Raw genomic sequence first — 57,671 nt, 5'->3', positions numbered from 1 at the left:
AAGTGCAAGATCGCCAGGGGGGCGGGGCGGGGGCGGGGGGCGGGGGCGGGGCGGGGCGGGGGGGCGGGGTCAGCGGGTGGGGCCGGGGGTTGACCAGGCGTCGTTGCGTAGGCGTAGGAGTAGGCCGGCTAGGCGTACCAGTAGGAATAGGGCCAGTCCGGCCCAGATTCCGCCTAGCCCGAGGTCCAGGGCGTATGCGGCCCAGATCGCGGGTAGGAAGGCGCCGACCGCCGCGACGATGGTGAGGTCCCGCATGTAACGCAGGTCACCCGCGCCGATCAGCACCCCGTCCAGGGCGAACACGACGCCGGCCACCGGCTGCATGCCGACGAACCACGGCCACGCGACCAGCGCCTGTTCGCGTACCTGCGGGTCGGTGCTGAACCAGGACGGAACCACCGGAGCCCCGGCGGCGACCAGCAGCGCGAAGGCGATCCCACAGCCGCCGCCGACCAGGGCGAGCCGACTGGCCAGGGCCCGCGCGCCGGCCACGTCACCGGCGCCGAGTGCGGCACCGACCAGCGCCTGCGCGGCGATGGCCAACGCGTCCAGGACCAGCGCGGTGAAGAACCACAGTTGCAGGACGATCTGGTGGGCGGCGACGGAGGCGGCCCCGAACCGGGCGGCGACGGCGGTGGCGGACAGGAAGCTGGCCTGGAAGGCCGCTCCGCGTACCAGCAGGTCCCGGCTGAGGACGAGCTGTCCGAGGATCATCGACGGCCGGGGACGCAGCGTCACCCGCTCGGCGACCAGCGCGCCGACGAAGAGGAGCCCGCCGAGGGTCTGTGCGGTCACGTTGGCGACCGCGCTGCCGACCAGCCCGAGCCCGGCCGGGTAGACCAGCAGCGGGCAGAGGGCCGCGGAGAGCAGGTTGGGGCCGAGCACGAAGTACAGCGGGCGCCGGGTGTCCTGCACGCCGCGCAGCCAGCCGTTGCCGGCCGCCGCGAGCAGCAGGCCGGGCGCGCCGAGCACGGCGATCCGCAGCCAGTCGGCGGCGGCATCGGCGACCGCCGGGTCGTTCCCGGCCAGCGTCCGCGCCAGGGGGCCGGCCGCGACCTGGGCCACAACCACTATCAGTACGCCGCTCGCCAGCGCCAGCCACGATGCCTGTACGCCCTCGGCCACCGCAGCGGCGCGGTCACCGGCACCGAACCGGCGGGCCGATCGGCCGGTGGTGCCGTACGCGGCGACCGTGCCGAGCCAGACGACCAGGGTCATCACCGTGCCGGCGACCGCCAGTGCGGCCAACGGCACCCGGCCCAGGTGGCCCACCACGGCGGTGTCCACCAGCACGTAGAGCGGTTCGGCGGCGAGCACCACCAGGGCGGGCAGGGCCAGCCGGGCGATCCGGCGCGAGCTGACCGGTGACGGGTGCGGACCGGCGACGGTGGCTTTGCTCATCGCGCCCGATCCTGACACGGCTCCCGTAAGGAGTGCAATGCGCCGCCGTGACTTACCTATGCTCGCCGGGTCCGGCCGGGGAGCGGGACTCACCCGAAAACGAGGGACCCACCCGAGGTAGCGGCGAGGGTGGAACGGGTGGGCGACCGACGGCCGAGCGGATGCTGCCCGGTCGTCAGCCGCACAACGGGTTGGTCACTGACGGGTGTCCATCGACGTCTGCAACGCGCGACGAGCCTGCTCACGGGCTTCGTCAGTGGTTTCCGTCTTCTTGGTCTTGGTCGCCATGGGGAAGGCTCCTATCCAGGGTGCGTCGGCACGCCGAAAGGGCGCGGCCGGTCGCGTACGGGTTCTGCTGATCGCCGCGGACCCGCCCTCCGGGATCGCCGGACGGGTCGGTAAGGGCAGCGTGAGCCCGGGTCGGTTGACCCTGGTGGCGCGCGGTGCCTGGTTCGGGCACCGTCGTACGCCCACAAACCAAGCTATCGTTCAGGTCCACATTCTGTGCCGGATTCCCGCGATACGGAACGGTACGATTCTGTGACCTGCGGTGTCAGCGGGCGAACAGGCGGAATCAGCGGGCAAAGAAGTGCCAGCCCAGCCACCACCAGAACCCGAACAGGCCGATCCGGCCCACCGGCACCGGGCCCACCTCGTACCGCATCACCAGGGCACAGACGTCACCGAGAGTAGGGATCCGCGAGCCCTCCCGCCGGGCCGCCCACTCGATCACCGCGAGCAGGACGAAGGCCAGCAGGAACCCGCCGATCGCCAGCAGCCGGGTCGCGTTCATCGGCGTACCAGCGCCCAGAACGCGGCCAGCCAGCCAAAGTACGCGGCCGACCGGGTCAGCTCGTCGGTCAGCAGCGGATCGGCCAGGCGGGAGAGGGTCGGAAAGTCGTCACCGGAACCGAGCACGAAGGTGGCCCCCTCGAACACGCCGAAGACGGCGACCGGCAGCACCCACCAGACAGTGCCCGGCCCCGAGCGGGTGGGCGGTGGCCGCCGGGGCACCCGGTTGGCGAGTCCGAGCCAGATCAGCGTTCCCCCGGTGCCCAGGGTGTAGAGGTTCGCCGACAGGGAGAAGGAGGGAAGCTGGCCGCCCACCAGCGACAGAAAGGCGAGTACGGGGACCGAAACAATTGGTTTGTCCCAGGGACGCGGCACATCGACGGCTATTTCCGAGGGCTGCTCCATCTTCCGATTGTGCCCGCGGTGCCGGAGTGCCGAAAGTGCATATTCCCCCGGACTATCCCCGATCTTCCGACCCGGTCAGGGCCCGCTCCAACTCGGCCCGGATCGCCCCGATCACCTCGGCCGGGCCGCCGCGACCGGTGAAGCCGGCCGCCAGCCGGTGCCCGCCGCCGCCGAGCGCCACCGCGACCCGGCTGACGTCCAGCGCGCCCTTGCTCCGCATCGAGACCGCCCACTCGGCCGCCGCCACCTGCTTCAGCACGCAGCTCACGTCCGCCTCCGCGGTGCAGCGCACCGAGTCGATCAGGGCCTCCAGCACGTACGCCGGCTGCTGGTGCCGGGCCAGGTCGTCCAGGGTGGCATAGGTCCAGACCAGCCCGTGGCCGGCGGCGGCGGCCGGTTCGAGCACGGCCCGACCGAGCACGTCGCCGTAGAGCCGGACGGCCCCGAACGGCCGGGTGTCGAAGACCCGGCGGGAGATCTCCTCCGGCCGGATCCCGGTGGCCAGCATCCGGGCGGCCATCTCGTGCACCGCCGGAGTGGTCATCGCGAAGCGGAACGAACCGGTGTCCGTGGTCAGCGCCACGTAGAGGCACTCGGCGATCTCGCGGTCCAGCGGTACGTCCAACCGGTCGAGCAGACCCTCCACCACCACCGAGGTGGCCGCGGCGAGCGGGTCGACCAGGTGGATCCGGCCGAACCGGGTGTTCGAGGCGTGGTGGTCCAGCACCACCACCTCGCCGGCCCGATCCAGCCGGTCGGCCAGGTCGCCGATCCGGGAGACGCTGGCGGCGTCGAAACAGAGCACCAGGTCCGGGTCGGTCCAGGCGTCGGCGGCCGGCACGAGCAGGTCGAGACCGGGCAGCGCAGCGAACGGCTCGGCCACCCCGGGCGGGCCGGGGAAGGTCGCCTGGAGCTGGCGGAAGCCCAGCGTACGCAGGCCGAGGGCGCAGCCGAGCATGCTGCCGAGCGCGTCCCCGTCCGGGTTCACGTGGCAGATCAGCAGCACCCGCGCGTCCGGCGACAGGGCTCGTACCGCGGCGACCGCCGCCGCCCAGTCAGCCGCGTCGGGGCCGGCGTCGGCCGGTGACTGGGCGAGTGCCGAGCCGGAGCCGGTCACCGCCGGTCACCGGGGTCGACCGCCGGGACGTCGGAGTCGGACTCGTCGTCGTCGGAGTCCTCGTCCTCGTCCTCGTCCAGCTTGTACGGCTGGGCGTCACCGGCGTACGCCGCATTGGCCGCCCGCCGCTGCACCTCCTCGTCCGCGCTGCGGGCCACGGCGATCAGGTCGTCGATGTGCTTGACCTGGTCCTGCACGTTGTCCAGGACGAAGGCCAGGGACGGTGAGTGGCGCAGCCCGAGGGCCTTGCCGACGGTGCTGCGCAGCAGTCCCTTGGCACTTTCCAACGCGGCGGCGGTGGATGCCTGTTCGGTGGCGTCACCGAGCACGGTGTAGAAGACCGTGGCTTCCCGCAGATCGGCGGTGATCCGGGCATCGGTGATCGTGATCATGCCGAGCCGGGGATCCTTGATCTGCGTACGCACCACGGAAGCCACCAGCTCCCGGACACGCTCGGCGTGCCGGCGTACCTTGGCCGGGTCCGTCATCTCCGCACCTCCACGGCATCCCTACTTCCGGCGCGCGCCGACGGTACGGTGCACCGCCGACGGCCACCGGCCGACTTTTGAACACTACCTGCGAGCCTCTGCGGGGCGACCGGGGGCGCCGGCCCGGCAGCACCCTCCGGGTGGTGCCCTCGGGTACGGCCCGACCGGCCCCCTCAGTCGTCCTCGCCGTACAGCCTCCGCCGGACCGACAGCAGTTCGAGCTCGGGCCGACCGGCGACCAGGCGCTCGCAGTTGTCGAGCACCTCACCGACATGACCGGCCTCCGCGGCCACCACGGCGACCGCGATCTGGGCCCGCCCGTGCAGGTCCAGACCGCCCACCTCGGCGACCGAGACCTCGAACCGGCGCAGTGCCGCCACGACCGGGCGGACATAGGAGCGCTTTTCTTTCAGCGACCGGGAATCCCCCGGCAGCAATACGTCGAAAACCGCGGTTCCAGTAAACATCGAGTGGACAATACCGCCCGGAGCCGCCGCATGATCAAGGGGTTTACGCCACGACGGGCGTAAACCCCTTGATCAGTTGCAGCTATCCGTCAGGCGCGGGTCTTCTCCCGCATCTCGAAGGTCTCGATGATGTCGCCAACCTGGACGTTGTTGTAGTTACCCAGGGTGAGACCGCATTCGAAGCCTTCGCGCACCTCGGTCGCGTCGTCCTTGAACCGCTTGAGCGAGCTGATCGTGAGGTTGTCCGCCACGACCGCCCCGTCGCGCAGCAGGCGCGCCTTGGCGTTACGCCGGATGATGCCCGAGCGGACGATACAACCGGAGATGTTACCGATCTTGGAGGACCGGAACACGTCGCGGATCTCCGCGCTGCCGAGCTCGACTTCCTCGTACTCCGGCTTGAGCAGGCCCTTGAGCGCCGCGTCGATCTCCTCGATGGCCTGGTAGATCACGGTGTAGTACCGGATCTCCACACCCTCGCGGTCGGCGATCTCGCGAACCTTGTTCGAGGCCCGCACGTTGAAGCCGATGATCGTCGCCGCCTCGGCCGACGCGCTCGCCAGCATCACGTTGCTTTCCGTGATGGCACCGACGCCACGGTCGAGGATCTTGAGCTGAACCTCCTCGGGGATGTCCAGCTTGAACAGCGCGTCCTCCAGGGCCTCCACCGAACCGGAGACATCGCCCTTGAGGATGAGGTTGAGCGAGGTCTTCTCGCCCTCCTTGATCTGCTCCATGAGCGTCTCAAGGGTCGCCCGGCCACGGGAGTTGGCGAAGCTCGCCGCCCGCCGCCGCGCCTGCCGCTGCTCGGCGATCTGCCGCACCGTACGGTCGTCCGCGGCGGCCAGGAACGTGTCCCCGGCGCTGGGCACCGCGGTCAGACCGAGCACCATGACCGGACGTGCCGGTCCGGCCTCGGCGACCTGGTTGCCGTTCTCGTCGAGCATCGCCCGGACACGTCCGTGCGCCCCACCGGCGACGATCGAGTCGCCGGCCCGCAGGGTGCCCTTCTGCACCAGCACCGTTGCCACCGCACCACGACCCTTGTCGAGGTGCGCCTCGACCGCGACACCCTGCGCCGGCCCGTCGATCGGAGCGGTCAGCTCCAGCGACGCGTCGGCGGTCAGCAGGATCGCCTCAAGCAGCTCGTCGATGCCGATGCCGGGCTTGGCCGCCACGTTGACGAACATGGTCTCGCCGCCGTACTCCTCGGCGACCAGGCCGTATTCGGTCAGCTGCTGGCGGACCTTGTCCGGGTTGGCCTCCGGCTTGTCGACCTTGTTCACCGCGACCACGATCGGCACGTCGGCCGCCTTGGCGTGGTTGAGCGCCTCGATCGTCTGCGGCATGACGCCGTCGTCGGCCGCGACCACCAGCACCACGATGTCGGTGACCTGGGCACCACGGGCACGCATGGCGGTGAACGCCTCGTGGCCCGGGGTGTCGATGAAGGTCAGCGCGCGCTCGTCGCCGTTGTGCGGAACCCACACCTGGTAGGCACCGATGTGCTGGGTGATGCCACCGGCCTCGCCCGCGACCATGTTGGTCTTGCGGATCGCGTCCAGCAGCTTGGTCTTACCGTGGTCGACGTGACCCATGACGGTCACCACCGGCGGACGGGTGACCAGCCGGGCCACGTCAACCTCGGCGTCGAGGTCGATGTTGAACTGCGCCAGCAGGGCACGGTCCTCGTCCTCCGGGCTGACGATCTGCACGTCGAAGCCGAGGTGCTCACCGAGGAGCAGCAGGGTCTCGTCCGAGCAGGACTGGGTCGCCGTGACCATCTCGCCCAGGTTGAACATCTCCTGGACCAGCGAACCGGGGTTGGCGTTGATCCGGTCGGCGAAGTCCGACAGCGAGGCACCGCGCGACAGCCGTACGACCTGGCCCTGACCTCGGGGGGCACCCGAGCTCATGGTCGGCGCGGACAGGTTGTCGAACTCTTGTCTGCGCTGCTTCTTGGACTTCCGACCACGGGTCGGCTTGCCACCCGGACGCCCGAAGGCACCCGCGGCACCGCCACCACGGCCACGACCGCCACCACCCGGACGGCCGCCACCGGCGCCCGCACCGGCCGGAGCCCCGCCACCGGGACCACCGCGGTAACCGCCGCCACCACCGGGGGCGCCACCGCCGCCACCCGGACGGAAGCCACCACCGGCACCGCCGCCACCACCCGGACGGAAGCCACCACCGGCGCCACCGCCACCACCGGGGCCGCCGCGGAAGCCGCCACCGGCACCGCCGCCGCCACCGGGACGACCCGCGCCGCCGCCGGGACCGCCCGGACGGCCGGGGCCGCCACCGGCGGGACGACCGGGACGCTGGGTCGGCATGGAGGCCGGGCTGGGCCGAGGCGGCATGGACGCCGGGCTCGGCCGGGGCGGCATCGACGCCGGGTTGGGCCGGGGTCCGCCGGAAGCGGCCGGACGCTGGCCACCCGGGGTGATGCCGAACGGATTGTTGCCACCGCTACGCGCCGGCGGACGACCACCGGGACCGGGCCGACCCGGGGCGGGAGCACCCGGAGTCGCCGGCCGGGCGGCCGGGGAACCCGGACGCGGCGGAACGGCGTTCGGACCCGGACGCGGCCGGGTCTGCGCGCCACCGTCGGCCGGCGGTTCCCGGCGTACGGTGTCGCGTTGCTGCTGACGGGCGGCCTGGGCGGCCTTGACCGCCGCCTCCTGCTCCGCCTTGAGAGCCGAGGCGCGCGCCTCGGCGGCCGCCACCTCGATGTCGTGCGCACTCGCCGGCTTGGCGGTCGGCGCGGCTGCGGCCGGCTGAGGGGGACCCGGAACCGGGCCCTTCGGCCGGGCCGGCGGCGCCGTGGGCCGGCGGGGCGGCATGGGCTTGGCGGAGATCCGCGGCTCACCCGGGTTTGCCCCGGGGGCCGCCGACGGGGCTGCCTGAGGGGTTGGGGTCGCCGGCGCGGCGGGGGCCGCCGCGGGGTTCGACGACGCGACGAACGCGCCGCGCAGCCGACGGGCGACAGGCGCCTCGACGGTGCTCGACGCGGACTTCACGAACTCGCCCATTTCCTTCAGCTTGGCGAGAACGGTCTTACTTTCGACCCCGAGCTCTTTTGCCAGCTCGTGTACGCGGGCCTTGCCTGCCACTGCACTCCTCACTCCGAGGTCGTGCGGGCAAGTACCCGCAACAACCTCACTCGTGCACTTGAAGCCTGGTCATTTCTGGGACTTCATCGTGTGCTCATGTCGGTCGTCCTACCTTGCTTGCGACCCTCGCCCGGCCGGATGGCCGGACGTAGTGGTTGACGCATCAATGTGCTCGGCCAGCGCCCCGGTGTCAGGAACACCGGGAACACGCAGCGCCCGCCCGAAGGCGCGGCGCCGCTGTGCCAGCGCGAAGCAAGCCGAGTCAAAGTGCAGATGCGCCCCCCGACCCGGCAACGTGCGGGCCGGATCAGGTCGGAGATTGTAGCCAACCCCGTCGCCGACCGCGACAATCCGCAGCAGATCGACAGCCGAAGCGCGTTTCCGACAGCCCACACAGGTGCGCTCCGGCCACACGCGTCGTACCACTGGCAAAGTCTACCCCTACCCGGCCGAGATCGCTCCGCCCGGCTCCGTCACGTGATCAGCACCGGCCCGCGCGCCGGTCGGCGCCGCGCTCGTCGCCTGCTCGTTGTCCGGCCGGATGTCGATCCGCCAACCGGTCAATCGGGCCGCCAACCGGGCGTTCTGGCCTTCCCGGCCGATCGCCAGCGAAAGCTGGAAGTCCGGCACCGTCACCCTGGCGGCACGGGCGGCCAGGTCGACCACCTCGACCCGCAACGCCTTGGCCGGCGACAACGCGTTGCCGACGAAGTTCGCCGGGTCGTCCGACCAGTCGATGATGTCGATCTTCTCGCCGTGCAGCTCGCTCATGACCGCGCGGACCCGCTGACCCATCGGGCCGATGCAGGCGCCCTTGGCGTTCACGCCCGGTACGGCAGACCGCACCGCGATCTTCGTACGGTGACCTGCCTCACGTGCGATCGCCGCGATCTCCACCGTGCCGTCCGCGATCTCCGGCACCTCCAGCGCGAAGAGCTTCTTCACCAGGTTCGGGTGGGAGCGGGACAGGGTGATCTGCGGACCCCGGAAGCCCTTGGCCACGTGCACCACCACGCACCGGATCCGCTGGCCGTGCCCGTAGATCTCGCCCGGCACCTGCTCGGGCGAAGGCAGCACCGCCTCCAACTTGCCCAGGTCGACGCTGACGATGCCCTTCTCGGCCCGCCCCTCGTGCGCCTGCACCACGCCGGTGACCAGGTCACCCTCGCGGCCGACGTACTCGCCGAAGTGCACCTCGTCGGTGGCCTCCCGCAGCCGCTGGAGGATCACCTGCTTGGCGGTCATCGCCGCGATCCGGCCGAAGTCGTGCGGGGTGTCGTCCCACTCCCGGCTGACCACGCCCGCGTCGTCGACCTCCTGGGCGTAGACCAGGGCGGCCCCGGTCTTACGGTCGATCTCCACCCGGGAGTGCGACTCCGAGCCCTCGGTGTGCCGGTAGGCGGTCAGCAACGCGGTCTCGATCGCCGCGAGGATCGTGTCGAACGGAATCTCCCGCTCGCGCTCCAGGGCGCGCAGCGCCGCGAGGTCGATGTTCACCTCTTCTCGCCCTCCACATCTTCGTCGTCGGTGTCGTCGATATCGAGCAGGTCGTCGTCGTGCATGTCAGGCTGGCCGTCATCGTGCGGCTCGGACTCGTCGTCGTCGGAGTCGTCATCCGGGTCGGAGTCGTCGTCCCCGTCGGAGTCGTCGTCGAACTCCACCAGATCGGAGTCCGCCACCTCGTCGAGCCGGTTGAATTCCACCTGCACCCGACCGGGACCGAGATCCGCGTAGGCCCACTCCCCGGACGTACCGTCCAGGTCGAACCGCACCCGCTCGTCGTCGGCGGCGACCACCCGTCCGGTGATCTGCCGCTCGCCGGTCGGCCGGTCGCCGGGGGCCGGTTCCGCCGCCCGCTGCTCCGGCGCGGGCTGGCCACCGCCCCTCGTGGTGACCTTGACCAGTCGGCCGACGTTACGCCGCCAGTGCCGGGGCAGGGTCAGCGGCCGGTCCACGCCGGGCGAGCTGACCTCAAGCTGGTATTCCCCGGCGACCAGGTCGCCGCCGGATTCCTCGGCCAGGTCCAGGGCGGCCGAGACGGCCCGGGACACGTCGGCCACCGCGTCGAGGTTGATCCCGCTGTCGCCGTCCACGATGATCCGCACCACGTGCCGGCGGCCGGCTCGGGCGACCGAGACGTCCTCCAGGTCGTAGCCCGCGGCGACCACCACCGGCTCGATCACGGCCCGTAGTCGGGCCCGACGAGCCGTAAGATCACCGCGAGGGCGCTCCACCGGGCGCCGCTCACCAGCCCGCGGCCCAGCCGTCGACCGGCTGGTAGCGCGGCCACGCTGCGTCATATCCGCACTCCTTTCCGAATCGTCGGCGGCCCCTTGCGGGCAGCCATGCCAGTTCGCCACCGGGCCCAGATGCGCCCGGCGGCTGCGCAGAGCGTAACGCGCGGGCCGACCGGCGAGCCGGGCGGCGCACCGGGGCGAACGGTACGCCCGGTGCGAGCCTTGCGCCCGGTGTCCGCGTCGCATGGTGTTGACTTGCCCGGTGCGGACCGCGGAGACCAACCAGAACCATCGCGTACGGGGGCGGTCCCGACGCGACCTGATCCGGGCGGCCGGCCTGGTGGCGCTGGCCACCGGGGCGGGCTCACTGAGCGGCTGCGGGCTGTTCGGGGACGAACCGCCACCGCCACCGCCCGATCCGCTCGCTCCCCTGGTCACCGAAGCGTTCGACCTGGCCGACCGGTACGACGTCGCCGTGGCGGGTTTTCCCGAGCTCGCCGACCGGCTCGGTCCGGTGGCGCAGGCGCACCGGGCACACGCCGCCGAACTCGCCCGGGTGACCGGCACCGCGCTGCCGAGCGGCAGCCCGACGGTCGGCGCGTCGGCGGGCACGTCGACGCCGGCCGGGGACGCGAAGAGTGCCCTGGCGGCTTTGCGGGCGGCCGAGGTCGAGGGCCGGGAGACCATGGCCAGGGCCTGCGCCGAGGCACCGGCGAGCCGGGCGGTCCTGCTCGGCACCATCGCCGCGGCCCGAGCCACCCATCTGGAGGTGCTGCGGTGAACCCGAGCGGGGACGGACGGACGAACGGACTGGGCACGGCGCTCGCCGCGGAACACGCGGCGATCTTCGCGTACGGGCCGATCGGGGTGCGGCTCACCGGCCCCCAGGCCGCCGACGCGCGGGCCGCCGAGGCCGCCCACCGAACCCGGCGGGATGCGCTCGTGCTGCTGCTGACCGCCGGCGGTGGCACCGCGCCCCCGGCGTCGGCCAGTTACGAGCTGCCGTTCCCGGTCACCGATCCGGCGGCGGCGCTGCGGTTGGCGGTGGAGATCGAGGAACGTACCGGCGCGGTGTGGCGGGCGGCGTTGGCCACCACCACCGGGGCGGAACGCGGCCGGGCGCTGGACGCGCTGACCGACTGCGCCGTACGGGCCACCCGGTGGCGGCGCAGCGCCGGGGTCACCCCCGCCACGGTGGCCTTTCCCGGCCGGCCGGCCTGACCGCTGTCGCGGGTCACCGAGCCGCCGAGCCGTGGAGTGCACCGATCGGACACCGGCTTGCCAGCGGGATACCCGGTATACATACTCGGTAGCCGTGTCCATCCGCTACGGCCTGCTGGCCCTGCTCGAACGCGGGCCGATGTACGGCTACCAGCTCCGGTCCGCCTTCGAGGAGTCGATCGGCGCCACCTGGCCGCTCAACATCGGGCAGGTCTACACCACCCTCGGCCGCCTGGTCCGGGACGAGTTGGTCGAATCGTTGCCGGAGCACGAGGCCGGGCAGCGGCCGTACCGGATCACCGAGGCCGGTCGGACCGAGCTGGTGGGCTGGTTCGAGACGGCGATCGGCCGGATCGACCGGCCCCGGGACGAACTGACGATCAAACTGGCGCTGGCCCTGGCCACCCCGGGCATCGACGTCGACCGGGTGGTGCACACCCAGCGGGCGGCGAGCAAGCGGGCGCTACAGGAGTTCGTCCGGCGCAAGATCCGCGACACCCGCGCCGACAACGTGTCCGGGCGGCTGGTGCTGGACGCGATGATCTTCCAGACCGAGGCGGAGATCCGCTGGCTGGACCACTGCGCGGAGAGCATCGGCGGGTCCGACCCGCGCCCCGGCGCCGAGCAGCCGTAGCGCCGCTGTCGAGCCGCCGCCGGGCTCCCGCCGGCACCCGGACAGCACCCCGTCCCCGGACAGCACCTCTTGCCGTACAGCGTCCGACCCCGACGGCCCGGTTCCGGACAGCGCCCGATTCCGTACCGGGCGGGGGGTTTCCTTTTCCGTGGAAACCGACACACTGTGGCGATGTCCGCACTCGGTACGCTCGCCCGCCGGTTCAGCCACCGGCGCTGGTTCGCCCGGACGATCCGGTTCGTCGTCCCGGTCGACCGGCTGATCGGCCGCCTGACCCGGGGACGGGTGGTGGCCCTCGGCATCGCTCCGTCGCTGATCATCACGACCACCGGTCGCCGGTCGGGGCAGCCCCGCAGCAACCCGCTGCTCTACGTCCGCGACGGCGACGCGTACGTGGTGATCGGCTCGAACTGGGGCCAGACCCAGCACCCCGCCTGGTCGCTCAATCTGCTGGCCGAGCCCACCGCCACGGTCACCCTCGACGGCCACCGGCTCCCGGTGCGGGCCACCCTGGCGCAGGGCGCGCAACGGGAGCGGCTGTGGCAGGTGCTGCTGGCCGAGTGGCCGGCGTACCGGACCTACGTGGAACGGGCCGGCGGACGGGACCTGCGGATCTTCCGGCTGGTCCCGGACGGCCCCGCCGCCGCCGTCCCGGAACCCCGCGAACCTCGGCCCTGAGCCGGGCAGGCACCCGAGGCCGGTTCAGCCGAGCGGGCCGTCCAGCCCGATCAACCGGCCGACCAGGTACGTCACCACGGCCGCCGCCACGCCCAGCAGCAGTTGCCGGCTGCCACTGATCCACCAGGGCCGGCTGGTGAACCGGGCGACCAGCGCACCGGCCACGAACAGGCCCACCGCGCCGACCCCGAGGGCCAGCCAGAGGTTGGTGAAGCCGAGCAGGTAGGTCAACAGCGGCACCAGGGCACCGATCGAGAAGCAGACCGTCGACAGGACGGCCGCGGTCCACGGGCTGGGCTGCTCGTCCGGATCGACCCCGAGTTCCTCGCGTACGTGCACCCGCAGCGCCTCTTCCGGATTGCTCCGCAACGCCGTGGCCACCTGTTCGGCGAGATGCCGGGGCAGTCCGCGCTGCACCCAGGCGTCGGCCAGCTCCTGCGCCTCCGCCTCCGGGTGCCGTTCCAGCTCCCGGCGCTCCTTGGCCACCTCGGCGGCCAGTTGCTCGTTCTGCGAGCGGACGCTGGTGTACTCGCCGAGGCCCATCGAGATCGCCCCGGCGACCAGGCCGGCGATACCGGTCAGCACGATGGTGCGGGGCGCTATGCCGCCCCCGCCGACCCCCGCGATCAGCGCGATGTTGGTGACCAGGCCGTCCATCGCGCCGAAGACGGCGGGTCGCAGCCAGCCACCGGAGACGTCGGCGTGGTGGTCCTCCCGCAGTGCTGCCGCCGGGGAGTCGGTCACGGCAGGGTGAGAATCTCGTGACCGTCCTCGGTGACCAGGATCGTGTGCTCGAACTGGGCGGTCCACCGCCGGTCCTTGGTCACCACGGTCCAGCCGTCGGCCCACATGTCGTACTCGTGCGTACCGAGGGTGATCATCGGTTCGATGGTGAAGGTCATTCCCGGTTCCATCACGTCGGTCGGCCGGGGGCTGTCGTAGTGGGGGACGTAGAGCCCACTGTGGAAAGCCTCGCCGATGCCGTGGCCGGTGAAGTCGCGTACGACGCCGTAGTCGAACCGGCGGGCGTACGACTCGATCACCCGGCCGATGACGTTGATCTGTCGGCCGGGGGCGACCGCCCGGATGCCCCGCATCATGGCCTCGTGGGTCCGCTCCACCAGCAGCCGGTTGGATTCCGTCACCTCGCCCACGCAGAAGGTGGCGTCGGTGTCGCCGTGTACGCCGTCGACGAAGGCGGTGACGTCGACGTTGATGATGTCGCCGTCCTCCAGCACCGTGGTATCCGGGATGCCGTGGCAGATGACCTCGTTCAGGCTGGTGCAGCACGACTTGGGGAAGCCCCGGTAGCCCAGCGTCGACGGGTACGCGCCCTGGTCGATCAGGAACTCGTGCACCACCCGGTCGATCTCGTCCGTGGTAACCCCCGGCTTGCAGTGCTCACCCGCGAGCTGCGTGGCCTGCGCGGCGATCCGCCCGGCGACCCGCATCTTCTCGATCGTCTCGGCGGTCTGCACGTGCGACCCGCGCCACTGGGCGGGCCGCTTCTTGCCGACGTACTCCGGTCGGGCGATCCGGGGTGGCACCGGCCGCCACGGGGACAGCGTGCCTGGGGTGAGTGGTGCACGGACGTTCATGCATCCAGCCTATCGCCGGGGCCGGTGGCACTCGCCGCGCCGTGACTCCCGCCACGACGCGATCCGCCGCTGGCAACCCCCGACGCGGCGACCGCTCGGATTCCGGACCGGGTCGATCCGGCTGATCAAATCGGGCTGATCAAATCCGGCTGGTCGGACCGGGTGGTCGGACCGGGTGGTCGGACCGGGTGGTCGGACCGGGTGGTCGAGCCGGCTGGTCGGACCGGGTGGTCGAGCCGGCTGGTCGGACCGGGTGGTCGAGCCGGACGGTCGGACCGGGTGGTCGAGCCGGACGGCCGGACCGGGGTCAGGAGGACAACCGTCGCCAGAAGGTCACCTCGGTGCCCTCGGCGGTACGGCTCACGCTCAGCTCGCCGAGTGCCCGGATCAGCTCCAGGCCCCGGCCCCGGAAACCGGGGTCGTGCGCCTCCCGCCACTGGCCGCTGTCCCGTACGGTCGCCACCACCGTGCCGTCCACGACGGCCACCTCGACGGTGATCATCCGATCGGCCGGCGCCACCGGATGCTCGATCGCGTTCGCCGCCGCCTCGGAGACCGCGACGACGAGGTCGAAAAGATCCTCCTCACCCACCTGGTGTTCGGTGAGGAAGTCGAGCAACCGCTGACGCAGTGCGCTCAGCTTGGTCGGGTCCGCCGGCAGGCGCAGGGCGAACCGGTTGGGGGCGGCCTCCGCGAGTGCCAGAACGGCGACCTGCTCGGCCCTCGGTCGGCGCGGCGCCTGGACGAATCGCACCTGGACCAGCTCCTCTATCTCCTCCTCGCCCGGTCCGACCGGGATGGCCGCCACCGGCCGGGACGACTCCCACGCCGGGCGGAACGGGAAGATCACGTCGGACGGCGGCTCGACCGGGGTGGGTGCCCGCGCGGGGACGGCGCTGTGGAACAGCAACCGGGCGCCCGGCGCCAGCCGGCTGTCGACTGTTTCGTACCGGGTGTCGGATCGGGCCCCGACCGGCGGGCCGAGCGGACGCCGGTGCAGCAGGTCGATCCGGCCGTCGGGGCCCAGGCAGAGCGGCGACGGGTGTCCGGCGCTGGCGTAACAGAGCCGGCCCGTGCGGGTTTCGAACCGGAGGCAGACCACTATCGCGTACGACCCGCGCAGCGCGTTGCCGAACCGCCGGTTGAGCCGGGTGAGGGCGATTCCGGGGGCGACTCCGGCGAGCAGGTCCGCCAGCAGCGCCGTACGCAGTTGCCCCATCGCCGCGACGGCCGGCACACCGGTCCCGAGCACATCCCCGACCACCAGCACGAGCTGGCCGTCGGCTCCGGTGATGGCGTCGTACCATTCCTCGCCACCACTGGCGGTGCCGGTGCCGCCGACCGTACCGCTGTCGGTGCCGCCGACCGTACCGCTGTCGGTGCCGCCGACCGTACCGCTGTCGGTGCCGCCGACCGTACCGCTGTCGCCGACCGTGCCGGCGGCGGTGTCGGTGGCGTCGACAGTTGTGGCGGTGGCGCCGCCGACCGTGGTGGTGCCGGTGTCGACGGGTGGTTGGCGCGTCCCGTGCACCGGATCGGCCTGGTGCCGGCGGCCGTCTCCTGCCGGGCCCGAGCTCATTTCGCCTCCTGCTCCCGCCGGTGGGGAGTGCCGTTCAGCCCTCTCACCGTGTCCGCCCAGTACCCGATCGGAGCAGCACCGTAACGCTTTGATCGAGGCCAGTTGAGTGGCGTGGCGGACCCCATACCGACGGTGACCACGACCGGAGCAACCCAGCAGAGCCGCACACCGAACCCGGCGACCAGCCCCAAAATCCCCCCTCCCCCTCCCCCCCTCCCCCTCCCCCGGCGCTCGCGATCTAGGGCATATGGTGGTGATTGAAGATCAACTCACACGTATTTGCCCTAGATCGCGAGCGAGAGGGGGCGCGGGGGGCGCGGGGGGTTAGGCCGTGGCTAGGCCTATTACCCAGGTTAGGGCTATGGCTAGGGCTACGCTCAGTTCGACCAGCATGGCTAGGCCGAATGCCTTGAGGGCGTCCTTGGTGGACGGCCAGGCGAGGCGGTTGTCGCCCAGGCGGAGTCGCTCGGCCAGCCACACCCCGAGCACGAACCCGAGGACCAGGCCGACCACCGGTACGACGAAGAAGCCCACCAGCCCGAGTACGCCGCCGGCCAGCAGCGTGCTGTTCGGCACCCCGGTCCGCTTCAGGTTCCGCCCCGGCCAGGCGTACTTGATGATGGTTCCGACCAGGGTGAGCACGGTGACGATGGCGAGGACCACCCACCGGCCCCCACCGCCGTCGTCGAAGATCGCCCAGATCAGTACGCCGCCCCAGCACAGCGGCAGGGCCGGCAGCACGGGCATGAGCACGCCGATGATGCCGGCCAGGATGACCAGTCCACTCAGGAGAGTGACCAGGGAGTCGGTGTCCGTCAGATCCACCCGGTCAGCCTGCCCTACCCGAGCCGGATCCGCGTAGTCGTGCGGTGATCTCGTCCGCCGCGACCGGTGCCCCGAAGTACCGGCCCTGCCCGGTGTCGCAGGTCAGCGCCCGCAACCTGTCCGCCTGCCCGGCGGTCTCCACCGCCTCGGCGGTCACCGACAGGCCCAGCGCGTGCGCCAGCCGGACCAGCGCGTCCACGATCCGCTCGTCGACCGGGGCGAGCGGATCACCGGTCCGGATCCCCTCGACGAACGGGGCGGCGAGCTTGAGCGTGTGGAACGGCAGCCGCCGCAGGTACGCCAGGTTCGAGTAGCCGGTGCCGAAGTCGTCGATGGCCAGCCGTACGCCGAGCGCGGCGAGTCGCCGCAGCGAACGTACCGGCTCGCCGCCGGTGGCCATCAGCGCACTCTCGGTGATCTCCAGTTGCAGCAGTTCGGGCGGGAGGCCGGTCTCGGCCAGCACGTCGGCCACCATGTCGACCACCCCCGGGTCGTTTGCCTGGCGTACGGCCAGGTTGACGCTGACCACGAGGTGGGCGTCGGGGAACTCCCGCCGCCAGCGGCTGCCGTACGCGCACGCCTGGTGCAGTACCCAGCGGCCGAGCCGGATGATCAGCCCGGTCTCCTCGGCCAGCCCGATGAACTGGTCCGGGCCGAGCAGTCCCAGCTCCGGATGCCGCCACCGGACCAGCGCCTCGACCGCCCGGGTCGACCCGTCGGCCAGTGCCACGATCGGCTGGTAGTCAACGGTGAACTCGCCCCGCTCCAGCGCCGCCGGCAGTTTCGCGGCGAGGCCCGCGCGGGCGTTGTCCCGGGCACCGCGCTCGGGGTCGTAGACGGCCCACCGCCCCCGGCCGTCCGCCTTGGCCCAGTAGAGGGTGGCGTCCGCGGCCTTCATCAGGTCGGTCGGGTGGGTCCCGGCGAGCGGGCCCTCGACCAGGCCGATGCTGGCCGAGACCTCAAGCTGCTGGTCGCCGACCTGCACCGGGCGGGCGACGGTGGCCAGGGCGACCTCCGCCACCTCGATCACCTCCGGCGACCCGCTGCTGTCCTCGACCAGGATGACGAACTCGTCGCCGCCCATCCGGGCCACCAGGTGGCCGCGGGCGGAGACGGATTCGGCGAGCCGCCGGGCGACCACCACCAGCAGGCGGTCGCCGAGGTCGTGCCCGAGGCTGTCGTTGATCGCCTTGAAGCCGTCGAGGTCGAGGAAGCAGAGGCCGACCCGGTCGGTCGGGTCGCCGTCGGCGAAGACCGCCGCCAGCCGGTCGAAGAACAGGGTACGGTTCGGCAGCCCGGTCAGCGGGTCGTGCAGCGCCTGGAAGCGGAGCCGCTGCTGGAGCGCGTACCGTTCGGTGATGTCCTCGGCCATGGCCACGATGAACCTCGGCCGGCCGTCGTCGTGCCGGATCAGCGAGAGCGCGAGGTCGGTCCAGACGACGTCGCCGTCCTTGCGCCGATAGCGCTTCTCCACCCGGGCGGTTTCCCGCTTGCCCTCGATGAGTTCCCGGTAGAGCTCGCCGAGCGGCCCCGCGTCCTCCGGGTGGCAGAGCGCGGTGACGTCGGTGTCGCGCAGTTCGGTGACGGAGTAGCCGAGCATCTCGGCGAACGCCTGGTTGGCGTCCATGATCCGGCCGCCGGTGTCGGCGATGCCGATGCCCAGCGCCGCTCCGGTGAAGACGGCCCGGAACCGCGCCTCGCTGTCCCGCAGCGCCTGTTCGGTCTCGTCCCGCGCCTGCCAGGCCGAGCGGCTGATCCGCTCCTGCTGGCTGAACGTCAGCTCGCGCAGCGCCCGCGCGAAGCCGGCCGCCAGGCCGCCCTGCAACTGGATGATCCGCTGCCGTACGGCCGGTGAGTCGGGTCGTTCGGGCAGCACCGCGGCGGCGAACCCGGTGCCGAGCGCGCGGACCGACCAGTCGAGCATGGCCGGGTCGGTGAGGTGTGCCCCGACCAGGGCACGGCCGATGTCGTCCGCCGGGTCGGGGCTGAACGGTTCGGCGAGCAGTGCCTGCGCGAGACGTACGGCGTGCACCGTCAGCAGGCGTTCGGTCTCCGCCGCGCTCATCGGTACGAAGCCGAGCCGGGTGACGGCACCGGCCCACTGTTGGGCGTACCGGTGCACACCGGCCCGGCTGAACTCCTCGCCGCCGGCCGGTGGTACGGGTGCCGGCACGGCTAGCCGCCGAGGGGTCCGGACGGAGCCGCCCGCCGTCCGGCACCGTCGCCCGCCGGCTCGCTGTCCACGGTGGAGGGCGTGACCTCCGGGCGATCTTCGTCAGGCAGTTGCATCGTCCGCCTCAGCTCGTGGCGCGCCGGCAGTCGACCGGCTCGGTGAGCCATCGAGCATACGCGTGGTCCGCCGGCCGGCGACTCCGCCGCGAGTCGTCCCGCCGGCACCGATCGGGGGGACCCGTCGGCACCCGCCCGCATCGCGGACCCGTCGACGGCGGTGCGGAACTAGTCGATGGACTCCAGCATCAGCGCGATGCCCTGGCCGACCCCGATGCACATGGTGCACAGCGCCCGCCGCGCTCCCCGGTGGTTCAGTTCGAGTGCCGCCGTCAGCGCCAGTCGGGCACCGCTGGCGCCGAGCGGGTGCCCCAGCGCGATGGCGCCGCCGTTCGGGTTGACGTGTTCGGCGTCCTCCGGCAGGCCCAGCTCGCGCAGGACGGCGACCGCCTGGGCGGCGAACGCCTCGTTCAGCTCCACCAGGTCGATGTCGCCGATGCCGATGCCGAGCCGGTCGAGTAGGCGGTTGGTCGCCGGCACCGGGCCCATGCCCATCACCCTCGGCGGGACGCCGGCGGCGGCCGAGCCGGTGATCCGAGCCAGCGGCGTGAGCCCGTACCGCCGTACCGCCTCGGCGCTGGCGACCAGCACGGCGGCGGCGCCGTCGTTGACCCCGGAGGAGTTGCCGGCGGTCACGGTGCCGCCGTCGCGGAACGGGGTCGGCAACGCGGCCAGCCGCTCGATCGAGGTCTCCCTCGGGTGCTCGTCGAGCGCGACCGTCCTGGTCTCCCGGCGGCCGGCCGGCACCTCGATCGGCACTATCTCCTCGGCCAGCCGGCCGCTGGTCTGGGCGCGGGCGGCCCGCTGCTGGGAGCGGTACGCGAACGCGTCCTGGGCGGCCCGGTCGACGCCGTACTCGGCGGCGACGTTCTCCGCCGTCTCCGGCATGGCGTCGGTGCCCCAGCCGCGTTGCATCAGCGGGTTGACGAACCGCCAGCCGAGGGTGGTGTCGTAGATCTCCGCCGCGCGGGAGAAGGGGGTGGTCGCCTTCGGCATGACGAACGGCGCCCGGCTCATGCTCTCCACGCCACCGGCCACCACCAGGTCGGCCTGACCGGCGATGATCGCGCGGGCGGCGATGCCGACCGCGTCCAGCCCGGAGCCGCACAGCCGGTTGACGGTGGTTCCCGGTACGGCGTCGGGCAGCCCGGCCAGCAGGGTCGCCATCCGGGCCACGTTGCGGTTGTCCTCGCCGGCCTGGTTGGCGCAGCCGAGCACCACGTCGTCGACGGCCGCCCAGTCGACCGTCCGGTGGCGGGCCACCAGTTCCCGGATCACGTGCGCCGCGAGGTCGTCCGGACGTACGCCGGCCAGCGCGCCGGCGTACCGGCCGATCGGGGTACGGACGCCGGAGACGAGGTATGCCGCTGTCACGCTCGGCAGCATAGCCAGTACGGGTCAGGTCCGACCCCGCCGGAGCGGGCAAGATAGTTTGTCCCCATGCGCCGGACCCTGGTCGCTCGCGGCGCCGCCGCCTGCCTGCTGACCGGAGTGGTCGTCGTGACCCTCGCCGTGGTGGCCGGTCCGACCTCCCCGCTGACCGGGTACGTCAGCGAGGCCGGTGTCGGCTCCAGCGGGTACGCGACCGCGTACCGGATCGGGATTTTCTCGGTGGCGATCGGCCTGTTCCTGCTCGCCGCGGCCGTGCCCCCGACGCTGCGGCCGGCGGCCCTGCTGCTGGCCGTCGGCGCGGCCGGCACCGGGTTGTCCGCCTCGGTCTCCTGCACCGCCGGTTGTCCGCTGCCGCCGTTCGAGCCGACCACCACCCCGGACCTGGTGCACGGCAGCGGCAGCATCCTCGCGGTCGCCTGCGTCGTCTTCGCCATGCTGGTTGTCGCCTGGTCGGACATTGGCGAGCCGGTGCTGCGCCGGCTCGGTCTGGTCGGCGCCTCGTTGGCGCTGCCGCTGTCGGCGACGATCGGGCTGGCCATGCTCACCGTCGGCCGGGGCGCGCTGGTCGGCTCGGTCGAACGGGCGTTGCTGCTCGTCATCGCGCTCTGGGCGATCGGCAGCGCGTTGACAGCGGGCTTCGATCGGGGTGATATGTCAACCAGGCGTCCGGTCGGTTCCGCCGCCCGGGACCGGGGCGGGTCCTGACCCGGCCCGATCGTGACCGCCACACCGTCGTCCGCCAACGCGCCACCTTCGAGAGGACCGCCGATGGCACCCGGTTCCACCGCCCCCGACCTCGTCACCGGTGCCGCCCCGGCGGGCTCGCCGAGCGCCCTGTTCACACCGCTGCGGCTGCGCGGGGTGACCCTGCCCAACCGGGTGGCGATGGCTCCGATGTGCCAGTATTCGGCCGGTCCGGACGGGCTGCCCACCGACTGGCACCGGATCCATCTCGGCGCCCGCGCGGTCGGCGGCGCCGGGCTGGTGCTCACCGAGGCGACCGCGGTGCTGCCGCAGGGGCGGATCAGCCCGCAGGACACCGGGCTCTGGTCGGACGCCCACGTCGACGCCTGGCGGCCGATCACGGCGTTCGTCGCCGGGCAGGGCGCGGTGCCGGCGGTCCAGCTCGCGCACGCCGGCTTCAAGGCGTCGACCTACCGGCCCTGGTCGGAGCGGCGGGGCGGGGTGCCGGACGCGGAGGGCGGCTGGACGCCGGTCGGCCCCGGCACGGAGGCGTTCGCGCCGGCGTACCGGATCCCGACGGCGCTGGACGCCGATGGCATCGCCGTAGTGGTCGACGCGTTCGCGGCGGCCTCTGCCCGAGCGGTGGCGGCCGGGTTCGAAGCGGTCGAGCTGCACGCCGCGCACGGTTACCTGCTGCACGAGTTCCTCTCCCCGCTGTCCAACCAGCGCACCGACTCCTACGGCGGCGACCTGGCCAACCGGATGCGGCTGCCGCTGGAGGTGGCCCGCGCGGTACGGGCGGCGGTCGGCCCGCGGGTGCCGGTGCTGGCCCGGATCTCCGCCACCGACTGGGTGTCCGATGGCTGGTCGGTGGCGGACAGCGTGCTGCTCGCCACCGAGCTGGCCGCCGCCGGGGTGGACCTGGTCGACTGTTCGTCGGGCGGGGTGGTGCCCAGCGCGGCGGTTCCGGTCGGGCCCGGTTACCAGGTGCCGCTGGCGGCCCGGATCCGCCGGGAGGCCGGGGTGCCGACCGGAGCGGTCGGGCTGATCACCGAACCGGAGCAGGCCGAGGAGATCGTCGCCGGTGGGCAGGCCGATCTGGTCCTGCTCGGTCGGGAGCTGCTGCGGGACCCGTACTGGCCGCAGCGGGCGGCGGCCCGGTTGGGCGCCGACCCGGACCGGCCCGCGCAGTACCTGCGCGCCTGGGAGTAGGCAGCAGGTTGTGCCGACAGCGGGTCGGGCGGTTCAGCCCCGGCCGGTGGTGCGCCGACCGCGCCGGGACAGCGAGTCGAGGATGACCGCGGCGAGCAGCACCCCGGCGGTGATCATGAAGCGTACCGACGAGTTGAGCTGGAGCAGGAACATGCCCGAGGTGATCGACCCGAGCACCAGGCTGCCGAGCAGCGCGCCGTAGGTCGATCCCCGGCCGCCGAAGAGGCTCACCCCGCCGATGACGGCGGCGGCGATGGCGATCAGCAGGGTGTCGGCAGCGCCGGTGGACTGGCCGGCGGCGAATCCGCGCGACGCGGTCAGCACCCCGCCGAAGGCGGCGAAGGCGGAGGCGAGCGCGAACACCGAGATCCGGATCAGCGAGACGTTGATGCCGGCCCGGCGGGCGGCCTCGACGTTGCCGCCGACGGCGAAGATGTTCCGGCCGTAGCGGGTCCGGCGCAACACCAGGTCAACGATGATCACCAACCCGACAAAAATCAACAACGCCACCGGTACGCCCTGCCAGGCGTTCAGCACCCCCACCGCGGCGAAGATCAGTACGCCCAGCCCCAGCACCCGCAGCAGCGAGCCGAGCAGGCTCCGGCTCGGCAACCCGGCCGCGGCCCGGCGGCGGCTGTCCACCAGCACCGCCAGGGCGTACACGACCAGCGCGACGGCACCGATCACCCACCCGGAGACGCTGTCCAGGTTGGTGTGGGTCAGCCCGCCGATGAACCCGGTGTACGGGAGGTTGATCGTCCCCTCCGGGCTGAGCAGGTAGAGCTGGAGTCCCTGCCAGCCGATGTTCCCGGACAGGGTGACGATGAACGCGGGCACCCCGAGCCGGGCGAAGATGCTGCCCTGGAAGATGCCGATCGCGATGCCGAAGATGATCGCGACGACCATCGCGGCCACGCCGCCCCACCCGTTGCGCACACTCAGTACGGCCAGCAGCGCGGCGGCCACCCCGGCCACCGAGCCGACCGACAGGTCGATCTCGCCGAGCAGCAGGACCAGCACGATGCCGACGCTGATAGTGCCGGTGGCGGCGATCTGAAGGGCGAGGTTGGTCAGGTTCTGCGGGCTGAGGAAGGCGTCGTTGAGCGACTGGAAGACCGCCCAGATGATGATCAGGCCGATGACAACCGGCCAGGCGCCCAGTTCGCCGCCGCGTAACCGCCGCCGGAGCGCGTCCACCGGGCCGCTGGCGCCCCGGTCGGCCGGGTGTTGCAGGCCGTCACCGGCGGGCGGCTCCGGGCTCGTGGTCGCCGTACTCATGCCGAGACCTCCCGCCGTGTCACGTCCGCTCCTCCGGGTCCGGGGAGTGGGCACCACCGGCCGTACCGCCGGAAGCCGGACCACCGGCCGGGTCGCCGCCGGCCGAACGGCCCGGCGGGGAGTCGGGCACCGGGCCACCGGCGGGGCCGCCGACGACCGGGCCGCCCGACGGGCCGCCGGGACCGGCGGCCGGACCGGCGGCGGGGCCGGCCGGGTCGCCGGAGGTGGCCGGACCGGCCAGGCCACCGCCGCCGCTCTCGGCCGAACGGGCCCGGCGCCGGGTCACCGCGTTGTCCAGCGCCCCGGTGATCGCCTGGACGATCTCCTCCTGGCTGGTCCGCCGCTGGTCGAACACGCCGGCGTTGCGGCCGAGCCGCAGCACCGCGACCCGGTCGGCGACCGCCTTGACGTCGGCGAGGTTGTGGCTGATCAGCAGGACGCCGAGACCCCGCTGCCGGAGTCGTTCGATCAGGTCCAGCACCTCGGCGGTCTGCGCGACGCCGAGGGCGGCGGTGGGCTCGTCGAGCAGTACCAGTTTCGGCTCGCCGAGCAGCGACCGGGCGATGGCCACCGACTGCCGCTGTCCGCCGGAGAGACCGGCGGCCGGCAACCGTACGGACGGGATCTTCACCGAGAGGCTGATCAGCAGTTCCCGCGCCCGGCGCTCCATCCCGATCTCGTCGATCACGAAGCTGCGGGTCAGTTCCCGGCCGAGGAAGAGGTTGGCCACCACGTCGAGGTTGTCGCAGAGGGCGAGGTCCTGATAGACGGTGGCGATGCCCAGCCCGGTGGCGTCGCTCGGTTTGCCGATCTGGGCCGGTCGCCCCTGCCAGCGGATCTCGCCGCTGTCGGCCGGGTTCACCCCGGCGATCACCTTGATCAGGGTTGACTTGCCCGCGCCGTTGTCGCCGACCAGCGCGACCACCTCGCCGGGGTAGACCTCCAGCGAGACGTCGGCGAGCGCCTCGACCGCGCCGAACCGTTTGGAGATGCCCGACAATGCGAGCACCGGTGTGTCGGCCACCGCGCCCACCCCCGTTTCAGATCACGACCCGCCCGGCAGAAGGATCAGGAAATGCCGGTGCCGGGTCAGGAGATGCCCGCGGAGGTACACGGTGCGGCGAACGCGCCGGCACAGATCTGCGCGGCGGTGTAGAAGCCGTCCTTGATCACCGTGTCCTTGATGTTTCCCTTGGTCACGGCCACCGGCTCCAGCAGCACCGAAGCGACGTCCTTGGTCCCGTTGTTGCGCATGATGGTCGACTGTGCGGTGAAGTCCTGCCCGGTCGCCGCGTCGACGGCCATCTGCGCGGCGATGTCCGCCTCGGGCTTGATGGACTTGAAGACCGTCATGAACTGGTCGCCGGAGACGATCCGCTGGACCCCGGCGAGTTCGGCGTCCTGCCCGGTGACCGGGGGCAGCGGCGTACCGAAGCCGGCGCCCTTCATCGAGGCGATCGCGCCACCGGCCATCCCGTCGTTCGCGGCGTAGACCCCGATCACCCGGTCCCGTCCGATGGCGGTGATCGCCTGGTCCATCTCCTGCTGGGCCCGGTCCGGGGACCAGTCCGGGGTGTCGAACTCGTTGCCGATGTTGACCTTCCCGTCCAGTACGGAGTGGGCGCCGGCCTTGAAGTCGGCCGCGTTCGGGTCGGTCGGCGAGCCGTTGATCATCACGATGTCGCCGCGTTTCGGGTTCTGCCCGTTCGCGCTCAACTGGTCCAGCAGCGCCTGCCCCTGCACCATGCCCACCCGACGGTTGTCGTACGAGACGTAGAAGCTGACCGGGCCGGAGGCGAGCCGGTCGTACGCGACCACCGGCACCTTCTGTGACTGGGCATTGTTGACGATCGCGCCGGCGGCCTTGGCGTCGACCGCGTCGAGGATCATCACCTTGATCCCCTGGGTGAGCATCGCCTCGGCCTGCGACTGCTGCTTGGCCGGATCCTGGTCGGCGTTCTGGTAAAGGACCTCACACTTCGGACACAGCTCAGCGAGTTTGGCCTGGATCAGCGGGCGGTCGAAGGTCTCGTACCGGGTGGTCTTGGACTCGGGCAGCAGCAGTCCGATCTTGAAGCCGTCGGCGACCTTGACGTTGCTGGAGGTCGTGCCGCTGCCGCCGCCGTTGTCGTCGTTCCCCCCGCAGCCGGCAGCCGCGGCGGCGAGCCCGGCCACGAGCAGCGCGCTGGTGACGCGCACGGCGGCGCGAGATCTCGTTGACACGTCTACCTCCTGGCTTAGCCGACCCCGCTACCGTGGACATCGCCGCAGCGGATTCACATTTGCCCTGGTTGTCAGCTTGGCGGAAGTAAGCGGTCTTTGGAGCTGCTTTGCCAGCATCGGTGCGCGGTGACGGCAAGGATCCGGCTATGCCCGACCCGGTCCGGCGGGACCCGGATCGAACGCTCAGAACAGGATGGTGGCGAACGTACCGACCGGCCGGAAGCCGCAGCGGTCGTAGACCCGCCGGGCCGGCACGTTGTAGTCGTTGACGTAGAGCGAGACCGTTGGCGCGACCCGGGTCAGCGCGTCGGCGACCACCGCCGCCATGGCGGCCGCGGCGATCCCCCGGCCGCGCCAGCCCGGCGCGACCCAGACCCCCTGGATCTGCGCGGTGCGCCGGGTGACGACCGCGAGTTCGGCCTTGAAGACCACCTGGCCGTCGACAAACCGGGCGTACGCGCGGCGCGCCCGGACCAGGTCGGCCACCCGGCGGCGGTAGCTGCGCCCACCGTCCTCGACCAGCGGCGACACGCCCACCTCCTCGGTGTACATCGCCACCGCGGCCGGGAAGAGCAGGTCGACCTCGGCCGGGCGGACCGGACGCACGTCGGGGTCGGCCGCGATCGCCGGTGCCGCCCCGGTCGCCAGCAACGGCTGGTTCGGCCGTACGTCCCGGGCCGGGCCCCAGTGCGCGGAGAGCTGCTCCCAGAGGCCGAGCACCTCGTCGGCCCGCCCGACGATCGAGGAACAGAACCGGTCCTCGGCGGCGAGCAGTTCGGCGAACGCGGTGATCGCGGACGGGGTGGCGCGTACCGGCGTGAGCTGGCCGCCGACCCAGCAGAGCGACTCGACCTCGCGCCCGGCGCCGTAGCCGTAGACCCGCCCGTCCGCCCGCCACCAGGACAGCCCGTGCGCGGCTATCCGCTCGGCCACCTGGGCAGCCGCGTACGGGTCGAGATCGAGTAGCCGTTCGACCGCGCCCCGCTCGGCCTCGCCGAGTTGCCGCACCGGAACCATCAGCACGCCTACCAGCGTGCCAGATGAGTGGCCGACGGGACGTCACGACGTCCACGCCGAGTCGCACCGAGGGTTGCAGCCGATGCGTTGGCGATATATCGTCGACACATCAGCGATAGTCACAGGAGGAGTTACATGAGTTTCCACCGAAGGTTCCAGGCGATGCACGAGGAGTCCCGGATGCGCGGCGGCTTCGGCTTCCCGCCGTTCTCCCCCGGCGGCGGCCACCCGGGTCACGGCCGGGGACGGGGTCGCGGCCGGGGACGCCGGCCGAACGTGCGCGGCGCCGTACTGGCCCTGCTCACCGAGCGCCCGATGCACGGCTACGAGATGATCCAGGAGCTCGACCAGCGCACCGGCGGTGCCTGGCGGCCGAGCCCCGGTTCGATCTACCCCACCCTGCAACTACTGGAGGACGAGGGCCTGATCGTCGCCGCCGCGGCCGAGGCGGGCGGCGGGCGCAAACGCTTCAGCCTCACCGAGGCCGGTCAGCCCGAGGCGACCGAGGCGGCACAGACGCCGCCCTGGGAGGAGTTCGCCCCCGACACGATCAACAGCTGGCACGAGATCCGCGACGCCGGCTTCCAGGCGATGAACGCCCTCCGCCAGGTCATGCTCAACGGCACCGACGACCAGCGCGAACGCGCCGCCCAGGTGCTCGAAGAGACCCGCCGCAAGCTCTACGCCATCCTCGCCGAATCCGAGTGAGGACCACCCCACACCCACGCAGCAGAAAGGGCATCCCCCACCCGAGGGGATGCCCTTTCGCATACGTACAAAGGTTTTCGCGGCGGCGTCCCCACGACGGGGATCAAGCCTGACGCCCCTGAGTGGGGACGCCGCCGCGAAAACCCCCCGACTAATGCACCGTGACGGTAGGACCGGTGATCATGTCCCGCAGCTCTTCGGGCAACTCCGCACCCATCTCGTCCGCCAACCGCAGCGCCTCTTCGATCAGCGTCTCGACGATCTGCCCCTCGGGCACCGTCTTGATGATCTGACCGCGTACGAAGATCTGGCCCTTGCCGTTGCCCGACGCGACGCCGAGGTCGGCCTCCCGCGCCTCGCCCGGTCCGTTGACCACGCAGCCCATCACGGCCACCCGCAGCGGCACCGGCAGCCCTTCGAGACCGGCGGTGACCTCCTCGGCCAGCTTGTAGACGTCGACCTGGGCCCGGCCACAGGACGGACACGACACGATCTCCAGGCCCCGCTCGCGCAGACCCAGTGACTCCAGGATCTGGTTGCCGACCTTGATCTCCTCGACCGGCGGCGCCGACAGCGACACCCGGATCGTGTCGCCGATCCCCTCGGCCAGCAGCGCACCGAACGCGACCGCCGACTTGATGGTGCCCTGGAACGCCGGGCCCGCCTCGGTCACGCCCAGGTGCAGCGGGTAGTCACACTGCTCGGCGAGCTGCCGGTACGCGCGGATCATCACCACCGGGTCGTTGTGCTTGACCGAGATCTTGATGTCCCGGAAGCCGTGCTCCTCGAACAGCGAGCACTCCCACAGCGCCGACTCGACCAGCGCCTCGGCGGTGGCCTTGCCGTACTTGGCGAGCAGCCGCTTGTCCAGCGAGCCGGCGTTCACACCGATCCGGATCGGCACCCTGGCCGCCTGGGCGGCGCGGGCGATCTCGGCCACCTTGTCGTCGAACTGCCGGATGTTGCCCGGATTCACCCGGACCGCCGCGCAGCCCGCGTCGATCGCGGCGAAGACGTACTTCGGCTGGAAGTGGATGTCCGCGATCACCGGGATCTGGGACTTCTTGGCGATCGCCGGCAGCGCCTCCACGTCGTCCTGGGACGGCACGGCGACCCGAACGATCTGGCAGCCGGACGCGGTCAGCTCGGCGATCTGCTGGAGCGTGGCGTTCACGTCGGAGGTCAGGGTGGTGGTCATCGACTGCACCGAGACCGGGGCGCCGCCACCGACCGGCACGGAACCGACCATGATCTGGCGACTGGTCCGCCGGGGTGCGAGCGGCGGCGGCGGTACGGCCGGCATACCGAGACTGACAGCGGTCACAGGACCCTCACCTTGAAAAGAGCGTGATCGGATTTACCACGTCCGCGGTGACGGTGAGGAGCGTGAACGCGCCACCGATCAGAATCACCACGTACGTTACGGGCATCAACTTAAGGTAGTCGACGCGCCCCGGATCGGGACGCCCCAACCGGGCGAAGATCCAGGTACGGACCCGCTCAAACCAGGCGATGGCGATGTGGCCGCCGTCCAGCGGCAGCAGCGGCAGCAGGTTGAAGATGCCGACGAAGAAGTTCAGCGAGATGAACACCAGGACGAGCACCTCCCAGGCGTCGTTGGCGACCGCCTCGCCACCGAGTCGGCTCGCCCCGACCACGCTGATCGGCGTGTCCGCGTCCCGCTCGCCACCGGTGATCGCGTTCCACAGCGCCGGGACCTTCTCCGGAATCCGCTGCAACGCCTGCACCGTGCCGACCGCCATCTCACCGGTGTAGTCGGCGGTCGCGCCAAAGGCGTCGATCGGGCTGTAGGTGATCATGCCGGGGGTCTGGATGCTGAGTCCGACGCCGAGCGCGGAGACCGGGGAGACCGGTCCGGCGGCGTCACCGAGCGGTGGGCGCTGCACCGAGGCGAGCTTCACCTCGGCCTGCTGGCTGGCGCCGTCCCGCAGGAAGTCGACCTTCGCTGGCGCGTCGACGGGCGTACGCCGGACCACGTCGAGCACGTCGCCCCAGGTGGAGACGGCGGTGCCGTTGACCGCGGTGATCCGGTCGCCGGTACGGAGCTGCGCCTGCGCGGCCGGGCTCGGCGGGTCGGTCGGGGTGCAGGCACGCTGCACGTTCTCCACCACTACGCAGTCGGCCAGGGCGATCACGGCCGGCTGCTGCCGGGCCTGTTCCTCGGTGGTCGGGAAGTCGGGGTTGGGCAGGCCCATGAAGACCGCCGCGAACCAGAGCGCCACGATCGCGAGCAGGAAGTGGGTGATCGAACCCGCCGACATCACGATCGTGCGCTTCCACACCGGGAACCGCCACATCGCCCGTGGCTCGTCGGCCGGGTCGACGTCGTCGTCCTGCGGGGTCATTCCGACGATCTTGCAGAAACCGCCGAGCGGGATCGCCTTGAGTCCGTACTCGGTCTCGCCCCGGCGGAAGGACCAGACGGTCGGGCCGAAGCCCACGAAGTAGCGGGTGACCTTCATCCCGAAGCCCTTGGCCGTGATCATGTGTCCGGCCTCGTGCAAGCTCACCGAGATGAGAATCCCCAGGGCAACCACCACAACCCCGAGCAGGTACAGCATCAAGCTCCCTTCACCGACATCTCGATGATCTTCTGAGCGTGCTCGCGGGCCCAGCTCTCCGCCGCGAGCACCTCCTCGACGTTACCCGGTTCGGCCAGTTCCGGAGCCGCCTCCAGGACCCGCTCCAACGTGTCGACGATGCCGAGGAACGGTAACCGACCCGCCACGAACGCGGCGACACACTCCTCGTTGGCGGCGTTGTAGATGGCCGGTCTGCCCCGGCCGGTCTCTCCGGCCTGCTTCGCCAGCCGGACCGCCGGGAACGCGGCGTCGTCCAGCGGCTCGAAGTCCCAGCGGTGCGCGGCGGTCCAGTCCACCGCGGCGGCGGCGTCGGGCACCCGGTCCGGCCAGCCGAGGGCGAGCGCGATCGGCAGCCGCATGTCCGGCGGGCTGGCCTGGGCGATGGTCGAGCCGTCGACGAACTCGACCATCGAGTGGATCACCGACTGCGGGTGCACCATCACCTCGATGTCGGCGTACGGCACGTCGAACAGCTCGTGCGCCTCGATCACCTCAAGCGCCTTGTTCACCAGCGTGGCGCTGTTGATCGTGACGACCGGCCCCATGTTCCAGGTCGGGTGGGCCAGCGCCTGCTCGGGCGTGACCCCGGTCAGCTCGGCCCGCCGCCGGCCCCGGAACGGGCCACCGCTGGCGGTGAGCACCAGCCGGCGCACCTCGGACCGGGAACCTGCGCGCAGGCACTGGGCCAGCGCCGAGTGCTCCGAGTCGACCGGCACGATCTGGCCCGGCCGCTGCACCGCACTCCGTACGATCGAGCCGCCCGCCACCAGCGACTCCTTGTTGGCCAGCAGCAGCGTACGGCCGGCGCGCAGCGCGGCCAGGGTGGGTGCCAGGCCGAGCGAGCCGACCACCCCGTTGAGTACGGCGTCGGCCGGCCACTGCGCCAGCTCGGTCATCGCCGACGGGCCGGCGAGGATCTTGGGGATGCGGAAACCACCGCTCGGATAGCCGCGCTTGGCGGCCTCGGCGTAGAAGGCGAGTTGCAGGTCCTGGGCGGCCGACGCCTTGGCCACCCCGACCGCCTCGACCCCGAACTCCAGCGCCTGGGCGGCGAGTTCCGCCACGTTGCCGCCGCCGGCACCGAGGGCGACCACCCGGAAGCGGTCCGGATTGCGGCGAACGATGTCGATGGCCTGGGTGCCGATCGACCCGGTCGAGCCGAGCAGCACGATGTCACGGGGAACGCTCACCCGGACATTCTCCCTGAACCACGCCAACTACCGGACACCGAGCCTCACCCCCGCCGATGACCTGCCCAACCACCAAGATCCGAGGGCGCGGGACGACCTCGTCCAGGGGTGGATGGACGAGTCGCGTTCAGGGGCGGATGGACGAGTCGGGTTCAGGGGCGGGGCAGGACGAAGGCTTCCAGTTCCTCGCCGCCGTACCAGTCGGTCCGCCGGCCGATCGGCGTCATGCCCAGCCGGCGGGCGACCGCCATCGAGGCGGTGTTTCCCGGCGACACCACCGCGTAGATCTCGGATGCCCCAACGGCGAACCCGTGTTCGACCGCGGCCCGCCCCGCCTCGGTGGCGAAGCCGTGTCCGTGCGAGTCCGGGTGCAGGTGCCAGCCGACCTCGATGTCCGAGGTGGCGGTCGACCCGTCGAGCCCGGGTAGCGGCTTGAGCAGCACCGTACCGACGACCTGGGCGGTGTCTCGGCGCTGGATCGCCCAGATGCCGTAGCGACCGCCGTGCTCGGCGTGCCGGGCGTGCCAGCGTCGCACCACGGCCGGTGCCCCGGCCGGATCGGTGAGCGGGAGCAACGGCGATGCTCCGAGCCAGCGGGTGACCTCCACCAGGGAGTAGATCTCGAAGATCCGGGCCAGGTCGCCCGGCTCCTCGGTCCAGTCCCGCACGACCAACCGCTCAGTCTCGAACACCGTCATGGCCCGTGAGCCTAAACCAACCCGGCGCCTCTCGTGATCACGAAGAGTCCGGCCGGCCGGAGCGAGCCGAACTCTCCAGGATCACGAGGGGATCCACCGTGGTCGGGCGGAGCCGGACTCTCCAGGATCATGAAGGGATCCGCCCCGGTTGGGCGGGGCCGGACTCGCGCAGGCCGAAGCGGCGGTGGAAGCGGGCCAGCGGGGCGGGGGCCCACCAGTTCCAGCGGCCGAGCAGGCGCATCGTCGCCGGCACCAGCAGCGCCCGGACCAGGGTCGCGTCCACCACTATCGCGACGATCATGCCGACCCCGATCAGCTTGATGAAGGTGGTGCCGCCGGTGGCGAAGCCGGCCACCACCACGACCAGCAGCAGCGCCGCCGCGGTGATGATCCGCCCGGTGTGTTGCAGTCCGGTGGCGACGGCGGCGGTGTTGTCCCCGGTCCGGCCCCACTCCTCCCGTACGCGGGAGAGCAGGAAGACCTCGTAGTCGGTGGCGAGCCCGAACAGTACGGCGAGCATCAGGATCGGATTGCTCGGCTCGATGAAGCCGGTCGGGGTGAAGTCGAGCAGATTCGCGAGATGCCCCTCCTGAAAAATCCAGACGACCACGCCGAACGAGGCGCCGATCGATACCAGGTTCATCAGCACCGCCTTGATCGGCAGCACCACCGAGCCGAAGGCGAGGAAGAGCAGCACCAGGGTTGCCGTCGCCATGATCAGCGCCATCCAGGGCAGTCTGGTGCCGAGGCTGTGCAGCAGGTCGGCGTCGGCCGCCGGGCGCCCACCGACGAGTACCTCGGCGCCGGGCGCCGGCGCAGGCAGCCGGCGCAGTTCGCGTACGGCCGCCTGGGCGGTTTCCCCGGTCGGTTCGCCCCGGTAGGTGACCGAGAGCAGGGTGTGTTCGCCCCGACTGGCCGCCACCCGTACGCCGGTGACGCCGGGCACCCGCCCGACCTGGTCGGCGAACCGCCCGGCCACCTCGACGGGCGCACCCGACACCAGCACGTCGATCGGGTTCGGGTTGCCGCCGGGGAACTCGGCCCCGATCCGCTCGATCACCACCCGTGGCTGCGCGTCGGCCGGCAGCACCCGCTCGTCGAACCCGCCGAACTCGATCCGGGTGAACGGGGTGGCCAGCACCGCGAGCACCACCAGCACCCCGACCAGGTACGGCAGCGGCCGCCGCATCACACTCCGCGCCAACCGCTCCCAACCACCCCCGGCCGTCCCCCTGCCGCGCGCCGCCCCGCCACCCCGAACCGCCCCGCCGGCAGCAGCAGCCGCCGCTCGGGCGGCGCGGCGGCGGGCGCCGGGCAGTGGCACCCGCAGCGCGTTGATCCGGTGCCCGAGTACGGCGAGCAGCGCCGGCAGTACGGTCAGCGCGGCGAGCATGGCGACCAGGACCGCCGCCACCCCGCCCAGCCCCATCGAGCGGAGGAACACCTGCGGGAAGATCAGCAGGCTGGCCAGCGCCAACGCGATGGTCAACCCCGACACCAGCACCGTACGGCCGGCGGTGTCCATCACCCGCGCGACCGCGACCGGGGTGTCGTGCCCGGCGGCCAGTTCCTCGCGGAACCGGCTGACCAGGAACAGCGCGTAGTCGATCGCCATGCCGAGCCCGATCAGCGTGATGATGTTGACGGCGAAGACCGACACCTCGGTCACCAGGTGCAGCAGCCGTACCGCGACGAAGGCGCCGAGGATCGCCAGCCCGCCGATCAGCAGCGGGGTGGCCGCCGCGACCAGCCCACCGAAGATCAGGATGAGCAGCACCAGCAGGACCGGCAGCGAGAGCGTCTCGGCGCGGGTGATGTCCTCGGTGGTCTGCCGATTCGCGGTGACCAGGAACGGAACGGTTCCGCCGATCTCCGTCCGTACGCCGGGCGCGGCCAGGCCCGGTCGCAGCCGTTCGAAGGCCGCGGTCTTGCCGTCCTCGCCGTCGGCCCGCAGTTTCACCAGGGCGTAGGTGGCCCGCCGGTCGGTGGAGAGCAGGGCCGGGGCCCCGGTCGAGTACCAGTCGGTCACGCTGACCACCTCGGGCCGCTGCCGCAGCCGCTCCAGGGTCGCGGTGACCGGCTCCCGGACCGCCGGCCGGTCCACTGTCGTGGTGTCGGTGGAATAGAGCACCAGCACGTCGGCGCCCTGCTCGCCCAGCTCGGCGACTATCCGCTGCTGGGTCCGGCTGGACTCGCTGGCGGGATCGTCGAAGCCGCCGCCGGTCAGCGAGCCGAGCAGACCGGTCCCCCAGGTCGCGCCGAGCACGACCAGGGCCAGCCCGGCGCCGAGCACCGCCCACCGGAACCGGACAACCGCCGCACCCCACCAGCCGAACATCAGACATCCCTCCATACCAAGATCCGGGGTTCAGCCTAGGACCCTCCCGACGGGGCCCGATCCGCACTAGGCTCCCCTGGCATGAGCGCAGAGCTGCCCCGGCGGGCCGACGTGGTGATCATCGGATCGGGTCACAACGGGCTGGTCTCCGCCGTGCTGCTGGCCCGCGCCGGTCTCGACGTGGTGGTGCTGGAGGCGTCCGCGACGCTCGGCGGCGCCACCCGCACCGAGCAGCCGTTCCCGAAGGTGCCGGGACTGCGTCACTCGACCGGGTCGTACCTGCTCGGGCTGATGCCACCGGAGCTGATCGCGCTGCTGGACGTGAAGATCCCGGTGCTGCGCCGCGATCCGCACTACTTCCTGCCGACGCCGGGCGGCCTCGGCTCGCCGTACCTGCTCTTCGGCGGCGACCGGGCGGCGACCAGGGCGCAGATGGCGTCGGTGTTCTCCCCGGCCGACGTGGCCGCCGACGACGCCATGCAGGCCGAACTGGCCGCGCTGCGCGACGATCTCGCGCCGGCCTGGCTGGCCGAGCCGCTGCCGGTCGCGCAGACCGCCGAGCGTTACATCCGGCCGGCGCTGCGCGACGCCTTCATCGACCTGGTCACCGGCTCGGTCGCCGACTATCTGGCCCGGTTCGAGTTCCGCTCCGAGCTGCTGGTCTCCATGTACGCGGTCACCGACGGGCTCTCCGGGCTGAACGCCGGTCCGGACGACCCCGGCACCGGGCACAACTTCCTGGCGCACAACATGTGCCGGCTGCCCGGCGCCGACGGCACCTGGATGATCGCCGAGGGCGGCATGGGCACCGTCTCACGGACGTTCGCCGAAGCCGCCCGCGCCGCCGGGGCCAAGATCTTCACCGGTACGCCGGTCAGCGCGGTCACCCTCACCGGCGGTACGGCCAGCGGCGTGGTGCTCGCCGACGGACGCGAGGTCGACGCCGAGGTGGTGCTCGGCGCCTGCGACCCGTACCGCCTGATCGACCTGCTGCCCGACGGAGCGTTGCCGGCCCCGCTCGGCGAGCGGATGGCGGCGGTACGCCGTACCGGCACCACGCTGAAGCTGAACCTGGCGCTGTCCGGGCTGCCACGGTTCTCCTGCCTGCCGGCGGACGCGCCGAGCCCGTTCGGCTCGACCATCCACCTGCTGCCGGGCTCGGCCTCCCTGCTCGACGGGGCGGCCGGCGAGTCGCCGATGACGGCGCTGCGCGCGATGTGGGCCGACGTGCGGGCCGGACGGCTGCCGGAGGAGCCGACCATCGAGTGGTACCTGCACACCACCGTCGACCCGTCCCTGCGCGACGAGGCGGGGCACCACTCGTCGGCGCTGTTCGTCCAGTCGGTCCCGTACGAGCTGACCGGCACCACCTGGGCCGAAGCCCTTCCGTCCTATGTGGACAAGCTGCTGGCGATCTGCGAGCGGTACGCCCCCGGTGCCGCCGACCTGGTCGCCGACGCGGTACCGCTGCCCCCGCCCGGCATCGAGGCGCACTTCGGCATCACCGGCGGGCACATCCACCACGTCGACAACACCGTCGCGTTCGCCGACCGGATGCCGTACGCCACCGGCATCGACGGCCTGTACGCCGGCAGCGCCGGCTGCCACCCGGCCGGCAGCGTCATCGGCGCCGCCGGCCACAACGCCGCCCGCCGAATCCTCACCGACCTCAACCGCTGACCCCGCTCCGCCCACCCCCGCTTCATCTGGGGGCACTCACGCAGAGCAAGAGTGGCTATCCGCCCGGCGGACAACCACTTTTGCTCTGCAACAGGCGTTACCGGTGGCGCGAGTCAGTCGACGGTGGTTGCTTCGGCGGGGACGGGGGCCTCGGTGCCGGCGCGGTGGGCGCGGATCTCATGGCCGACACTGGTCAGGCAGCGGCCGCTCGGCAGGTCGAAGCGCCAGCCGTGGAGTTGGCAGGTGAGCTGGTCGCCGTCGATGATGCCGAACCGGGTCAGGTCGGCCTTCAGGTGCGGGCAGCGCCGCTGCACCACCCAGTCGCCGAGCTGGATGTCCTCGGCGTCCGGGCGCTGCTCGGCGTACCAGCCTTCGGCGTACTGGAGGCGCTCCTCGGAGAGGCACTTGAAGAAGGCGTACACGAATTCGTTGTACTGGCCGATCCTGGCGGCCGAGAACCGGCAGGACAGGAAGAGCGAGTTCACCCAGTCGACCTCGCCGGAGTGCAGCAGCTGCTCGATCAGCGCCCGCTCGGTACGGAACCGGTAGCGGACCTTCTCGTCGGCGGCGGCCCGCACCTCCTTGCCCGGGAAGTCCACCACGATCGACTCGACCGACTCGCCGTCGTAGCCGACCAGGTCGAACCGGATCGGCCCACCGACGCCCTTGGCCAGGTAGACGGACTCGTCCAGCAGCGGCTCGATCCGGCGCTTCATCTCGCCGAGGACGTCGACCTCCGGGTGTCGCCAGCTCGCCTTGGCCGCCTCGATCACCGGCCGCTGCCGGGCCTGGTACTCGCGCAGGTGTTCTTCCTTGTTGTCGAAGAACTCCCGGACGTCGGCAACCGGGTGGCTGGTTTCGCAGGTCTCGGCGGTCACCTCGGAGACGCTGCCGGGCAGCAGGATGACCCCGTTGTCGTAACCGAGGCCGCTGTAGTGGTCGAGGAAGACCTGCTGGTCGGGGAAGATGTTGCCCTCGTCGCCGTGGATGTCGTTGAACTGCCACAGGTCGTCGTCGAGGAAGCACGGCGGCCCGGCGATCGGGAAGACCCAGGACGCCTTCAGGTCGTCGATGTAGCGGATCGTACGGTCCATCTGACGGTCGCGCTTCTGCTTGCCGAACGCCGTCTTCGCCGCGGTCGGCAGCTCGTAGACCATCGGGTACCAGATAGCGCCGGAGAACTGGATCATCTGCGCGTGTACGTGACCCAGCTCGCGGAAGATGTCCAGGTCGCTCGGGCGGGCGTCGTTCTGGTTGAGCAGCCGGATGCCGTCGTACTCGACCCAGAGTGACGAGTCACCGATCGGGCCGTCGGTCGGGCTGGTCAACGCCTGGATCATCACCTTGAGCCCGCCGTCGAGCTCCACCACCTCGTTGCTGGTGGTACGCAGGAAGCTGGTGAAGCCCAGCTCGCGCAGCTCGTCCTCCAGCTCCGAGGTCGGGTACGCGGGCAGCAGCACGGTCGCCTTCTTCGAGACGAAGCGCTTCAGGTGCGTCGCGTCGAAGTGGTCCCGGTGCAGGTGCGAGACGTAGAGATAGTCGACCTGTCCGAGGGATTCCCAGTCCAACTGTGAATTGTCCGGGAATGGGAACCACGAGGCGAAGTAGGCCGGGTTGACCCACGGGTCGCACAGGATGCTGCCCGCACCCGTGTCGATCCGCATACTGGCGTGTCCCGTACCGGTCACTCGCACCGCGCACTCCTCCTACCGAGAAACATCCCGTACGCCCAACTACCGAGAAACATGTCGTACGCCCAAACGCTACCGGAGCGAGTACGGGGGCCAACCCGCGACGCCAGGTTGGCTGCCGCACAGCAGCGTGGAGACCCTCCGGCGTCGCCGGTGACCGGCGTGCCAGACTGAACCGGAGATTCGATCGTGAGGGGAAGGACCGAACGTGGCAGGAAGCGAGCCGGTAACGTCGCCCGACCAGCACAAGCCGGGGCACCGCAGGGCAGGCCGGATCGGCGCTGTCGTCTCCGCGGCGGCTCTGCTGGCCATGCTGGTCGGTAACCACGAGGGCGCGACCGAGGACATCTGGCTGATCGGCATCGCGGCCGGGCTGCTGCTGATCGTCATCGGCGACACCGTACTGCGCCGCAACGGCCTGCGCTCCTGATCCTCGGCTACGGCCGGGGTCGGGCACAGCGCGCCGGCAACGTACGAAATCAGGCCCGCCCCGGACGGGGACGGGCCTGATTTCACGTTCTGCCCGGTTTCCCGGACGATCATGGCGGCTCAGCGCCGGCGCAGGATGTCCTGCACCTCCTTGAGCGCGGCGTCGACCTCGGCCTCGAAGTAGCCGCCGGGTACCAGACCGAACTTCATCAGGTCGAGTTCGGCCGGGTTGACCGGCATCGGTCCCCGCCCGGACATGCCGCTCAGGATCCCGTCGAACAGCCGGTCCACCTGCTCCGGGTCGTAGCCGCTGCCGAAGCGGCGGACCTGGAAACCGCGACGGATGTTGTCGACCCGCTGCATGTCGCCGCCGGGGCCGCCGGGCATCGGCGGCGGGCCACCGACCGGGGGGCCACCGACCGGCGGACCGCCCATCGGAGGGCCACCCATCGGGGGGCCGGGGATCGGTGGGGGGCCGCCCGCAGGCGGCATGCCGGGGCCGGGGCCGCGTCCGCGCAGGTCGCGGTCGGGCATCCGGATCTCGGCGGTCATGTCCGTCTTACCGTGCCGTCCCGACTCGAAACCGTCGAAACGGTCCTCGGGCGACGGGCCGAAGCCGGGCGGGCCGGCCGGGCCACGAGCGCCGGGCGGCGGGCCGCCGGGTCCACGCGGATTGTCGTAACCGCCTCGGGGCGGGGCGTCGTGACCGCCGCCGCCGAACATGCCGGTGGGCTCGTCGTACCGCCCGTACGGGTCCGGCGGACCTGCCTGGGCCGGCATCGATCGCTGCGGCAGCGACGGCGCGCCCGGAGGCAGCGCCCGGTCGTCCCGCATCGGCGGACCCATGCGGTCGGGCGGACCCATCGGGCCACCCGGCCCCATTCGGTCGGGCTGGCCCATCGGACCACCGGGAGGACCCATCCGGTCCGGCGGGCCCATGCGATCGGGCGGGCCCATGCGGTCGGGCGGACCCATCGGGCCGCCGGGGCCCATTCGGTCGGGCTGGCCCATCGGACCACCGGGAGGACCCATCCGGTCCGGCGGGCCCATGCGATCGGACGGACCCATCGGGCCGCCGGGGCCCATTCGGTCGGGCTGGCCCATCGGACCACCGGGAGGACCCATCCGGTCAGGGGCACCCATCCGGTCGGGCGGGCCCATCCGGGCCGGCAGGCGGGAATCGGCTCCCCGGCTGCCGCCGCCGCGCTCCTCCAGCTCGGCGAGCTGGCGCTCGACCCGGTCGAGATGCAGGTCGACCTGCCACTCGTCGTAGCCGCCGAAACGGACCCGGAACACGACGTCGTGGACCTCCTGGGAGGCGACGGGCGCGCCCGACTGCGAACCGGCGAGCGTGGCCTCGACCCGGTCCAGGAACGTGTCCACCTCGTCGACCTTGTAGCCCCGCCGGAGCGCCTTACGCCGGAAGCGTTGACCCTGACTCGCCACTATGTCTCCTGCTTCGATCGCTCATCACGCAGCCCACTGCGCCGGCCGGCCCATCCGCGGTGCCCAGTCACGTGGCCACCTCGGCCGCGGCCAGCTGCCCACATGCCCCGTCGATCTCCCGTCCGCGGGTGTCACGGACCGTGGTCGACACCCCGGCCTCACGCAACCGTCGGACGAACTCCCGCTCCACCGGCTTCGGGCTGGCGTCCCAGCGGCTGCCCGGCGTCGGGTTGAGCGGAATGAGATTCACGTGTGCCAGCCGTCCGGCCAACAGCCGGCCAAGCAGGTCGGCACGCCACGGCTGGTCGTTCACATCTTTGATCATTGCGTACTCGATGGAAACGCGACGCCCCGTGCGGTCGACGTAGTCCCATGCCGCATCCAGCACCTCGGCGACCTTCCACCGCTGGTTGACCGGTACGAGTTCGTCGCGCAGATCATCATCGGGCGCGTGCAGCGACAGCGCAAGGGTCACCGCCAGGTCCTCGCCGGTCAGCCGGCGGATGGCCGGCACCAGACCGACGGTGGAAACGGTGATGTGGCGCTGGGACAGGCCGAGCCCCTCGGGCGCGGGGGCGCACAGCCGACGCACGGCGGCAATGACCCGGGAGTAGTTGGCCAGCGGCTCACCCATGCCCATGAACACCACGTGCGACAACCGTGGCGGCGAGCCGGCGACCGCACCGGACGCGGCCACACCGGCGAGGTACACCGCCTGGTCGACGATCTCGGCAGTGGACAGGTTCCGGGTCAGACCGGCCTGACCGGTGGCGCAGAACGGGCAGGCCATCCCACACCCGGCCTGGCTGGAGATGCAGACGGTGATCCGGTCGGGATAACCCATCAGCACGCTCTCGACCATCGAGCCGTCGTGCAGCCGCCAGAGCGCCTTGCGGGTCGCACCGTCGTCGCAGGCCAGCTCGCGGACCGGGGTCAGCAGGGTGGGCAGCAGCGCCTCGGCCAGCCGGTCGCGGGTGGCCGCCGGCAGATCCGTCATCTGCGCCGGGTCGCGTACCAGCCGGCCGAAGTAGTGGGTGGAGACCTGCTTGGCGCGGAACGCGGGCTCGCCCAACTCCGCGACCAGCGCCTGCCGATCGGGCAGGGCGAGGTCGGCGAGATGGCGCGGAGGCATCGCCGCGCGGGCGGACTTCACGGCCGCGGTCGGCGCGTCCGGACTGATCGGGATCATGGGCAGGCTCGTCATGGCTTGTCCAGTCTCCCACGCCGACGGAAACACGCACCTGGCCGAGGGGTCCGAACCGGTACGTGATCCAGATCGGGTCGCGGACGTGGTGACATCTCAGCCGACCGGCACCAGGAACGCCAGCAGCAGATAGGCGACCGGTACGGCGAACAGCACCGAGTCCAGCCGATCCATCAGACCACCGTGTCCGGGCAGCAGATTGCTCATGTCCTTGACGCCGAGATCCCTCTTGATCATCGATTCGGCCAGGTCCCCGAGAACCGCCGCTCCCGACACCGCCACCCCGAAGACGGCCCCCCAGAGCGGGTTCACGTCGAACAGGAGCGCGAGCAGCAGGGCACTGCCCCCGGCCGCCGCCAGTACCGACCCGGCAAAGCCCTCCCAGGACTTCTTCGGGCTGACCGAGGGAGCCATCGGGTGCTTGCCGAACATCACCCCGGCGGCGTACCCGCCGGTGTCGGAGAGCACCACCCCGACGATCGTCACCACCACCCGCAGTGGCCCGTCGGTGGGCTCGGCGGCGAGCAGCGCGGCGAAGCCGCCCAGGAACGGCACGTACACGGCGATCAGCGTGGCGGCGGTAAGGTCCCGTTGGAAGCCCGCCGGTCCGTCACCGAGCCGCCACACCAGGGTCGCCAGCACGGTCACCAGCAGCCCGAGGCTGAGCGCGTCCGGGCCCGCGAACCAGGCCAGTCCCACCATCAGCACGCCACCGACCAGCAGCGGCACCAACGGCGGCTGCGCGCCGCTGCGGCGTACGGCCTGGGTCATCTCCCAGATGCCGACCCCGACGGCGCCCGCGACCACCGCGAGGAACGCGAGCGGGAACACGACGAGCGGTACCACCACCGCCGCGCCCAGGCCGAGTCCGACGCCGATCGCCGCCGGCAGGTTGCGCCCGGCCCGGCTGTTCGCCGGCAGGGTGGCGGGCCGTCCCCGGCCGGCTCGACGGCGCCCGGTACGGGGACGCGGGCCGTCCGGCTCCTCCTCCGGCTCGGGCCCCGGCGGATCCTCGGCCGGGCCGACCGAACCGACCGGGCCGGGCTCGACGTGCTCGGGCCGGGTCCAGCCGTGCTCGACCTGCTCCGGCCGGAACTGCCGGGGATCGCGGTACTCGTCGCCGGGCTGGTTGGGGTGGCCCGGTGGGGCGACCAGATCCTGCTGGTCGAGGCCACGGATCGGAGCCCAGCCGATCGGGTCGGTGAGCCCGTTCGGGCCCGCGTCGGCCCGGTCGTCGCCGCCCGGAAAGCCGCCACCGGGATCCGCCGGCCGGTACGGGTGCGCGTCCGGCCGATCCGCACCGGCGTACGGGCCGGCGTAACCGTCCCGGCGGGCCGGCGCGTCGCCGTGCCGGTACCCGGACACGGGCGCATAGCCCGGCGGATCGGCAACGGCCTCGGGCGCGACACCGGGGTGCCGCGCCCGAAGTCGAGGCTCCTCGGGAGCATCCGGCCAGTACGGGCCGGCTGTTCCGTCCTGGCGCTGCCGGCCCTGGGGGTCGGCGCTGCCGCTGGGGTCGAGGTAGGACATCAGACCTCTAGCAGCTCGGCTTCCTTGTGCTTGACCAGTTCGTCGACGTGGGTCGAGTACTTCTGGGTGAGGTCGTCCAGCTCCTTCTCGGCGCGGCGCCCCTCGTCCTCACCCGCCTCGCCGTCCTTGACGATCCGGTCAAACTCCTCCTTGCCACGGCGGCGGATGTTGCGGATCGCCACCTTGGCCTCCTCGGCCTTGTTCCGCACCACCTTGATCATTTCCCGGCGCCGCTCCTCGGTCATCTGCGGCAGCAGGATGCGGAGCTGGTTGCCCTCGTTGCCGGGGTTGACGCCGAGGTCGGAGTCGCGGATCGCCTTCTCCATCGCCTGGAGCTGCGACGCGTCGTACGGCTTGATGATCGCCATCCGCGGCTCCGGTACGCCGACCGAGGCCATCTGGGTCAACGGCGTCGGGGTACCGTAGTAGTCGATGATGATCTTGGAGAACATGGCCGGAGTGGCGCGCCCGGTGCGGATGGCACCGAACTCCTCCTTGGCGTGCTCGACCGCACGTTCCATCTTTTCCTCGGACTCAAGGAGAGTGTCGTCGATCACCTGCTCCCTCGCCTCCCTCTACTAAGTCGTTAGTCGTGTCGTTCCCGGCATCGGCCGGGCCCTTGCCCGCGGTCCCGGCTCACGCCGTGTCCTGTTCGATGGTCCCGACTCACGCCGTGCTCTGCTCAATGGTCCCGGCTCACGCCGTGATCAAGGTCCCGATCCGGTCGCCGCCGACGGCGCGGATGATGGTGTCGTCGCCCTCGGCGCCGAAGACCAGCATCGGCAGGCCGTTCTCCTCACAGAGGCTGAACGCGGCGGCGTCGGCGACCCGCAGCCCGCGCCGTAACACCTCGGAGAAAGTGATCTTGTCGAACTTGCTGGCCGTCGGGTCGGTACGCGGGTCGGCGGAATAGACCCCGTCCACCCCGTTCTTGCTCATCAACACCACGTCGGCACGAATCTCCAGCGCCCGCTGGGCGGCGACGGTGTCGGTCGAGAAGTACGGCATCCCGGCGCCCGCGCCGAAGATCACCACGCGGCCCTTTTCCAGGTGCCGGATCGCCCGCAGCGGAATGTACGGCTCGGCCACCTGGGCCATCGTGATCGCGCTCTGCACCCGCGTCTCGATGCCCTCCTTCTCCAGGAAGTCCTGCAACGCGAGGCAGTTCATCACCGTACCGAGCATGCCCATGTAGTCGGCCCGTGCCCGGTCCATCCCCCGCTTCTGCAACTCGGCGCCGCGGAAGAAGTTCCCACCGCCGACCACCACGGAGACCTGCACCCCACGCCGTACGACGGTCGCGATCTGCCGGGCGATGGCCTGGACCACGTCGGGGTCGACCCCGATCGCCCCGCCGCCGAAGACCTCGCCGGAAAGCTTGAGCACCACCCGACGGGCCCGGCCGGGCGGTGGCGCCGTGGGGTCGTCCGCCGCCATGGTCCGGTCACTAACCACCTGCGTCATCCGACCCGCCTCTCTTCCGCGGACATCCCGCCCGCTGCCCCGTCGCCGCACCTGCCGCTGCCGACCCTATGTGACGAGGAGGCCGCGGTGCCTGTCATGTACACCGGCGGCCTCCCCGTGGTTTGTCTCAGTCCCGTCACCGGCCCGAACCGGCGGTGGGATCCGCTCAGGCCTGGCCGACCTCGAACCGGACGAAGCGGGTGACGGTGATGCCGGCCTCAGCGAGCACCTGCTTCACCGTCTTCTTGTTGTCGGTCACGGACGGCTGCTCGACCAGGACGAAGTCCTTGAAGAAGCCGTTCACCCGGCCCTCGACGATCTTCGACAGGGCGGCCTCCGGCTTGCCCTCCTCGCGGGCGGTCTGCTCGGCGATCCGCCGCTCCGACTCGACCGTCTCGGCCGGCACCTCGTCGCGGGTGACGAAATTCGGCCGCATCGCCGCGATCTGCATCGCCGCGCCGCGCGCGTCCGCGTCGGCCGCCTCGTCCGACTTGCCGGTGTACTCGACCAGCACCCCCACCGCCGGCGGCAGATCCTGCGCCTTGCGGTGCAGGTAGACCGCGACCGTGCCGTCGAGTACGGCGAAGCGGTTCAGCACCAGCTTCTCGCCGATCTTCGCCGACTGCTCCTGGATCAGGTCGGCGACGTTACGGCCGTCGAGCGTCGAGGCGAGCAGACCCTCGGCGTCGGTCACGCCCGACTGCACGCCGTGCTCGACGAGCTGCTGCGCCAGGGCGATGAAGTCCTCGGTCTTGGCGACGAAGTCGGTCTCGCAGTTGAGTTCGAGCAGCGCCTTGCCGGAGTGCGCGACCAGGCCGTTCGCGGCGGTACGTCCGGCCCGCTTGCCGACGTCCTTGGCGCCCTTGATACGCAGCAGCTCGATGGCCTTGTCGAAGTCGCCCTCAGCCTCGGTGAGCGCCTTCTTGGAGTCCATCATGCCGGCGCCGGTCAGGTCGCGGAGCCGCTTGACATCCGCAGCGGTGAAGTCTGACATGACTCTCTCTTCGATGTTTGGGACAGCGATTGATGATCTACTAGAGGGATAACCCGGATCCGGGCGCGCGGTGTCCGCGTCAGCGCCTGGGCCAGCCGGCGCGCGCTCGGGCCAGCCGGCCGCGGTGTGCGGCCGGCCGACCCGGGCGGCAGGTCACTCAGCGGCAGCGGCAGCCGGCTCGGCGGCCTTCGGCTCCGAGTCGTCGGCCTTCTTCTCGGTGTCCTCGATCAGTTCCCGCTCCCACTCGGCGAGCGGCTCGTCGGCGGCCACCACACCCGGCTCCGGCTTCTCGTCGTTGCCACGGTGCTTGCCCGAACGGGCGATCAGACCGTCGCCGACCGCGGCCGCGATGACGCGGGTGAGCAGCTCGGCGGAACGGATCGCGTCGTCGTTGCCCGGGATCGGGAAGTCGACCTCGTCCGGGTCACAGTTGGTGTCGAGCACCGCGATCACCGGGATGCCCAGCTTGCGGGCCTCGTCGACGGCGATGTGTTCCTTCTTGGTGTCGACGACCCAGATCGCGGCGGGAACCTTCGTCATGTCCCGCAGACCACCCAGCGTCCGGGTGAGCTTGATCTTCTCCCGGGAGAGTTGCAGGGTCTCCTTCTTGGTATAACCCGCGGCGGTGCCGGACAGGTCACCCAGCGCCTCCAGCTCCTTCATCCGCTGCAACCGCTTGTAGACCGTCTGGAAGTTGGTCAGCATGCCACCGAGCCAGCGGTGGTTGACGTACGGCTGGCCGACCCGGGTCGCCTGCTCGGCGATCGCCTCCTGGGCCTGCTTCTTGGTGCCGACGAACAGGATGCTGCCGCCCTCGGCGACGGTCCGGCGCACGTACTCGTACGCCGTCTCGATGTATTCGAGCGTCTGGCGCAGGTCGATGATGTAGATGCCGTTGCGCTCGGTGAAAATGAAGCGCTTCATCTTCGGGTTCCAGCGGCGGGTCTGGTGCCCGAAGTGGACGCCACTTTCCAGCAGCTGACGCATGGTCACTACAGCCATGGTGGGGTGCTCCTTCAATGTCCCTGGTTGTCACGCCGGGCCGGTCGGCCTGGCGTCCTGGCACCTGGTCGGCGGCCATGGTGGGCCCAATCAAGATCGGGACCAGGGGGCCGTCGTCCCACGGGCAACCGTGGAAAGGGCGCGCGAGGTCGACCGCACGGGCGGTCGCCAATTGCCAAGTGTACGCCCCACGCCCCCCGCCTCCGCACAAGCCCGGCAAGCGGGACGGTCGCGGTGACACCGGTGACGCCGGTGACGCCGGTGACGGCGAGAGCGCCGGTGACGAGCCGGCACGTCATGTTCGGTTCGCGGCCGGCCGGTTCGCGGCCGGCACCTACCGGTCAGCCGGCGGCGAGCCGGTCAGCCGGCACCGACCGGTCAGCCGGCGGCGAGCGCGGCGGCGACGAACAGGACCAGGCCGATGGTCAGGTAGGCGGTGGGCGGGCGCAGCCACACCCTGGCCGGATCACCGATCGCCGCCCCGCCGGTCAGCAGCGCGTACAGGCCGGTGGCGAACGCCGGCAGACCGAACGCGAAGAATGTGCCGGAGATGACCCCGCCGGGCGATACCGGCCCGCCCAGTGCCCCGTCCACCAGGATCCGCAGCGCCGGCACCTCGAAGATCACCACGAGTACGGCAAGGAGCAGCGCGACGGCCGGGCGACGGGTCCGGTACACCCCGTCACCGGAGAGTCCGCCGCCGGCGCCGATCCGGCGCGGACCGTCGGCCGGCTCGCCGTACAGGCCGCTGGGCTCGACGACGGGCGGGAACTCCGCCACCGGCGGAAGGTCACCGGGCTGGACCGGGATCATGACCATCGGCCCGGTCGGCAGGTGCAGTGCGCCGGCGGCCGGCTCCACCGGCGGGGACTGCTGGGCGGTCCGGCCGGCGGTGACGATCGGATAGCCGGACAGCGGCGATCGGTCCACTCCGGCCGTGGCTCGGGCCGGCTCGGTCGCGCCCCGCCCACCGTCGAGCAACGCGTCGGCCGATCGGCCGACACTCTCACCCCGGCCAGTGCCCTCACCCCGGCCGACGCTCTCACCCCGGCCGACGCTCTCACCCCGGCCGACGCTCTCACCCCGGCTGGTCGGAGCATCCGGGCCGCTCCGGCCCGGCTCGCCCGCCTCCCGGTCGGCCCGGTCGGTGGGGGCGGGCACGGTGTCCGGCCGTACCCGGACCGCTTCGAGCGGGTCGCGGCCCAGGTCGAGCGGGTCGGCGTACCGGTCGACGGGGGCGTACCGGTCCGGCTCGTTGCGGAACCGGTCCGGCTCGGCACGGAACCGGTCCGACTCCCCGGTGAACCGGTCGGTGTCGGCGGTGAACCGGTCCGCGCCGCCCGGATAACGGTCCCGGTCGGAGTCGACGTCGACAATGAGCCGGTCCGAACCGGCACCGAACCGGTCGGAGTCGACGTTGGCGGAGTGCCGGTCCGAGCCGGCAGCGACGCTGGAAGCGTGCCGGTCCGGACCGGCACCGAACCGGTCGTTGTCGGCGGAGCGGCGGGTGGAGCCGACGGGATAACGGTCCGCCTCGGCCGGGTAGCGGTCGGTCAGCGGGTCGGTGGTGGCGGCGGCGTACCGGCCCTCCCCGGGCGAGCCCGCACGCGACTCGGCGGCCGGGTAGCCGTCCGCCGGGTAGCGCGCCTCGGCGGCGGTCCGCCAGTCCGACTCGGGATATCCGCGCTCGCCGGCGTACCAGCGCGGCTGCTCCTGGTCCTCGGGGAAGTTACGTTGTCCGTCCACGAACGGGCACCGTAAACGACCCGCCCGAGCCGGCGCCAATTAGATGACCTTGATGCCCGGCTTGTCGCCGGCTTTTGCGTTCCGGCCGACGCGCCGCTTTTTATCCGGCCTGCGGTGATTCCGGCTACCCGGCCCGCTACCCGGCCCACGACGATTCCTCCTATCCGGCCCGCTATCCGGCCCACGGCGATTCCTCTTGTCCGTGCCGGGGCGGTTCTCGGAAACGCGTCGGGGCGGGTGGCGGCGGACCGGCCGCCGGGGCGGGCCGAGCCGCCGCTTCCGCACGTGACGGAGGTCGCTGCGCGTACCGCTCCGTGGGCGGACCATCACCGGTATGACGGTTACCGAGGAGTTCGCCCTGGCGGAGATGTTCCGTCGCTTCGCCCGGCACGAGTTCCGCGGTGTCTCGCCCCGGTACGAGTATCTGTCCGAACTGCTCGCCGATCGGTCCGACCTGTCCGGGCCGCTGCGCGCCGCCGGCCCCGGCCAACGGCGGGCGATCCTCTACTTCGCCGCCGTGCAGTATCTGCTCCGGACCACCGCGGCGGGACATCCGCTGGCGGCGTACCTGCCGACCCTCGGTGGTGGCCGGGGAGTCGACGACGGGTTGGGCGTCGCGTTCGCCGACCTGGTCGGTGCGTACCGGGACGAACTGACCGGGTTGTGTGGCAGCAGGACCACCCAGACCAACGAGGCCCGCCGGGGTGCGGTGCTGCGGGCCGGTTTCGGTCGGGCGACCGGGTACGCCGAGGGCCGCCCACTGCACCTGGTCGAGCTCGGCACCAGCGCCGGCCTGCTGCTGATCAGCGACCGGTACGCCTGCCGGTACGTCGGACCGGACGGCCGCACCGAGACGTACGGACCGACCGGGGTCCCGGAGGCGCTGACCATGACCGTCGGCCTGCACGGCCCCGGTTGGCCCGAACCGGCCGCCGCCGAGCTGACCATCGCCGACCGGGTGGGCATCGACCTCGCCCCGATCGATGCCGCCGACCCGCAGGCCACCGACTGGTTGCGGGCCTGCGTCTGGCCGGAGCAGACCGAACGGCTGGCCCGGTTGGAAGCCGCGCTCGCCGAGGTGGCCCTGGTCCGGCCGCGACTGGTCGCCGGGGACATCGTGGCGACCCTGCCCACGCTGCTGGAGCAGGTGCCGGACGACACGGTGCCGGTGGTCTTCGCCTCGATGGCGCTGACCTATCTCGACCGGGCCGACCGGCTGCGGCTGGCCGCGATCCTGGCCGAGGTCGGTGCCCGGCGGGACCTGACGGTGGTGCTCAACGAGGCGTCGGCGGCCGGTGCCGAACTGTTCCTCGACCGGCGACCGGCGGCGGCCGGGCCGCCCGGGGTGCTCGCCGCCGCGCTGCTCACCGTGGTCGCCTGGCGGGACGGCCGGGCCGGCGTCGAGGTCCTGGGCCGCACCGGCGGGCACGGCGACTGGTTGGAATGGCACCCCATGACGTACGCGTACGCGCCGCCTTCGGCCTGACCGGCGGCGGTCGGGCGCATAGCACAGCAGTGGCTTGATCGTCCGGCCGTCCACAGGGCGTCGCCTCGTCCACAGCCTCCCGGTCGACGGCAGCGCCGTACGGCCGGTCCGGTCACCCTCGACGGATGACGCTGGAACGGAAAGCGGTCGGCGCGTACGGCGAGCGCTGTGCCGTACGGCACCTGGTGGCGAGCGGTCTGCGGGTGGTGGACCGGAACTGGCGTACGCCGGCCGGCGGGCACGGTCCGGCCGGGGAGATCGACATCATCGCCTGGGACGGTGCCGTACTCGCGTTCTGCGAGGTGAAGACCAGGCGCGGCGGCACCTTCGGCCCACCCGCCGAGGCGGTGGTCCCGGCGAAGGCGCGGCGGTTGCGGCGGCTGGCCGCGCGGTGGCTGGAACAGTCGTCGGCCCGTCCGGCCGAGGTCCGCTTCGACGTGGTCTCGGTGTTCGCGCCACCGCGCGGGGCGGCGCGGGTGGAACACCTCAAGGGGGCGTTCTGAGCCCCCGGCCGGTCAAGCCCCGGCCGGTGAGCCACGCCGACCAGCGGCACGGCCCACCGGCGCCGCACGACCCACCGCCGCGCCACGACCCACCGCCGCGCCACGACCCACCGCCGCGCCGCACGACCCACCGAGGCGGCACAGCCTTCCGGCGGGGCGTTGGTCAGCCGGGGTTGGCGGCGTTCCAGTCGACGAGTTCGGGCGAGCGGTTGGTGATGATCCCGTCCACCCCGAGGCCCTTGAGCTGCTGCCACTGGCCGGCCGAGTCGACCGTCCAGACCATCAGCGCCACCCCGGCGGTGTGCAGGTTGGCGATAACGGCCGGACGGGCGGTCAGCGCCGCCACCGCCGGGTTGTACGCGGTCAGGTGGTACTGCCGGGCGATCGCCACCGGGTCCGCGTCGAGGGTGCTGCGCAGCAGGCCGAGCGGGATCTCCGGGGCCAGTTGGTAGCTGTAGGTGAGGGCGCTGGTCTCGAAGCTCTGGATGAAGACCCGGTCGGTCATCTGCTCGGCCCGGATGATGTCGATGATCCTGGCGACCTGGGCTTTGCTGTGCGCGCCCTTGATCTCCAGCAGCAGCTTTCCGCCCCGCGTGCGCAGGTCGACCAGTTGCTCGGCCAGCGTCGGCAGCCGTACGCCGGCGAACTGCGGGCCGAACCAGGAACCGGCGTCGAGTTGCTTGAGTTGGGCGGCGGTGAGGTTGCGAATCGCACCGGTGCCGTTGGTGGTGCGGTCGACCGTGCTGTCGTGCATCACGAACGGCACGCCGTCCTTGCTCGGCTGGACGTCGTTCTCGATCCACTCGGCCCCGTTGCGCCGGGCGACGTCCTGCGCCACCAGGGTGTTCTCCGGCGCGACGGCGCAGGCGCCCCGGTGGGCGATGACGGTCAGCGGCGCACCGACCGGCCGGATGTACGGGTTCGGCGCCAGCTCGGTGACCCTGACATTGTCGAACGACACGGTGGCCCCGTTCACGATCAGCGCCTGCACTCCGCCGGCCGAACGCTGGAGACCACTGGTCCGCAGCACCTCCCGGCCGGCGAAGAACCAGCGTGCGTTGATGCCGTGCACCTCGGCGGCGATGCTGATGTCCCGGCCGGTGCCGGCCGCCGAGGGTGCCGCGGCGGTGTTCGTCACGTTCCACGTGTTCGCCGTGGTGAGCTGGGCGAACTCCAGCCCGTTGGCGGCGGTGCTGCCGCTGCGCAGGGTCGCGATCCACCACGGCGGGGTGCCCGCGGCCGGTACGTCGAGCCCGAGCGCGGTCCATCGGGTCGCCTCGGCCACGGACTCGAACCGGACCGTCGCCTCCAGCCGGAAGTCGTTCAGGTGCCGCCCGAAGGTGATCTTCTTCGAACCGCTGCCGGCGGCGCCGTACAGTCGGCCGTTCTTGACCGTCCAGTCACCGTCGACGGCCCGCCAGCCGGCGGGCAGACCGCCGGTGTCGAAGTTCGCGGAGACGACGACGCTGCCGGGCGCCGCGGCGGCCGGCGTGCCGGTGTCGACGGCGCTGAGGGTGCCGACCGAGGCGGCCAGCGTCAACAGGCCGACGACGACCCGGCCGGGGGTGGTGACACGGGCGGGCGCGGGGCCCGATCGAGTGAGGACCATGACTGGGCACGGTAGGGCGGACGGGGGAACAATCCACCCGATGTCAATGACGAGTACGGAAATCAGGGATGTACGCCTCATCGCCCCCGAAGCGGCCGATCCCCAGCGGAAGCGGACCCGGGCTGCTCGACGACACCGGCGTACGGGTTAGAGTGCCGGGCGTCATGACGACCACCGCCACCACCACCGCCGCCACTGACCGACCACTCAGCAGGCTGCCGTCACTGACCGGTCTGCGGTGGGTCGGCGCCATGCTGGTCTTCGGCTTCCACGTCGGGACGATGCGGGTCATCGCCGAGCCCGACTACCACGCCGTGGTCAGCAAGGTGTTCACCCTCGGCCTGTCCGGGGTCCAGTTCTTCTTTATCCTCAGCGGTTTCGTGCTGGTCTGGTCGGCCCGACCCGGTGACAGCCCGGTCGGGTTCTGGCGTCGCCGGGCCGCGAAGATCTTCCCCAACCACGTGGTGCTGTGGGCGGCCGTGCTGCTGCTCGGGCTCTACTGGGCGGACCCGTTCAACCTGAAGGTCGCGCTCACCAACCTCTTCCTGGTGCAGGCGTGGAACCCGACGCCGGGCTGGTTCTACAGCGTCAACACGGTGAGCTGGTCGCTCTCCTGCGAGCTGTTCTTCTACCTCTGCCTGCCCCTGGTGCTCCCGCTGATCCGCCGGCTGCGCCCCTGGGTACTGGTCACGATCATCGTCGCGATGCCGCTGCTGATCCTCTCCCTCTGGCCGGGGCAGCTGCTGGTGCCGGAGCCGGACCGCTGGTGGTTCACCCAGGTGTTCCCGCTGGTACGTTCGCTGGAGTTCTGGATGGGCGTGGCGGCGGCCGAGCTGATGGTGCGCGGCCGGTGGCGCGGGCCGAACCTGAAGATCGCCACCCTGATCTTCGTGCTGACCTGGGTGGTCGCCACCCAGTGGATCCGCGCCGAGCTGTGGACGACACTGCTCGCCGCCGCGTACATCCTGGTGATCGCCGCAGCGGCCGAGGCGGACGTACGCGGCACCTGGTCGCCGTGGCGGTCCCGGCCGATGCGCTGGCTCGGCGAGGTCTCCTTCGCCTACTACCTGGTGCACGTGTTCGTGGTCACCAGCGTGCTGCGGGCCACCGACCACCTGAACGGCTTCCCCGGCTGGTGGGGACCGGCCGCGGCGGTCGGGTTCCTGCTGCTCAACCTCGTCCTCGCCGGCCTGCTGTACCGCTTCGTGGAAACCCCGATGATGCGCCTGCTCGGACCCCGGCGGCGGCCGGCGCCACAACCACCAGCGACGACGGCCCGTGTACCGCGTCAGCCCGGCCCGGCCGACCGGCCCGCCAGCCCGACCACGCCCGACAGCCGAGCCACGCCGGACAGCCGAGCCACGCCGGACAGCCGAGCCGGGACCGACAGCCCGGCCGGGACCGAGGCGGCCGACGCGCCGGCCCGGACGTAGTGGCCGTCCGGGGCGGGCGACCGGTCACCGCGGTTCGGCGGGGGTGGCGGCCGGCCGCCACATGGGCTGTACGCCGGGGCCGTCCGGCAGGGTAATCGGGCCGCCGAGCGCCCGGAACCCGTGCCGCTCGTACAGCCTGCGGTTGCGCGGCGAGCTGGCCTCCAGATAGGCGGCGACTCCGGCGGCGTCGGCCCGCGCCAACTGGTGGCTGAGCATCGCGCCGCCGAGGCCGCGCCCGCGATGATCGGGTACGACCACCATCTGTTGCAGGTACCAGTGCGGTTCGCCGCGCGGGTGACGCCGCCGGGTCAGCTCGTGCACGAGGGCCATCCGGGGCGCGTACTCGCCGTACGCCCGGGCGAGGAAGGCGCTCAGCTCGGCGGGGTCGGTGCCGACGGGATCGCCGTTGTCGAACTCCCACAGGGACAGCCCGGCGATCACGCCGGAGTCGACCTGCGCGACCAGGACCTCACCGGTGGCGAGCACCCCGTGCACCCAGGCGAGGGTCTGCTCCGCACCGGAGGTGACCCGATCCCGGCGGGCCCGCTCGTCGGGAACCACCCAGGCGAGGACCGCCTCGTCCAGGCTCGCCACCGCGAGCGCGCTCGCGACCGTCGGCGCGTCGTCCGCCCCGGCCAGCCGTACGGTCAGACTTCCGGACATGGTGTCCCCCTCCGGCATTGGGAGAAGTAAACCCGGATCGCCCCACGATGGACACCCCGTCGGCGGCCCTGACGCCCGGTCCGTGACAAGGACCGAGCTTTATTGCGAGAAGGTGGCAACAACGGCATGCTCTGGATCATGTCGACGCCCGATGCCCGCCCGCCGATCCGGCGATCCCTGTTCGCGCACGCGCCGATCCGGCTGAGCCCGCAGGCGGTGCTCCGACAACTCCTCGACCGGGTCGACACCGACACCCCGACCGCCGGTCCGGACGGGCCGATGGCGCAGCTCGAACGGCGGCTGGCCACCCTGCTCGGCAAGGAATCCGCGCTGTTCTTCCCGACCGGGACGATGGCCCAGCAGGTCGCGCTCCGGATCCACGCCCAGCGTCGCGGCGTACCCACCTTCGCCGCCCACCCGCAGACCCACCTGGATACCTGGGAGGCACAGGGCTACCAGGTCGTACACGGGTTGCGGTTCCACCCGGCCGGTGACCGCCACCGGCTGATGACCGGCGCGGACCTCGACGCGATCGGTGAACCCCTGGCGGCGGTGCTGTGGGAGCTGCCACAGCGCGACATCGGCGGTCAGCTGCCCGAGTGGGACGACCTGCGCGCGCAGGTCGAGGCGGTACGGGCCGGCGGGGCGGCAACGCACCTGGACGGCGCCCGGATCTGGGAGGCGCAGACCTACTACCGGCTGCCGTTCGACGAGATCGCCGGTCTCTTCGACACCGTGTACGTGTCGCTCTACAAGGCCCTCCAGGGCGTACGCGGTGCGGTCCTGGCGGCCGACGCGGCGACGATCGCGGAGGCGGCGGTGTGGCGTACCCGGCTCGGTGGGGCGATCGCCGACGCCTGGCCGCTGGCCCTGGCCGCGCTCGCCGGGCTCGACACGCTGCTGCCCCGGATGCCGGCCTACCGGGATCACGCGATCGCGATCGCGGCGGCGATCAACGCCGACGGGGTGGCGCTGGCCTGGCCGGACCCGCCGCAGACCCCGCTGTTCCACGTGCACCTGCCGGCGGGCGGTCCGGCGGTCGAACGGGCCGCAGCGGCGATGCTCGCCGAGCACGGCGTCCAGCTCTTCGGTCGGATCCGGTCCGCGCCGGATCCGACCAGGTCGAGCTTTGAGGTCACGGTGCACGAGAACGCGATGGACTTCACCCCGGCCGAGGTGGTCGAGCTGCTGCGCGAACTGGTGCTGCGCGCGGTCCGCGAACGCTGACCCACGCCGGCGAAGCAGCCTAGCCGGCGTCCGCGGCCACCGCCGGGCCCTGCACCGGTACGGGGTGCCGACTCAGGATCGACACCCGGTTGAACGAGTTGATCGTGATCGCCGCCCAGCTCAGTACGGAGATCTCGTCGGCGGTCAGCACCGAGGTGACCCAGGCGTACTCGGCGTCGGTGATCCGCTCGCCGGCCACCAGGGTCGCCCCCTCGGCGAGCATCAGCGCGGCCCGCTCCCTCGGCTCGAACAGCTCGGTCTCCCGCCAGACGGTCAGCACGGAGAGCCGGTGCGTGGTCTCGCCCTCGGCGAGCGCTCGCGCGGTGTGCAGTTGCAGGCAGTACCCGCACCCGTTGAGCTGCGAGACCCGGATGTTGACCAGTTCGAGCAGGCGACGGCTCAGGCCGAGTTCGGTGGCCTGGGCCCGTACCTGGACGGCGACCGCGGTGAGCGATTTGAAGATCGCGGATGACTGCTTGTCGAGATAGAGGCGGCGGGCCGGCGGCACCTATGCACCGATCCGGGCGAGCAGGTTCGGGGTGACCGGGTCGATCAGGTCGTCAAACTGGTGGTGCCGACCGAGGTACGACTTCACGAACGGGCAGATCGGCACGATCCGCAGCCCGGCGGCGCGTACGTGGTCGAGTGCTCCGCCGACGAGTCGGCCGCCCAGCCCCTGGCCGCCGTACTCCTTGTCGATCTCGGTGTGGAAGAAGACCCGTTGGCCGTCGTTGTCGAAATACCGGGCGAAGCCGGCGACCGCACCGGCGACGGTGATGGTGTACCGGTGCCCGGCCTCGTCCAGCTCGACGGTTGGTTCGGGGTTGGTGTTCGTCATGGACGTGCCTCGTCTCCGGGGAAGGGTCGGGGGGCTCAGGGGCGGAGCTTCAGCCGGCCGCCGGGCAGGGGCGGCGCCGGGATGAGCTGTTGCCAGTCGGCGGGAAACGGCCCGTACGGCCGTTCACCGCTGCCTTCGTCGTGGGTGCCGAACGCCTGCGCCTGCCACCGGTCGCGGTATCCGACAACCTCCTCGTGCGTACGCCCGATGAAGTTCCACCACATGATGATCCGCTCGTTCAGCGGTTCGCCGCCGAGCAGCAGGATCCGGGCCGGTCCGGACTCGGCGGTGATGGTCAGGCTGGCCGGTCCGAGTTGGACGAAGAGCAGCTCGGACTGGCCGACGTCGGCACCGGCGACGGTCACCCGCCCGTCGTCGACCAGGATGCCGTGTTCGAAGGCCGGGTCCACCTCGATGGTCACCGTCGCCCCGGCGTCGAGCCGCAACTGCGCCCCGAGCAGGCGGGTGGCCGTACGCACCGGGGAGGTCGACCCGAGCAGGGAGCCGACGAAGACGCTCACCCTGGCACCGGCGATGCTGACCGGCTCGGGTGCGTAGTGCTCGAACCGGGGTTCGCTGTGCCGCTCGTGCTCGGGCAGGGCGATCCAGAGCTGTGCCCCGCGCAGCACGGTGGTGTCCGGGGTCGAGAACTCCGAGTGCGCGATGCCCCGACCGGCGGTCATCAGGTTCACCTCGCCGGGCCGGACCGTACGGACCGAGCCGACCGTGTCCCTGTGTTCGATCTCCCCGTCAAAGAGCCAGCTCACGGTCTGTAGCCCGGTGTGCGGGTGGCCGTGCACCGCCATCCCGCCAGACTCGGTCACGTCGTCCGGGCCGTAGTGGTCCACGAAGCACCAGGCGCCAATCAGCGACCTGGCCCGTTGCGGCAGGGTCCGGCGTACGTTCAGCGCCCGCAGCCCGCCCAGCGGCACCAGCCGTGGTTCCAGGATCTGGAGCCCCTCCGGCCCGGACTCGCAGGTGGTGAACTCCGGATCGGCCTCGGTGGTGCTCACGTACGTCCTCCAGCCTCCGGGCGGCGCGCGGATCTCCGCCGTCAACCCGCCGAGCCTAGCCCGCGTCGGGGACCACCGACACGGTCCCGTACAGCACCTCGACCAGGCCCGGTGGGTCAGGGCTTGTCGTGTGGGAGGTGGTCGGTGGCCCAGCGGGAGATCTCGGTGAGCACCGGGATGAGGGCCAGTCCGCCCGAGGTCAGCTCGTAGGAGACCGACACCGGGGGCCCGGCTTCCACCGTACGGGCGACGAGACCGACCTCGGTCAACTCGGACAGCCGGTCGGAAAGCACCGAATCGCTGACACCCTCGACGGCTCGGGACAACTCACGGAATCCGGCCGGTCCACTGCGCAGGCTGCCGAGCACCAGCGCACTCCACCGCTTACCGAGTACGCCGAAGGCACGCGCCAGGGCCGCGTCGGCCCGGTCGCAGGCTCCCGCCTCGGCGTGGTTGACGGCCCTGGTCATGCCACCAAAGCTAGCAGATCCGCTGGCGCTATGCTTTTCGAAGCGGCTAGCCTTACCGAGAAACGCGCACATCCTTAGCACAACGAGGGCATGATCGTCCGACCGTCCACAGGCGCTCCGGTTGTCCACAGGAGCGCTGGCGCGGGCTACCGGTGACCGCGCGAATCGGTCACCGTCCCTGCCATGACAACCGCTCGACCAGCCGCACTCGCCCGCCTGGGATCCCCGTCGGCCACGCAACCGTCGCCCCGCGTTCGTGGTATGCCAGTCCAGCGCGTCGGCCGGCATCCCCACCCGCCCGAGGCCGAGCCCTGCGGGTCGCGGTGAGCTACGCGAAGGTGCTCTGCGTCGGCCTGGTCGGGGTGACCGGGCACCTGGTGGAGGTCGAGGCCGACCTCGCCCCCGGACTGCCCGCCGTCGTCCTGTCCGGCCTGCCCGACACCGCCCTCAACGAGGCCCGCGACCGGGTACGCGCGGCGATCGTCAACTCCGGCCAACACTGGCCCAACCGTCGGATCACGGTCAACCTGCTCCCCGCCACCCTGCCCAAACACGGTTCGGGATTCGATCTCGCCATCGCGGCGGCAATGCTCGGCGGCTCCGGCGAACTGCCGCTGGCACCGCTGGCGGACGTGGTGATCCTCGGTGAACTGGGGCTCGACGGGACCGTCCGACCGATCCGGGGCGTACTGCCGATGGTGGTGGCCGCGGCACGAGCGGGGATCAGTCGGGTGGTCGTACCGGTCGAGAACGCCGCCGAGGCTGCGGTCGTACCGGGAGTGCGGGTTCGGGCGGTGGACAGCCTGCACCGGCTCGTCGCGTACGTCCGGGACGGGGTGGGGCTGCTCGACCCGCCACCGCGCCGGACCGCTCCACCCGTGTCGGGGCCGGACCTGTCCGAGGTCGCCGGTCAGGGGCTGGGTCGGCGGGCGGTCGAGGTCGCCGCCGCCGGTGGACACCACCTGGCGCTGCTCGGCCCGCCCGGTGCCGGCAAGACGATGCTCGCCGAACGGCTCCCGTCGATCCTGCCCGAACTGGACGACGACACCGCCC

The 57,671-nt window shown here is 71.8% G+C and carries 52 protein-coding genes and 2 pseudogenes (1 of these 54 cut by a window edge); 14 read left to right on the top strand and 40 right to left on the bottom strand.

Going from position 1 to position 57,671, the window contains the following annotated elements; all coding sequences use genetic code 11:
- Positions 1-69: 69 nt before the first annotated feature.
- The 10 genes and pseudogenes from OG792_RS07035 to rimP form a co-directional block, all read right to left on the bottom strand.
- Complete coding sequence (locus tag OG792_RS07035) at positions 70-1,401, bottom strand: MATE family efflux transporter (RefSeq protein ID WP_329108412.1); 1,332 nt, start codon at positions 1,399-1,401, stop codon at positions 70-72.
- A gap of 574 nt (positions 1,402-1,975) precedes the next feature.
- Complete coding sequence (locus OG792_RS07030) at positions 1,976-2,194, bottom strand: DUF6186 family protein (RefSeq protein ID WP_329108411.1); 219 nt, start codon at positions 2,192-2,194, stop codon at positions 1,976-1,978.
- Positions 2,191-2,598: a hypothetical protein gene (locus OG792_RS07025; RefSeq protein ID WP_329108410.1), complete on the bottom strand. Its 408-nt coding sequence runs from the start codon at positions 2,596-2,598 to the stop codon at positions 2,191-2,193. The genes OG792_RS07030 and OG792_RS07025 overlap by 4 nt, the downstream gene beginning before the upstream one ends.
- Positions 2,599-2,650: 52 nt before the next feature.
- On the bottom strand, positions 2,651-3,715 hold the full coding sequence (locus OG792_RS07020) for a DHH family phosphoesterase (RefSeq protein WP_329108409.1): 1,065 nt from the start codon (positions 3,713-3,715) through the stop codon (positions 2,651-2,653).
- Positions 3,712-4,203, bottom strand: a complete 492-nt coding sequence (rbfA, locus tag OG792_RS07015) for a 30S ribosome-binding factor RbfA (RefSeq protein ID WP_329108408.1) — start codon at positions 4,201-4,203, stop codon at positions 3,712-3,714. Before rbfA ends, OG792_RS07020 begins: the two co-directional genes overlap by 4 nt.
- Positions 4,204-4,376: 173 nt before the next feature.
- Entirely contained in the window at positions 4,377-4,670 is a 294-nt protein-coding gene (locus OG792_RS07010) for a DUF503 domain-containing protein (RefSeq protein WP_329108407.1), read from the bottom strand.
- Positions 4,671-4,759: 89 nt separating this feature from the next.
- The gene (gene infB, locus OG792_RS07005) at positions 4,760-7,786 is read right to left on the bottom strand and encodes a translation initiation factor IF-2 (RefSeq protein WP_329108406.1); all 3,027 of its coding nucleotides are present in this window, start codon (positions 7,784-7,786) and stop codon (positions 4,760-4,762) included.
- 108 nt (positions 7,787-7,894) lie between these two features.
- Positions 7,895-8,179 carry a YlxR family protein gene (locus tag OG792_RS07000; RefSeq protein ID WP_442932447.1) on the bottom strand — a complete coding sequence of 95 codons (285 nt, stop codon included), beginning with the start codon at positions 8,177-8,179 and terminating at the stop codon, positions 7,895-7,897.
- Positions 8,180-8,227: 48 nt separating this feature from the next.
- Positions 8,228-9,283 carry a transcription termination factor NusA gene (nusA, locus tag OG792_RS06995; RefSeq protein WP_329108405.1) on the bottom strand — a complete coding sequence of 352 codons (1,056 nt, stop codon included), beginning with the start codon at positions 9,281-9,283 and terminating at the stop codon, positions 8,228-8,230.
- Between the two features lie 89 nt (positions 9,284-9,372).
- A pseudogene (gene rimP / locus OG792_RS06990) lies at positions 9,373-10,086 on the bottom strand (ribosome maturation factor RimP); the annotation flags it as partial.
- A 199-nt stretch (positions 10,087-10,285) separates the two neighbouring features.
- Between rimP and OG792_RS06985 the strand changes: the two are divergent.
- The 4 genes from OG792_RS06985 (at position 10,286) to OG792_RS06970 (ending at position 12,556) form a co-directional block, all read left to right on the top strand.
- A complete protein-coding gene (locus OG792_RS06985) occupies positions 10,286-10,804 on the top strand; it encodes a hypothetical protein (protein WP_329108404.1) in 519 nt (172 codons plus the stop codon).
- The gene (locus OG792_RS06980) at positions 10,801-11,244 is read left to right on the top strand and encodes a ferritin-like domain-containing protein (RefSeq protein ID WP_329108403.1); all 444 of its coding nucleotides are present in this window, start codon (positions 10,801-10,803) and stop codon (positions 11,242-11,244) included. Before OG792_RS06985 ends, OG792_RS06980 begins: the two co-directional genes overlap by 4 nt.
- Positions 11,245-11,338: 94 nt before the next feature.
- A complete protein-coding gene (locus tag OG792_RS06975; RefSeq protein ID WP_329108402.1) occupies positions 11,339-11,878 on the top strand; it encodes a PadR family transcriptional regulator in 540 nt (179 codons plus the stop codon).
- 171 nt (positions 11,879-12,049) lie between these two features.
- Positions 12,050-12,556 (top strand): nitroreductase family deazaflavin-dependent oxidoreductase, encoded by a 507-nt coding sequence (locus tag OG792_RS06970; protein WP_329108401.1) that lies wholly within the window; start codon positions 12,050-12,052, stop codon positions 12,554-12,556.
- A 24-nt stretch (positions 12,557-12,580) separates the two neighbouring features.
- Here the strand turns inward: OG792_RS06970 and OG792_RS06965 are convergent, their stop codons facing one another.
- The 6 genes from OG792_RS06965 to pcaF all read right to left on the bottom strand — a co-directional run bounded on the left by OG792_RS06965 (position 12,581) and on the right by pcaF (position 20,221).
- Positions 12,581-13,300 (bottom strand): VIT1/CCC1 transporter family protein, encoded by a 720-nt coding sequence (locus tag OG792_RS06965; RefSeq protein WP_329108400.1) that lies wholly within the window; start codon positions 13,298-13,300, stop codon positions 12,581-12,583.
- Positions 13,297-14,154, bottom strand: coding sequence for a type I methionyl aminopeptidase (gene map / locus OG792_RS06960; protein ID WP_329108399.1), 858 nt, complete (start codon positions 14,152-14,154; stop codon positions 13,297-13,299). Before map ends, OG792_RS06965 begins: the two co-directional genes overlap by 4 nt.
- A gap of 307 nt (positions 14,155-14,461) precedes the next feature.
- Positions 14,462-15,733 (bottom strand): ATP-binding SpoIIE family protein phosphatase, encoded by a 1,272-nt coding sequence (locus OG792_RS06955; protein WP_329108398.1) that lies wholly within the window; start codon positions 15,731-15,733, stop codon positions 14,462-14,464.
- 324 nt (positions 15,734-16,057) lie between these two features.
- Positions 16,058-16,558: a DUF456 domain-containing protein gene (locus OG792_RS06950; RefSeq protein ID WP_329108397.1), complete on the bottom strand. Its 501-nt coding sequence runs from the start codon at positions 16,556-16,558 to the stop codon at positions 16,058-16,060.
- A 4-nt stretch (positions 16,559-16,562) separates the two neighbouring features.
- Positions 16,563-18,731, bottom strand: a complete 2,169-nt coding sequence (locus tag OG792_RS06945; RefSeq protein WP_329108396.1) for a putative bifunctional diguanylate cyclase/phosphodiesterase — start codon at positions 18,729-18,731, stop codon at positions 16,563-16,565.
- Between the two features lie 284 nt (positions 18,732-19,015).
- Positions 19,016-20,221 carry a 3-oxoadipyl-CoA thiolase gene (pcaF, locus tag OG792_RS06940; RefSeq protein WP_329108395.1) on the bottom strand — a complete coding sequence of 402 codons (1,206 nt, stop codon included), beginning with the start codon at positions 20,219-20,221 and terminating at the stop codon, positions 19,016-19,018.
- A 66-nt stretch (positions 20,222-20,287) separates the two neighbouring features.
- On the opposite strand from pcaF, the gene OG792_RS06935 reads away from it, so the two are divergent.
- Positions 20,288-20,944, top strand: coding sequence for a DUF998 domain-containing protein (locus tag OG792_RS06935; RefSeq protein ID WP_329108394.1), 657 nt, complete (start codon positions 20,288-20,290; stop codon positions 20,942-20,944).
- Between the two features lie 63 nt (positions 20,945-21,007).
- The gene (locus tag OG792_RS06930; RefSeq protein ID WP_329108393.1) at positions 21,008-22,135 is read left to right on the top strand and encodes an NADH:flavin oxidoreductase/NADH oxidase; all 1,128 of its coding nucleotides are present in this window, start codon (positions 21,008-21,010) and stop codon (positions 22,133-22,135) included.
- Between the two features lie 33 nt (positions 22,136-22,168).
- Here OG792_RS06930 and OG792_RS06925 read toward each other — a convergent pair whose 3' ends face one another.
- The 4 genes and pseudogenes from OG792_RS06925 to OG792_RS06910 form a co-directional block, all read right to left on the bottom strand.
- On the bottom strand, positions 22,169-23,413 hold the full coding sequence (locus OG792_RS06925) for a sugar ABC transporter permease (RefSeq protein WP_329108392.1): 1,245 nt from the start codon (positions 23,411-23,413) through the stop codon (positions 22,169-22,171).
- 184 nt (positions 23,414-23,597) lie between these two features.
- Positions 23,598-24,437 (bottom strand): annotated as a pseudogene (locus OG792_RS06920) (ATP-binding cassette domain-containing protein); the annotation flags it as partial.
- Between the two features lie 65 nt (positions 24,438-24,502).
- Entirely contained in the window at positions 24,503-25,636 is a 1,134-nt protein-coding gene (locus OG792_RS06915) for a sugar ABC transporter substrate-binding protein (protein ID WP_329108390.1), read from the bottom strand.
- 183 nt (positions 25,637-25,819) lie between these two features.
- On the bottom strand, positions 25,820-26,659 hold the full coding sequence (locus OG792_RS06910) for a GNAT family N-acetyltransferase (protein ID WP_329108389.1): 840 nt from the start codon (positions 26,657-26,659) through the stop codon (positions 25,820-25,822).
- Between the two features lie 129 nt (positions 26,660-26,788).
- Here OG792_RS06910 and OG792_RS06905 point away from each other — a divergent pair, with 129 nt between their 5' ends.
- Positions 26,789-27,361 carry a PadR family transcriptional regulator gene (locus OG792_RS06905; protein WP_329108388.1) on the top strand — a complete coding sequence of 191 codons (573 nt, stop codon included), beginning with the start codon at positions 26,789-26,791 and terminating at the stop codon, positions 27,359-27,361.
- A 151-nt stretch (positions 27,362-27,512) separates the two neighbouring features.
- Here OG792_RS06905 and ispG read toward each other — a convergent pair whose 3' ends face one another.
- From ispG to OG792_RS06880, 5 genes are all read right to left on the bottom strand, one after another.
- Complete coding sequence (ispG, locus tag OG792_RS06900) at positions 27,513-28,685, bottom strand: flavodoxin-dependent (E)-4-hydroxy-3-methylbut-2-enyl-diphosphate synthase (protein ID WP_329108387.1); 1,173 nt, start codon at positions 28,683-28,685, stop codon at positions 27,513-27,515.
- A gap of 7 nt (positions 28,686-28,692) precedes the next feature.
- Entirely contained in the window at positions 28,693-29,943 is a 1,251-nt protein-coding gene (locus OG792_RS06895; protein WP_329108386.1) for a M50 family metallopeptidase, read from the bottom strand.
- Positions 29,943-31,154 carry a 1-deoxy-D-xylulose-5-phosphate reductoisomerase gene (dxr, locus tag OG792_RS06890; protein ID WP_329108385.1) on the bottom strand — a complete coding sequence of 404 codons (1,212 nt, stop codon included), beginning with the start codon at positions 31,152-31,154 and terminating at the stop codon, positions 29,943-29,945. The genes OG792_RS06895 and dxr overlap by 1 nt, the downstream gene beginning before the upstream one ends.
- 152 nt (positions 31,155-31,306) lie before the next feature.
- The gene (locus OG792_RS06885) at positions 31,307-31,852 is read right to left on the bottom strand and encodes a GNAT family N-acetyltransferase (protein WP_329108384.1); all 546 of its coding nucleotides are present in this window, start codon (positions 31,850-31,852) and stop codon (positions 31,307-31,309) included.
- Positions 31,853-31,979: 127 nt separating this feature from the next.
- Positions 31,980-34,190 carry an MMPL family transporter gene (locus OG792_RS06880; protein ID WP_329108383.1) on the bottom strand — a complete coding sequence of 737 codons (2,211 nt, stop codon included), beginning with the start codon at positions 34,188-34,190 and terminating at the stop codon, positions 31,980-31,982.
- Between the two features lie 81 nt (positions 34,191-34,271).
- Here OG792_RS06880 and OG792_RS06875 point away from each other — a divergent pair, with 81 nt between their 5' ends.
- Complete coding sequence (locus OG792_RS06875) at positions 34,272-35,870, top strand: phytoene desaturase family protein (RefSeq protein WP_329108382.1); 1,599 nt, start codon at positions 34,272-34,274, stop codon at positions 35,868-35,870.
- A 113-nt stretch (positions 35,871-35,983) separates the two neighbouring features.
- On the opposite strand, the gene OG792_RS06870 is transcribed toward OG792_RS06875, so the two are convergent.
- Positions 35,984-37,564 carry a Rieske 2Fe-2S domain-containing protein gene (locus OG792_RS06870; protein ID WP_329108381.1) on the bottom strand — a complete coding sequence of 527 codons (1,581 nt, stop codon included), beginning with the start codon at positions 37,562-37,564 and terminating at the stop codon, positions 35,984-35,986.
- A 205-nt stretch (positions 37,565-37,769) separates the two neighbouring features.
- On the opposite strand from OG792_RS06870, the gene OG792_RS06865 reads away from it, so the two are divergent.
- A complete protein-coding gene (locus OG792_RS06865; protein ID WP_326560373.1) occupies positions 37,770-37,991 on the top strand; it encodes a DUF2631 domain-containing protein in 222 nt (73 codons plus the stop codon).
- Positions 37,992-38,110: 119 nt separating this feature from the next.
- Here OG792_RS06865 and OG792_RS06860 read toward each other — a convergent pair whose 3' ends face one another.
- The 8 genes from OG792_RS06860 to OG792_RS06825 form a co-directional block, all read right to left on the bottom strand.
- Complete coding sequence (locus OG792_RS06860) at positions 38,111-39,436, bottom strand: DivIVA domain-containing protein (RefSeq protein ID WP_329108380.1); 1,326 nt, start codon at positions 39,434-39,436, stop codon at positions 38,111-38,113.
- 67 nt (positions 39,437-39,503) lie between these two features.
- Positions 39,504-40,640 (bottom strand): 23S rRNA (adenine(2503)-C(2))-methyltransferase RlmN, encoded by a 1,137-nt coding sequence (gene rlmN / locus OG792_RS06855; protein WP_329108379.1) that lies wholly within the window; start codon positions 40,638-40,640, stop codon positions 39,504-39,506.
- 96 nt (positions 40,641-40,736) lie between these two features.
- Positions 40,737-42,170, bottom strand: coding sequence for a phosphatidate cytidylyltransferase (locus OG792_RS06850; RefSeq protein ID WP_329108378.1), 1,434 nt, complete (start codon positions 42,168-42,170; stop codon positions 40,737-40,739).
- Entirely contained in the window at positions 42,170-42,727 is a 558-nt protein-coding gene (frr, locus tag OG792_RS06845) for a ribosome recycling factor (RefSeq protein ID WP_329108377.1), read from the bottom strand. The genes OG792_RS06850 and frr overlap by 1 nt, the downstream gene beginning before the upstream one ends.
- Before the next feature lie 139 nt (positions 42,728-42,866).
- Positions 42,867-43,634 (bottom strand): UMP kinase, encoded by a 768-nt coding sequence (gene pyrH, locus OG792_RS06840; RefSeq protein WP_329108376.1) that lies wholly within the window; start codon positions 43,632-43,634, stop codon positions 42,867-42,869.
- Positions 43,635-43,800: 166 nt separating this feature from the next.
- Complete coding sequence (gene tsf, locus OG792_RS06835) at positions 43,801-44,628, bottom strand: translation elongation factor Ts (protein WP_329108375.1); 828 nt, start codon at positions 44,626-44,628, stop codon at positions 43,801-43,803.
- Positions 44,629-44,781: 153 nt separating this feature from the next.
- Positions 44,782-45,630, bottom strand: a complete 849-nt coding sequence (gene rpsB / locus OG792_RS06830) for a 30S ribosomal protein S2 (RefSeq protein ID WP_329108374.1) — start codon at positions 45,628-45,630, stop codon at positions 44,782-44,784.
- Positions 45,631-46,008: 378 nt separating this feature from the next.
- Positions 46,009-47,376, bottom strand: coding sequence for a hypothetical protein (locus tag OG792_RS06825; RefSeq protein ID WP_329108373.1), 1,368 nt, complete (start codon positions 47,374-47,376; stop codon positions 46,009-46,011).
- Between the two features lie 334 nt (positions 47,377-47,710).
- Here OG792_RS06825 and OG792_RS06820 point away from each other — a divergent pair, with 334 nt between their 5' ends.
- Positions 47,711-48,862: a DUF2332 domain-containing protein gene (locus OG792_RS06820; RefSeq protein WP_329108372.1), complete on the top strand. Its 1,152-nt coding sequence runs from the start codon at positions 47,711-47,713 to the stop codon at positions 48,860-48,862.
- Between the two features lie 125 nt (positions 48,863-48,987).
- Entirely contained in the window at positions 48,988-49,365 is a 378-nt protein-coding gene (locus OG792_RS06815; RefSeq protein ID WP_329108371.1) for a YraN family protein, read from the top strand.
- A gap of 163 nt (positions 49,366-49,528) precedes the next feature.
- On the opposite strand, the gene OG792_RS06810 is transcribed toward OG792_RS06815, so the two are convergent.
- Entirely contained in the window at positions 49,529-50,974 is a 1,446-nt protein-coding gene (locus OG792_RS06810) for a glycerophosphodiester phosphodiesterase (protein WP_329108370.1), read from the bottom strand.
- A gap of 164 nt (positions 50,975-51,138) precedes the next feature.
- Between OG792_RS06810 and OG792_RS06805 the strand changes: the two genes are divergently transcribed.
- Positions 51,139-52,407 (top strand): acyltransferase family protein, encoded by a 1,269-nt coding sequence (locus tag OG792_RS06805; RefSeq protein ID WP_329108369.1) that lies wholly within the window; start codon positions 51,139-51,141, stop codon positions 52,405-52,407.
- A 24-nt stretch (positions 52,408-52,431) separates the two neighbouring features.
- Here OG792_RS06805 and OG792_RS06800 read toward each other — a convergent pair whose 3' ends face one another.
- Positions 52,432-53,070 (bottom strand): GNAT family N-acetyltransferase, encoded by a 639-nt coding sequence (locus OG792_RS06800; protein WP_329108368.1) that lies wholly within the window; start codon positions 53,068-53,070, stop codon positions 52,432-52,434.
- Between the two features lie 138 nt (positions 53,071-53,208).
- On the opposite strand from OG792_RS06800, the gene OG792_RS06795 reads away from it, so the two are divergent.
- Positions 53,209-54,297: a threonine aldolase family protein gene (locus OG792_RS06795; RefSeq protein ID WP_329108367.1), complete on the top strand. Its 1,089-nt coding sequence runs from the start codon at positions 53,209-53,211 to the stop codon at positions 54,295-54,297.
- A gap of 19 nt (positions 54,298-54,316) precedes the next feature.
- Here the strand turns inward: OG792_RS06795 and OG792_RS06790 are convergent, their stop codons facing one another.
- The 4 genes from OG792_RS06790 to OG792_RS06775 form a co-directional block, all read right to left on the bottom strand.
- On the bottom strand, positions 54,317-54,805 hold the full coding sequence (locus OG792_RS06790; protein WP_329108366.1) for a carboxymuconolactone decarboxylase family protein: 489 nt from the start codon (positions 54,803-54,805) through the stop codon (positions 54,317-54,319).
- Positions 54,806-55,135 carry a GNAT family N-acetyltransferase gene (locus OG792_RS06785; protein ID WP_329108365.1) on the bottom strand — a complete coding sequence of 110 codons (330 nt, stop codon included), beginning with the start codon at positions 55,133-55,135 and terminating at the stop codon, positions 54,806-54,808.
- 35 nt (positions 55,136-55,170) lie between these two features.
- A complete protein-coding gene (locus OG792_RS06780; protein ID WP_329108364.1) occupies positions 55,171-56,148 on the bottom strand; it encodes a pirin family protein in 978 nt (325 codons plus the stop codon).
- A 116-nt stretch (positions 56,149-56,264) separates the two neighbouring features.
- Entirely contained in the window at positions 56,265-56,618 is a 354-nt protein-coding gene (locus tag OG792_RS06775; protein WP_329108363.1) for a winged helix-turn-helix transcriptional regulator, read from the bottom strand.
- A 323-nt stretch (positions 56,619-56,941) separates the two neighbouring features.
- Between OG792_RS06775 and OG792_RS06770 the strand changes: the two genes are divergently transcribed.
- A protein-coding gene (locus tag OG792_RS06770) for a YifB family Mg chelatase-like AAA ATPase (RefSeq protein WP_329108362.1) crosses the window boundary here: on the top strand, positions 56,942-57,671 show its 5' portion. 791 nt of this gene lie beyond the right edge of the window; 730 of the gene's 1,521 nt are visible here — the first part of the coding sequence; its start codon is at positions 56,942-56,944; the stop codon falls past the right edge of the window.

The organism is Micromonospora sp. NBC_01699 (genome assembly GCF_036250065.1).
In the GTDB taxonomy this organism is placed as follows: domain Bacteria; phylum Actinomycetota; class Actinomycetes; order Mycobacteriales; family Micromonosporaceae; genus Micromonospora_G.
The sequence above is the reverse complement of the archived record's forward strand: the minus strand, read 5'-3'. Positions and strand labels throughout refer to the sequence as shown.

Bases quoted from the DNA above. Each gene is read 5' to 3' on its own strand.
- pyrH (WP_329108376.1), bottom strand. From the start codon at position 43,634: ATGACGCAGGTGGTTAGTGACCGGACCATGGCGGCGGACGACCCCACG.
- OG792_RS06885 (WP_329108384.1), bottom strand. From the start codon at position 31,852: ATGACGGTGTTCGAGACTGAGCGGTTGGTCGTGCGGGACTGGACCGAG.
- OG792_RS06815 (WP_329108371.1), top strand. From the start codon at position 48,988: ATGACGCTGGAACGGAAAGCGGTCGGCGCGTACGGCGAGCGCTGTGCC.
- OG792_RS07030 (WP_329108411.1), bottom strand. From the start codon at position 2,194: ATGAACGCGACCCGGCTGCTGGCGATCGGCGGGTTCCTGCTGGCCTTC.
- OG792_RS06850 (WP_329108378.1), bottom strand. From the start codon at position 42,170: ATGTCCTACCTCGACCCCAGCGGCAGCGCCGACCCCCAGGGCCGGCAG.
- OG792_RS06935 (WP_329108394.1), top strand. From the start codon at position 20,288: ATGCGCCGGACCCTGGTCGCTCGCGGCGCCGCCGCCTGCCTGCTGACC.
- OG792_RS06805 (WP_329108369.1), top strand. From the start codon at position 51,139: ATGACGACCACCGCCACCACCACCGCCGCCACTGACCGACCACTCAGC.
- rpsB (WP_329108374.1), bottom strand. From the start codon at position 45,630: ATGGCTGTAGTGACCATGCGTCAGCTGCTGGAAAGTGGCGTCCACTTC.
- OG792_RS06905 (WP_329108388.1), top strand. From the start codon at position 26,789: ATGAGTTTCCACCGAAGGTTCCAGGCGATGCACGAGGAGTCCCGGATG.
- OG792_RS06895 (WP_329108386.1), bottom strand. From the start codon at position 29,943: ATGCTGTACCTGCTCGGGGTTGTGGTGGTTGCCCTGGGGATTCTCATC.
- rlmN (WP_329108379.1), bottom strand. From the start codon at position 40,640: ATGACGAGCCTGCCCATGATCCCGATCAGTCCGGACGCGCCGACCGCG.
- OG792_RS06875 (WP_329108382.1), top strand. From the start codon at position 34,272: ATGAGCGCAGAGCTGCCCCGGCGGGCCGACGTGGTGATCATCGGATCG.
- OG792_RS07035 (WP_329108412.1), bottom strand. From the start codon at position 1,401: ATGAGCAAAGCCACCGTCGCCGGTCCGCACCCGTCACCGGTCAGCTCG.
- OG792_RS06970 (WP_329108401.1), top strand. From the start codon at position 12,050: ATGTCCGCACTCGGTACGCTCGCCCGCCGGTTCAGCCACCGGCGCTGG.
- OG792_RS06775 (WP_329108363.1), bottom strand. From the start codon at position 56,618: ATGACCAGGGCCGTCAACCACGCCGAGGCGGGAGCCTGCGACCGGGCC.
- OG792_RS06955 (WP_329108398.1), bottom strand. From the start codon at position 15,733: ATGAGCTCGGGCCCGGCAGGAGACGGCCGCCGGCACCAGGCCGATCCG.
- OG792_RS06785 (WP_329108365.1), bottom strand. From the start codon at position 55,135: ATGACGAACACCAACCCCGAACCAACCGTCGAGCTGGACGAGGCCGGG.
- tsf (WP_329108375.1), bottom strand. From the start codon at position 44,628: ATGTCAGACTTCACCGCTGCGGATGTCAAGCGGCTCCGCGACCTGACC.
- OG792_RS07010 (WP_329108407.1), bottom strand. From the start codon at position 4,670: ATGTTTACTGGAACCGCGGTTTTCGACGTATTGCTGCCGGGGGATTCC.
- OG792_RS06810 (WP_329108370.1), bottom strand. From the start codon at position 50,974: ATGGTCCTCACTCGATCGGGCCCCGCGCCCGCCCGTGTCACCACCCCC.
- rbfA (WP_329108408.1), bottom strand. From the start codon at position 4,203: ATGACGGACCCGGCCAAGGTACGCCGGCACGCCGAGCGTGTCCGGGAG.
- OG792_RS06795 (WP_329108367.1), top strand. From the start codon at position 53,209: ATGTCGACGCCCGATGCCCGCCCGCCGATCCGGCGATCCCTGTTCGCG.
- OG792_RS06925 (WP_329108392.1), bottom strand. From the start codon at position 23,413: ATGAGTACGGCGACCACGAGCCCGGAGCCGCCCGCCGGTGACGGCCTG.
- OG792_RS06800 (WP_329108368.1), bottom strand. From the start codon at position 53,070: ATGTCCGGAAGTCTGACCGTACGGCTGGCCGGGGCGGACGACGCGCCG.
- OG792_RS06930 (WP_329108393.1), top strand. From the start codon at position 21,008: ATGGCACCCGGTTCCACCGCCCCCGACCTCGTCACCGGTGCCGCCCCG.
- OG792_RS06820 (WP_329108372.1), top strand. From the start codon at position 47,711: ATGACGGTTACCGAGGAGTTCGCCCTGGCGGAGATGTTCCGTCGCTTC.
- map (WP_329108399.1), bottom strand. From the start codon at position 14,154: ATGAACGTCCGTGCACCACTCACCCCAGGCACGCTGTCCCCGTGGCGG.
- OG792_RS06880 (WP_329108383.1), bottom strand. From the start codon at position 34,190: ATGTTCGGCTGGTGGGGTGCGGCGGTTGTCCGGTTCCGGTGGGCGGTG.
- OG792_RS07025 (WP_329108410.1), bottom strand. From the start codon at position 2,598: ATGGAGCAGCCCTCGGAAATAGCCGTCGATGTGCCGCGTCCCTGGGAC.